The sequence below is a fragment of the Streptomyces sp. NPDC048337 genome, from assembly GCF_043201175.1.
In the GTDB taxonomy this organism is placed as follows: Bacteria; Actinomycetota; Actinomycetes; order Streptomycetales; family Streptomycetaceae; genus Streptomyces.
This window is the reverse complement of record NZ_JBICYR010000003.1, coordinates 244,763-299,548: the sequence shown is the minus strand read 5'-3', so window position 1 is coordinate 299,548 and position 54,786 is coordinate 244,763. Positions and strand designations below refer to the sequence as shown.

Below are 54,786 nucleotides of genomic sequence, written 5' to 3'. Positions count from 1 at the left end.
GCCGCTCTCGCGCAGCTGCCCGGCGGGGAAGGCCACGGCCGCCTGGAAGAACACCCAGACGCCCATCAGCCAGAAGATGTGCCCGCTGCTCCACAGATGGGCCGCGTGCAGCGTGTCCTCGGCGGACGTGAAGGCGTACTCCGAGGAGCTGATGCCCATCATGCCCACCCACGGCCACAGCACCATGGTCCAGCGCGGCCGCCGCATGATGTCCCGGTCGGTCTCCCCGATCCGGTACACCCGGCCGCCCGGGTCCGTCACCTCTCTGTAGGGGACGGTGTGGCCGATCGTGCTCGTCGTTGTCATTGTGCGTCGCACCCCTCGTGTCGAAAGCTCCTGGCCAGCGCCCCCTGTCCAATGCCTCCTCGACTTCACGGGTGGGTCAGGTCATCGGCCACCTCCCAGCAGGCCCGCCGCCCGCGCCCACCGGTACTTCGCCCCGAGCACGTCCACCGGCCGTTCCGTGGTGTACGGGTAGGCGACGACCCCGCGCTCGAAGAGGTACGCGCAGGCCTCCTCGACCTCGACGTCGCCGGCCAGCGAGGCCACCACGGGCTTCTCGATGCCGCGCTCGCGGAACTCGGCGACCACCCGGGCCACCAGCTCGGCGAAGACCATCGGCGGGGTGACGATCGTGTGCCAGTAGCCCAGCACCAGCGCGTGGATGCGCGGGTCCTCCAGCCCCAGCCGGATCGTCGCCTCGTACGTGGACGGCGGCTCGCCCCCCGTGATGTCCACCGGGTTGCCCGCGGCCCCGAAGGGCGGGATGAACGCCCGGAACGCCGCGTCGAGGTCCTCCGGGATCTCCATCAGGCGCAGCCCGTTGTCGGTGATCGCGTCGGACAGCAGCACCCCGGAGCCGCCGGCCCCGGTGATGACCACGACGTTCTCGCCCTGCGGGGCGGGCAGCACCGGCAGCGCCCGCGCGTACTCCAGCATCTCGTTCAGGCCCGGCGCCCTGATCACACCGGCCTGGCGCAGGATGTCGTCGTAGACGGCGTCGTCGCCGGCGAGCGCGCCCGTGTGGGAGCCCGCGGCCTTGGCCCCGGCGGCCGTTCGGCCCGCCTTCAGCACCACCACGGGCTTCCTGGGGACGGTGGCCCGGGCGGCCTCGACGAAGGCCCGGCCGTCCTTCAGGTCCTCCAGGTGCATGGCGATGCAGTCGGTGCGCGGGTCCTCGCCGAACCAGGTCAGCAGGTCGTCCTCGTCCAGGTCCGACTTGTTGCCGAGCCCGACGATCGCCGAGACCCCGGTGTTCGTGGCGCGGGCGAAGCCCAGGATGGCCATGCCGATGCCGCCGGACTGGGAGGTCAGCGCCACCCCGCCCTTGACGTCGTACGGGGTGCAGAAGGTGGCGCACAGGTCGTGCCAGGTGGAGTAGTAGCCGTAGATGTTGGGGCCGAGCAGCCGTACTCCGTACCGTCCGGCGATCTCCACCAGCTGTGCCTGGAGCTCGTGTTCGCCGGTCTCGGCGAAACCGGAGGGGATCAGCACCGCGTTGGGGATGCCCTTGCGGCCCACCTCTTCGAGCGCGGCCGCGACGAACTTCGCGGGGATCGCGAAGACCGCCACATCGGGCTCACCCGGCACGTCCATCACGCTCTTGTACGCCTTACGGCCGAGTATGTCATCGGCCTTGGGGTTCACCGGGTGGATCTCGCCGGGGAATCCGCCGTCGACGAGGTTCCGCATGACCGAATTGCCGATCTTGCCCTGCTCGTTGGAGGCCCCGATCACCGCGACCGCCCGCGGCTGCATCAGCCGCCGCACGGAGGCGAGGATCTCCTCCCGGCCGTACGAGCGCCTCGGCGCGGGCGCGGCTTCGCCCAGCAGGATCCGGATGTCGGCGGCCGGCGCGCCGTCCGGGGTGGCGATGACCGGGTTGAGGTCCACCTCGGCGATCTCCGGGAAGTCCGCGACGAGTCGGGAGACCCGGCGGATCTGCTCGGCCAGCGCCCACCGGTCGACGGCCGGGGCGCCGCGCACCCCGCGCAGGATCTCGGCCGCCCGGATCGAGTCGAGCATGCCCACCGCCTCCTCGGAGGTGACGGGAGCGAGCCGGAAGGTGACGTCCTTCAGCACCTCCACCAGCACCCCGCCGAGCCCGAAGGCCACCACCTTGCCGAAGGTGGGGTCGGTGACGGCCCCGATGATGACCTCCTGGCCCGGCGGCAGCAGCTGCTGGACCTGGACGCCCTCGATCCGGGCGGCCGGATCGTGGGCGCGGGCGTTCTCGATGACGCGGAGGAAGGCCTCGCGGACCGCGGCCGCCCCCTGTACGCCCACGATCACCCCGCCTGCCTCCGTCTTGTGCAGGATGTCCGGGGAGACGATCTTGAGGACGACCCGCCCGCCGAGCCGGTCCGCGAAGGCCACGGCCTCCTCCACGTCCCGGGCCAGCTCCTCGCCCGGGATCGCGATCCCGTAGGCCTCGGCGACGAGCCGGCCCTCGGGGGCGGTCAGCGAGGTCCGGCCGTCGGCCCGTACGGCGTCGAGCAGGGCCCGTACCGCTTCCTTGTCGTGCGCGGTCTTGTCGTGCGCGGTCACGTCAGATGACTCCGATCGTCTTGAGCAGGGCCAGTTCCTCGTCGCCGAGGCCGAGTTCGCCGACGTACACCTCGGCGTTGTGCTCCCCTAGCAGGGGCGAGGCCGTGATCTCGGCGTGGGAGTCGGACAGTTTGAGCGGATTGCCGACCGTCGTGAAGGAGCCCCGCTCGGGGTGCTCCACGCGGACCACCATCTCGTTGGCCGCGAGCGAGGGGTCCTCGATGATCTCCTTGGTGGAGAGGATGGGCCCGCAGGGGATGTCGTGGGCGTTCAGCTCCTCCAGGACCCGCCACTTGGGGAGGTGGGCCGTCCACTCCTCGATCAGCTGGAACATCTTGCCGAGCTTGTTCAGCCGGGCCTCCGGGGTCGCCCACTCGGGATCGGTGACCAGCTCGGGCCGGCCGATCAGGGCGGCCAGCGGCGCCCAGCCGACCGGCTGCACGATCACGTACACGTAGTCGTTGGGGCCGCCCGGCGCGCACTTGACCGCCCAGCCCGGCTGGCCGCCTCCGCTGGCGTTCCCGCTGCGCGGCACCTCGTCGCCGAAGGCCGTGTCCTCGGCGTTCGGGTACTCCGCGAGGGGTCCGTGCGCGAGCCGCTGCTGGTCGCGCAGTTTGACCCGGCACAGGTTGAGGACCGCGTGCTGCATCGCCACGTTCACCCGCTGGCCGCGGCCGGTGTGGGTGCGCTGGAAGAGCGCCGCCAGGATGGCCGCGACCGCGTGCATGCCGGTGCCGGAGTCTCCGATCTGCGCGCCCGTCGCCAGCGGCGGGCCGTCCTCGAAGCCGGTGGTGGCCATCGAGCCGCCCATCGCCTGGGCGACCACCTCGTAGGCCTTGAAATCGGTGTACGGTCCCTCGCCGAAGCCCTTGATGGAGGCGTAGACGATCCGCGGGTTGATCTCTTGGATCCGCTCCCAGGTGAAGCCCATCCGGTCGACCGCGCCGGGGCCGAAGTTCTCGACCATCACGTCGGAGCGGCGGATCAGCTCCGTCAGCAGCTCCTTGCCGCGCGGGGTCTTGGTGTTGAGGGTGATGCTGCGCTTGTTGCAGTTGAGCATCGTGAAGTAGAGCGAGTCGACGCCCGGCAGATCGCGCAGCTGCCCCCGGGTGATGTCGCCGCTCGGGGCCTCCACCTTGACCACGTCGGCGCCGAGCCAGGCGAGGATCTGGGTGGCCGAGGGGCCGGACTGGACGTGCGTCATGTCGAGGACGCGGATGCCTTGGAGAGCCTTGCTCATGTCGGGCTCCTCACTTGTACATCGTCTGGTTCATGGTTCCGGGTGCGTACGCGTCGGGATCGACCCATACGTTGATCAGCGAGGGCAGGCCCGACTCGCGGGCCCGCCGCAGTGCGGGGGCGATGTCGGCGGGGTCGCGGACCTCCTCGCCGTAACCGCCCAGCATCTGGGCGAACTTGTCGTAGTGGACGTCGCCGAGGGTGTTGCCGACCCGCTCGCGCTCCAGGCCGTACTTCTGCGCCTGGCCGTAACGGATCTGGTTCATCGAGGAGTTGTTGCCGACGATCCCGACGAAGGGCAGGTTGTAGCGGACGAGGGTCTCGAAGTCCCAGCCGGTGAGGGAGAACGCCCCGTCGCCGAAGAGGGCCACGACCTCCTTGTCCGGGCGTGCCTTCTTCGCGGCGAGCACGAAGGGGATGCCGACGCCGAGGGTGCCGAGCGGGCCCGGATCCATCCAGTGGCCGGGGGACTTGGGCTGTACGACCTGGCCGGAGAAGGTGACGATGTCGCCGCCGTCGCCGATGTAGATCGAGTCCTCGGTGAGGAACTCGTTGATCTCGCTGACCAGGCGGTACGGGTGGATGGGCGCGGCGTCGCTGCGCAGCTGGGGCAGCCGCTTGTCGAGGGCGATCTGCTCGGCGGCGCGCAGCTCCTCCAGCCAGGCCTTGCGCTTGACGGCGCCGCCGTTCAGCCGCCCGGAGGCCGCGGCGGTGACGGCGGCGAGCACCACACCCGGGTCGCCGACGATGCCCAGGTCGATGTCGCGGTTCTTGCCGACGGTGCGGTAGTCCAGGTCGATCTGGACCACGGTGGCGGTGGGGGAGAGGCGCTTGCCGTAGCCCATCCGGAAGTCGAAGGGCGTGCCGACGATGATGATCAGGTCGGCTCCGGCGAAGGCGTAGCGGCGCGAGAGCTGGAAGTGGTGCGGGTCGCCGGGCGGCAGGGTGCCGCGGCCGGCGCCGTTCATGTACGCGGGCACGTTGAGGGTGCGGACGAGGTCGATGGCGGCGTCGGTGGCCCTGGCGGTCCACACCTGGCTGCCGAGCAGGATCGCGGGCTTCTCGGCGTGCACGAGCAGGTCGGCGAGCTTCTCGACGTCCGCCGGGTCGCCGGCGCTGCGGGTGGAGGCGCGGTAGCGCCCGGCCTCGGGGATCCGGGCCTTGGAGAGCGGTACCTCGGCGTCCAGCACGTCGCGCGGGATCTCCAGGAAGGAGGGTCCGGGGGCGCCGTTGTAGCACTCGCGGAACGCCATCGACACCATGTCCGCGGCGCGCGCCGTGTCGGGGACGGTGGCCGCGAACTTGGTGATCGGGGTCATCATGTCGACGTGCGGGAGGTCCTGCAGCGAGCCCATCTTGTGCTGGGTGTGCGCTCCCTGACCACCGATCAGGAGCATCGGTGACTCCGCCCGGAAGGCGTTGGCGACGCCCGTGACGGCGTCCGTGGTGCCGGGGCCGGCTGTCACCACGGCGCAGCCGGGCTTGCCGGTGATGCGGGCGTAGCCGTCGGCGGCGTGTGCGGCGACCTGTTCGTGGCGTACGTCGACGACCTCGATGCCCTCGTCCACGCAGCCGTCGTAGATGTCGATGATGTGGCCGCCGCAGAGGGTGTAGATGACCTCCACGCCCTCGGCCTTGAGTGCCTTGGCGACGAGATGACCACCGGAGATGAGTTCCTCGGGCATGGCGAAGTCGCGTCCCTTCGTAGGGGAGTTGGGAGATTGCATACAGTCGACGAATACTGTATGAACCTTGTTATCCACCCATCCGGTGGCCGATGTCCAGGGGTCGAACGGCAATTTCCGAGTCAGTGTCAGACGGGAGCCGCAATGGATCTGTACGAACACCAGGCGAGGCAACTCTTCGCGGAGCATGGGATATCCGTCCCGGCGGCCGAGGTCGTGGAGGATCCCAAGGCGGCCCGGGCGGCCGCGGAACGGCTCGGCGGCCGGGTCGTCGTCAAGGCACAGGTGAAGGTGGGCGGCCGGGGCAAGGCGGGCGGGGTCGTCCTCGCGGCGGACCCGGCCACCACCGAGATCACGGCCCGGCAGATCCTCGGCATGGACATCAAGGGCCACACCGTGCACGCGCTGATGATCGCCCAACCGGTCGACATCCAGGCGGAGTTCTATGTCTCGTACGTCCTCGACCGGGCGGCCGGGGGGTTCCTGGCCATCGCCTCGGCCGAGGGCGGCGTGGACATCGAGGAGGTCGCCGCCCGCCGGCCGGAGTCGGTGACCAGGATCCCCGTGGACCCGGCGGAGGGGGTCACCGACGCGAAGGCGGCCGAGATCGCGGCGGCGGCGGGCCTCCCGGCGCAGGCCGCGCCCGTGCTGCGGCGGCTGTGGGAGGTCGTCGTACGGGAGGACGCGCTACTGGTCGAGGTCAACCCGCTGGTCCGGACGAGGGCGGGGGAGTTGGTCGCCTTGGACGGGAAGGTGACGGTGGACGACAACGCGGCCTTTCGGCAGGCACGTTGGGGTGGTGGCTCGGCTGTTGACGCTCACGCCGACCCGATCGAGGCGGCGGCCCGCGCCGAGGGGCTCAACTACGTCAAGCTCGACGGGGAGGTCGGCGTCATCGGGAACGGGGCGGGGCTGGTGATGTCCACGCTGGACGTGGTGGCGGGGTGCGGGGCCCGGCCGGCCAACTTTCTGGACATCGGTGGGGGTGCGTCGGCGGGGGTGATGACCGATGGCCTCTCGGTGATCCTCGCCGACCCGTCGGTCCGCGCGGTGCTGGTGAACGTCTTCGGGGGCATCACGGCCTGCGATGCGGTGGCCGAGGGGATCGTCCGGGCGCTGGACTCGGTCCGGCTCACGAAGCCGTTGGTTGTCCGGCTGGACGGCAACGCGGCCCCGGAGGGCCGGGCCCTCCTCTCCCGCCGGGCCCATCCTCTGGTGGAGCAGGCCACCACGATGGACGAAGCCGCCCACCAGGCGGCCGCCCTGGCCCGCTGACCCCCTCCGCTGCGCGCGGCTACCCCCACCCCACCCCTTCCCGAAACCGGGGCTCGCGACCCCGGCCGCCGCCCCCGGGGCTCCGCCCCGGACCCCGTGGGGGCTCCGCCCCCATACCCCCGCGCCTCAAACGCCGGCGGGGCTGGAATTGCCCTGCGGGCAATCCAGCACCGCCTGGGCGTGCACGTGCAGGCTGAGGCCGGCCAAAACCAGCCCCGCCGGCGTTTGAGGCGCGGGGGGCCACCCATCCACGAGCAGGAGGTACACATGGCCATCTACCTCACCAAGGACAGCCGCGTCCTGGTCCAGGGCATGACCGGAGCCGAAGGCATGCGGCACACCCGCCGCATGCTCGCCTCCGGCACCCACATAGTCGGCGGCGTCAACCCCCGCAAGGCCGGCACCGACGTCGACTTCGGAGACGACCGCGTCGTGCCCGTCTTCGGCAGCGTCCGCGAAGGCATCGACGCCACCGGTGCCGACGTCACCGTCGTCTTCGTCCCGCCCCCCTTCGCCAAGGCCGCCGTCGTCGAGGCCGCCGACGCCGGCATTCCGCTCGCCGTCGTCATCACCGAGGGCATTCCCGTCCACGACGCCGTCGCGTTCCACGCGTACGCCGCCGGCCGCGGCACCCGCGTCATCGGCCCCAACTGCCCCGGCCTGATCAGCCCCGGCCAGTCGAACGCCGGCATCATCCCCGCCGACATCGCCCCCCGCCCCGGCCGGATCGGGCTCGTCTCCAAGTCCGGCACCCTCACCTACCAGCTCATGTACGAGCTCTGCGAGATCGGCTTCACCACCGCCGTCGGCATCGGGGGCGACCCCGTCGTCGGCACCACCCACATCGACTGCCTCACCGCCTTCGAAGCCGACCCCGACACCGAACTCATCGTCCTGATCGGGGAGATCGGCGGGGACGCCGAGGAGCGGGCCGCCGCCCACATCGCCGCGCACGTCACCAAGCCGGTCGTCGGCTACATCGCCGGCTTCACCGCGCCCGAGGGCCGGACCATGGGGCACGCCGGAGCCATCGTCTCCGGCTCCCGCGGCACCGCCGAGGCCAAGAAGGCCGCCCTGGAGGCCGCCGGCGTCGCCGTCGGATCGACCCCGTCCGCCACCGCCCGGCTGGCCTTGGAGCTACTCGCCGAGCGGACGCGCCGCCCGTAGCCTCGCCGTACGGCCGCCCCGGTGCGACGGCGGCCGTACGCGAGCCACCTCCCTGTCCCGCCCACCCTCTGAGCGGAGAAACCACAGATGGCACCCACCCTCACCCTCAAGCCCGGCACGGCCTGGCCGGACGCCTGGCGACGGGCCCTCGAAGCCGCCCCCGAGGCCTTCCGCGAGGACCACGTCCTCAACCTCTGGGGCGGCTCCTGGCAGCACGACGGCAGCAGTCTGCCCGCGACCAGCCCCGTCGACGGCAGCCCCATCGCCGGGCCGCCGCGCCTGGACTCCGCCACCGCGGGCCGGGCCGTACGGGCGAGCCTCGACGCGCACCGCGCCTGGCGCCACGTCCCGCTGCCCGAACGCCGCGCCCGGGTCGGCGCCGCCCTCGACGCCCTCACCGAGCACCGTGAACTGCTCTCGCTCCTGCTCGTCTGGGAGATCGGCAAGCCCTGGCGGCTCGCCCGCGCCGATGTGGACCGGGCCGTGGACGGCGTCCGCTGGTACGTGGAGCACATCGAGACCATGGTCGCGGGGCGCACCCCGCTCGGCGGGCCCGTCTCCAACATCGCCAGCTGGAACTACCCCATGTCCGTCCTGGTGCACGCCATGCTCGTCCAGGCGCTCGCCGGCAACGCCGTCATCGCGAAGACACCCACCGACGGCGGCCTCGCCTGCCTGACCCTCGCCTGCGCGCTGATCCGGCGCGAGGGCATCCCCGTCACCCTCGTCAGCGGCAGCGGGGCCGAGCTGTCCGAAGCCCTCGTCCGCTCCCCGGAGATCGGCTGCGTCTCCTTCGTCGGCGGCCGCGACACCGGCGCGCGGATCGCCACCGCCGTCACAGACCTCGGCAAACGCCACATCCTGGAGCAGGAGGGCCTCAACACCTGGGGTGTGTGGGAGCACACGGACTGGGCGGCCCTGACGGCCGTCATCCCCAAGCTCTTCGACTACGGCAAGCAGCGCTGTACCGCCTACCCCCGTTTCGTCGTCCAGCGCACCGCCTTCGACGCCTTCCTCGCCGCCTACCTCCCGGCCGTCGCCTCCATCCGTACGGGCCACCCCCTCGCGGTCGCCCGCCCCGAAGACCCGCTGCCCGAACTGGACTTCGGGCCCCTCATCAACGCGGCCAAGGCCAAGGAGCTCACCGATCAGGCCGCCGAGGCCGTCGAACGGGGCGCCGTACCGCTCTTCCGCGGCTCGCTCGACCCGGCCCGCTTCCTGCCCGGCCAGGACATCTCCGCGTACGTGGCCCCGCTCACCCTGCTCAGCCCGCCGGCCTCCTCCCCGCTCCACCACGCCGAACCCTTCGGCCCCGTCGACACGATCGTCCTCGTCGACACCGAGGCGGAGCTGCTCGCCGCCATGAACGCCTCCGGCGGGGCCCTGGTCGCCACCCTGTCCACGGACGATCCGGCCACCTTCGCGCGGCTCGCCCCGCAGATCCGGGCCTTCAAGCTCGGCCACGGCACCCCCCGCTCCCGGGGCGACCGCGAGGAGCTCTTCGGTGGCTTCGGCGGCTCCTGGCGCGGCGCGTTCGTGGGCGGCGAACTGCTCGTCCACGCCGTCACCGACGGCCCGCCCGGCGAACGCCTGCCGGGCAACTTTCCCGAGTACCGGCTGATGCCGTAGCGGGCGCGGCGGTTCGGGTTCCTCCCCCGCGCGGGGGAGCAACCCGGTCCGGGGGGAGGATGCGGCGCCGCCCGGGCCGGAACAGGATGGGGTCATGACCCGAACGACAAGAACCCAGTGGATCTCCGCACTCGTCGCCTGTGCGGGTGCGCTCGCCTACACCGTCGGCAAGATCGACCTCGCGCGCAAGGGGGAGATCGGGATGCCGGGCTTCCCCGCCCCGCCCGAGGCCTACGCCGGCATCGCGGACGTCCAGGCCGCCCAGCTGGGCAATGCCGGACTCGGGCTGCTCATGGCGGTCACCGCCCTGTTGCTTCTGCGGCTGCCGGCCGCGCGGTTCCTGCGGTGGGGCGCGGTGGCCGTCTCCTGGGCGGGCATCCTGATGGTCGGGGCTGGGGTCATCGGATTCGCCGCCCGGGCGACCGGGCTGGCGCCGAGCCTGGGCGCCGTACCCCCCGACATGGCCACCGCGGTCGTGGCGCTCGCGGTCGGCGCGCTGTGGGTCGCGGCCTGGTCCGTGGCGACCGTCGGTGCCATGCGCGCGCCCGGCCGGCGCCCCGCCGCCGGCTGAGGGGGCCCACCGGTCGGGGCGGCACGACAGACGTCCGGCCCGGCCCCCGCGGTGCGGGGACCGGGCCGGACTTCAGGTGGTCAGGCGGGCGTCAGCTCACCTGGACCGTGACGTCGTCCACGACGAAGGAGGTCTGCAGGGACTGGTCCTCCACGCCGTTGAACTTCAGGGTGACGGTCTGACCGGCGAACTGCGCGAGGTTGTACGTCTTCTGGACGTAGCCGGAGTTCGCGTCCAGGTTGGAGAGGGTCTCCAGGGTCTGACCGCCGACCGAGACGGTGAACTTGTCGTAGACCACGTTCTCCGTCTCGTCCGTGTCGATGTGCAGGAAGAAGGCGAGCTGGTACGAGGAGCAGCCCGACGGGATCGTCAGCGACTGGGAGGCGCTGTCCGTGTGGCTGGACCCGTACCCGTTCAGCCACGCCATGTAGCTCCCGCCGTGCGGGACCTGGCCCGACTGGTTGGTGATGACACCGGCGGTCGCGGTCCACGGGCTGGCGCCGTTCTCGAAGCCGCCGTTGACCACCAGCTGGCGCGGCGTGCAGCTGCCGCCGCCGGTCACGGTCAGGGTGTAGGTGGTGCTGTGGCTGACGGTGCCCTGGCCGGTGACGGTCAGGGTGTAGGTGCCCGGGACGGTGCTCGCGCCCACCTGCACGGAGAGCGTGGAGGAGCTGCCGGACTGGACGGAGGTCGGGCTGAGGGTGGCGGTGACGCCGGCCGGTGCGCCGGAGACGGACAGGGCCACGGTCTGGGCGGCGCCGCTCACGGTGGTGGTGTTGACGGTGGCGGAGGTGGAGCCGCCGGGGGCCGCGGAGCCCGCGGACGGGCTGGTGGCGAGGGAGAAGTCCTGTGCGGGCGTCTCACCGCCGACGGCCTGCTTCCAGACGGCGTAGGCGACACCGTCCGCGCTGCGGTCCAGGACCGTCGCGTTGATGTTGTTGGCGGTGTCGCAGGAGCTGTGGTAGCAGGAGTCGTACGCCGCGTTCGCGGTGCCGCCCCACTTCGCGGCCTGCGCCGAGGTCTTGCGGGCGCTGGCCCCGGCCGCGTAGCCGGAGGTGGGGATGCCCCCCTGCTGGAAGGAGTAGTCGTCACTGCGGCCCTGGCCCTCGGTGTTCTCCTCGGGCGCGAGGTTGAGCGAGGTCCAGTACGCCTTCAGCGGGGCGGCGGTGGTGGAGTTGACGTTGTTGATGAAGTAGCCGCCGTTGGGCGAGCCGACCATGTCGAAGTTGTAGTAGGCCTTGATGGCGGCCTTCTGGGCGCTGCTGAGCTGGCCCACGTAGAACTCGGAGCCGTTGAGGCCCTGTTCCTCGTCCGTCCACCAGGCGAAGCGGACGTGCTTCGTCATCGTGGGGTTCTTCTGGGCGAGGACGAGGGCGTTCTCCAGCAGGGTCGCGGAGCCCGAGCCGTTGTCGTTGATGCCGGGGCCGGCCGAGACGCCGTCGAGGTGCGCGCCGAACATGACGACCTGGTCGGCGGGGCCGCCCGGCCAGTCGGCGATCAGGTTGTTCGACGGGTAGGTGCAGGAGGTGCAGTTCTGCTCGGTCACCGTGTAGCCGGCGGCCTGCAGCTTGCCCTTCACGTACGCCAGCGACTGGGTGTAGCCGCCGCTGCCCGCCCGGCGGTTGCCGCCGTTCTGGGAGGCGATCGTGTTCAACTGGGCCAGGTGCGCCTGGACGTTGGCGACGCTGATGTCCGGCGGGTCGTTGCCGGGCTGGGTCCCGCCGACGTTCAGCGCGTAGTCGACGGTGTGGGAGAGGGTCGTGCCCTGCCCCTTGACGACGACGGTGGAGGCGCCGGGCGCCGCGTTCGCCGTGGCGGTCAGGGTCAGGGTCGAGGACTGGCCGGACTGCACGGTGGCCGGGTTGAAGGAGGCGCTCACCCCGGCGGGCAGCCCGCTCGCCGTCAGCGTCACCGACTGGGCGGAGCCGGTCGTGATGGTGGTGGCGATGGTGGTGGTGACCGTACCGCCCTGCTGGACGGTGCCCGAGGAGGGGTTCAGCGCCAGCGAGAAGTCGCTGCTCTGGCTCGGGGTGCAGGTCGGGTCACCGGTCTGGGCGGGCACGCTGATGGCGTCCCAGGCGGCCTTGGTCTTGGTGAAGAGGTCACAGGTGGCGTCCAGCGACTTCGCCGAACTCAGCGTCGCCGTCCGGTACTTCTTGTACGACATGCTGCTCGTCTTGAGCAGCATCCCCCCGTAGAAGATCTTGCCCGCGTTCTGGACGCCCACGCCGGTCACCGTGGACTGGTTGCAGGTGGGGCTGCTGGGCTTGCCGCCGCCCGGGTTGCTGCCCTCGGCGAGCAGGTAGAACCAGTGGTTCAGCGGACCCGCGGCCTTGTGCACCTCCGTGCCCGGTATCGCGGAGCTGTAGCAGGCCGGGTCGTTGTTGACGGCCGGCGGGTTGTACATGTTGCGGATCGGGCCCCGGCCCTGGAGGTCGATGACCTCGCCGACCGTGTAGTCCGGGGTGTCGTACGGGGACGGCTCGTTGATGTACGCCTCGGTCAGCGCGCCGAAGATGTCACCGGTGGCCTCGCCGAGCCCGGCCTCCTGACCGCTGGTGCCGCCGGGGGTGTTGCTGTCGATCGCGTGCCCGTACTCGTGGGCCACCACGTCCACGCCGGCGATCCACTCGTTGGCGCTGTTGTGCCCGATGGTGACCGAGCTGCCGTCCCAGTAGGCGTTGAGGTCGCCCAGACCGACCTTGCCCGGGAAGCTGCGCCCGTTGCCGCTGACGCCGTTGCGGCCCAGCCACTGGCCGAGCATGTCCCACTGCTTCTGCGCGGCGAACATCAGGTCCACGCAGCCGGTCTCCTTGCTCGTGGGGTTTCCGGTGCCCCAGGAGTCGGAGGACTTCGTGAAGACCGTGCCGCTGCTGTAGTCCGCGCAGCTCAGGCCGGTGCGGTTCGGGTCGCGCAGGGTGTACGTGGAGCCCGAGTTGGTGGTGTCGATGGTGAGCGGGTTCGGGCCGTTCCACTTGCTGTTGCCGCTGCCCGCGACCACGTCGTCGTAGCTGTCCACGAACGCGCCGCTGCGGGCGTCGACGAAGACGTGGAGCTTGCTGGGCGCGGACTTGGTCCGGCCGGTCAGGACGGTCTCCCAGGCCAGGACCGGCTTGTCGTCCTTGAGCCGCACGACGAGCCGGCTGCTCTCGACCTTGTCGACCGAGGCCAGCTTCGTCCGTGAGGTGGCCTCGGCGTCCTTGGCGCCGACCGAGGCGCGGGTGGCCACGTCGATCCGTACGGAGGAGGCGGACTGGAGGGCGCGTACCTTGCCCGCGCCGTCCGCGAGCACGACCGCGTCGCCGCCGACGACCGGCAGGCCGCGGTAGCTGCGCTCGTACGCCACCGAGTAGAGGTCCTTCAGCCAGGGGGTGACCAGGCGTCGTTCGTACCGCTCCTGCGAGGAGTTGACCAGGGAGTCGAGACCGCTGTTGACGGCCTGGTCGGCGGCCGCGACCGCGCGCGCGGCCGGGGTGTCGTTCCGGGACGGTGCGGGCTGCGCCTGCTGCGCCGCCGATGCCGTCCCGGCCAGGGCGCCGGCAAGGCTCGCGGTCAGCGCCATCGCTGCCACGGCCGCCGTCCATCTGGTGGGCTGCAACGTCCACTCCGATCGTGGGGGGTTGGGAGTGCGGGATCGTTCGCGGCCGAGTATGAGCGTGGACATGACGAGAATGGGACATCCCGGCCGGCATAAGGCCGGCGTTATGGTGCGGTGGCGGCGCGCTGCGTACGCTGCCCGGATGCAGCTGGAGTTGAGGCATCTGCAAGCCGTCTGCCGGATTGCGGAGGCGGGCAGCCTGGGGGGCGCGGCGCGGCGGCTCGGCGTGTCACAGCCCGCACTCTCCGCCCAGCTGCGCCGCATCGAGCGGGTCACGGGCGGCGAACTCTTCGTACGGGGCAGGAGCGGGGTGGAGCCCACGGCGCTCGGCCAGTTCGTGCTCGCCAAGGCCCGCCGCGTGCTCAACGAGATGGAGGCCCTGGGCGCGGAGGCGCGCGCCATCGCCACCGGTACCCCGCTGCGGCTGGGCTGCATCCTCCTGGTCCTGCTCGACGGACTGCTCGCCCGGACCGACCTGTCCATGAACGGTCAGGAGATCTCCGTGGACCTGGAGCACTCGGTCACCGCGCTCGCCCGGATGCTCGGCGCCGGACGCTACGACGCCATCGTCTACGGCGAGGTCAACGACCACGAGGTACCGCTCCCCGAGGGGGCCCTCGCACGCACCCTGGTCTCGAAGGAGCCCTTCTGCATCCGGCTGTCGGCGCGCCACCCCCTCGCCGCGCTGGACGGCATCGACCTCGCCGACCTGGCCGACGAGTCGTGGATGACGCCGGTGGAGGACGACGATGGAGGCCCCGAGGCCCTCGTCGCCGCCTGCGCCAAGGCCGGGTTCAGCCCGTCACTGCGCTACCGGATCACCGACCGCAAGATCGCCTACGACCTCATCGCCGCGGGCCGCGCGATCTCGCTGAGCCAGCCGACGGCCCCGCCGGCGGAGGGCACGGTGATGCGCCCGCTGGTCGGCGCGCCCATCACCGGCCGGATCCGCCTCGCCTGGAACCGCTCGGCGGTCTCCGCCGGGCAGGCGCAGCTGCTCTACGGGGCCGCGGCCCGGGCCTATCTGGCCAACGTGGACAACAACGCCTTCCACAAGGCCTGGTGGGACGCCCACCCGGAGGCGCACCCGGCGATGGACTGAGCGGGCCCCCGACTCAGGCCTGGCGGTGGGCGGTGAGCAACAGGTACTCCCACTCCATGGAGCCGTCCCGGAGGTGGTCGCCCGCCAGGGCGTCGAGCTCGGCGTCCAGGGCGGCGGCGCGCTCGGGGTCGTGGGCGAGGCTGCGGTAGACGGCGATGGTCGGCCCGTAGGTGGCCTTGAAGAACGCGCGGAAGTCCGCGGGCTGCGGGAACCGGTCCACGTGGACGGTCTCCCGGCGGGCGTCGACATCGGTGACGCGGTCGCCGAACAGCTCGTGGACGTGCTCCTCGTCCCCCCACAGCGGCGGCGGCTGCGCCCCGGGCGGAGGCGGGGGCGCGTACGGCTTCATCGTGGCGAACATCCGGCCTATGAAGCCCTGCGGGGTCCAGTTGACCAGCCCGACGGTGCCGCCGGAGCGGCAGACGCGCAGCAGTTCGTCGGCGGCGGTCTGGTGGTGCGGGGCGAACATGACGCCGACGCACGACATCACGATGTCGAACTCGCCGTCCGCGAAGGGCAGCGACTCCGCGTCCGCCTCCCGCCACTCCAGCCGGGCGCCCCGTACGGCGGCCAGGTGCCGGCCGATCTCCAGCAGCTCCGGGGTGAGGTCGGACGCCACCACGTCGGCTCCGGCCAGGGCGGCCGGAATGGCCGCGTTGCCGGAGCCCGCCGCGACGTCGAGTACGCGGTCGCCCTTCCGCACGCCGCATTCGCGGACCAGCCGGGCGCCCAGATCCGGGATGACGTGGGAGACGACCGACGGGTAGTCGCCCAGGGCCCACATCGCGCGGTGCTTGGCCTTCAGGGCGCGGTCGGCCTGGACCGCTTCGCTCGGCTCGGTCATGACAGCCGCCCTCCGGGGGCCTGAGCAGCCCCTTTCTCCGAGCATAGGTATCTTTCCCGGCCCCAGCCCGTCGGCGGCGGACCGGTCAGCTCCGGCTGTTGAGGAACCCGATGGCGACGGCGCCCCACCAGGCGATCTGCGAGACGGTCGCGGACAGGGCGCCCCGCACGAGGAGGGAGCGGGTGGCGGGCCGGCCGTCAAGGGCGGCCAGCCGCCGGTGCAGGACGCCGGCCTGGACGCCGTTCAGCGCGAGCACCAGGACGAGGCAGAGCTTGACGCAGGTGAGCGGCGAGGAGAGGTCGGGGTGGAGGAAGGCGCCGCTGGCGATGAGACCGGCCAGACCCGCCCAGACCGGCACGTGCAGGGGCGCGGTGAAGCCGACGACCTCGCTCAGGGCCTTGCGGCCGCCGAGCCAGAGGAGCCCGTAGTAGTCGATGGCGAGGACCGCGCCGAAGCCGACGACGAGGGAGGCGAGGTGCACGAACAGCGCCGCCATGTGGAGCGTGGAGTCCGCCCGCAGGTGGACGGCCACCCAGGTGCTGGCGCCCCATACCGCGCACACGGCCAGGGAGGCCAGGGTGGGGCCGCACCACCCGGGAACCCGCAGCAGATCGGCCGGCTGCGCCGGTCTTCGGCGCATCGAGGTGACATCTGCGGTGGACATGGTGCTCCGGTGGCGGGACGTGAGGGTGAGCCCACACCTCTCAGCGCGAGCGAAGGTAAGGCTGCCCTAAGCGTAAGGTTTTCGTCAATGTGATCTCACCGGAGCTCTCCGTGGCCCCGCATGCGCCCACCAGGCAAGATCGGCGGCCTACGCGAAATCGCGCGCGAACCCCTCCCGGAAACCGGGCCGCGCGACCGCCTCGTCGAAGGCGCGGGCGGCGCGCGCCAGCCCCGCCTCGTTCTCCTGTGCGGTGGCGAGTTCCGCCAGGTAGGCGGGCAGGCTCAGGCCACGGGCCGCGGCGAGCGCGGTGAGCCGGTCGTGGACCTCGGTGTCGACCTCGACTGTGGTGGTGTCAGCCATGTTCCGAGTATGCGCGCCCGCGAGCGGCACGGGGGCCGGTTCGCGGACGCGCGAGGGGGGATCAGCGGCGCGCCGGGTGCGCTACAGGGAGCACGCGTTGACGGTGTCGGTGCCGGCCGGGGCCTTCGGCACGGTGTGGCTCGGCGGTGGCGGGGTGGCGCCCTTCGCCGTCCAGGCCGTCAGCGTGTCGAAGGCCGTCCGCAGGCACGGCGACATCGGTCGGACGCCGACGTCGGCGAACTTGTCGTACAGGCCGTCGGAGTGCGTCCCGCCCTCGATCCGGTAGTACCGGTGCATACCCCCGCGCCCGGCGTCCTCGACCATCCTGTCGTAGACGTCACCGCTCCTGGAGATCGGCAGGAGCGCGTCGAGCGTCCCCTGTACGGTGATCAGCGGCCGGCCGATCCGACCGGTCAGGGAGAGCCGCCCGACCGTCTCGTGCACGCTGTCCGGCCGGTCGGCGTAGACGTAGTCGGTGTCACAGCCCGGCTGGGTGCCCTCCTTGCAGAACGGGGTTCCGGCCTCCTTGTCGCCGTCGTACTCCGGGTCCACCTCCTCGCGCATGATCCGCTGGAGCGCGTCCCACTGCTTGTCGTAGTGGAAGCCCCACATCGTCTCGGATTCGGCCGGATACCCGGCGGCGATCATCGCCTCGCGGGCGCCCGGCTCCTTGGCGACGACGCGCGGATAGGCGCGCAGCGCGGCCGGGGCCGTGTCCAGGATGTTGGGGCTGTCCTCGGTGAACAGCAGGCCGTGCATCTCCACCCCGCCCGTGTACAGCTCCGGGTGGTTCTCCAGCTGCCACCGCACCAGGTAGCCGCCGGCCGAGGCGCCCGCCATGTACGTGCGAGCGGGCATCCGGCCGTAGTGCCGTGCGGCGGTCTGCTTGGCGGCCACGGCCAACTGCGTCACGCGCTCGTGCCATTCCGCGATCGCGTCGCCCGGCCGCTGCCCGTCCGTGTAGATCCTCGGGCCCGTGTTGCCCTTGTCGGTGGCCGCGTACGCGTAGCCCTGGGCCAGTACGTGGTCCGATATCAGGCGGTCGTTGGCGTACTGCGCGCGCGTACCGGGCGGCCCGGCGACGACCAGGCCGCCGTTCCAGCGGGCGGGGAGCCTGATGACGAACTGGCTGTCGTGATTCCACTGGTGGTGGGTGTTCGTGGTCGAGGAGTCGGGGAAGTAGCCGTCGAGCTGGACCCCCTTGACCCCGGACGGGTTGACCGCGCCGGTCGCTTCGAGGCCGACCCAGTCGGCCGGTTCGGTGTGCCCGGAGTTCCGGGTCCCGGCCGTCGTCAGATCGGCCAGGCAGGCGCCGGTCACGTACGCGGCACCCGGCACGCGCACCGAACACCGCGAGGTGGTGGCCCGGTCGGGCTCCGCTACCGCGCTCGCGTCGGCCGTACCGAGCGTCGCCGCCAGCAGCGCCGCGGCGACGGCGGCGACTGCGGTGAGGGGGCGGGCAGTTCTCATCAGAGGCGTTCCTGTCTTCTCGTCTCTTCGGTTCCGCGGGGAGCCGATGCCCCGCTGTCCGGCGCCACCGACCCTAGGAAGACCCGTGCACCGGGCCCCAGATGCCGAGCGGCCACACCGGGCGGGGCAGGCCCGGCCGAACGGCACATGACCTTTGGCCAAGGTCCGTCATGACCTGCCCCGCGGGGAGCCGCGCCCGCGCCGCCCGCGCGTATCGTTCGACGCAGTCCGCACACCCCCACCGGAGGGACCGAATGACCGCGTTGCCCGGACCGGCCGACGGGGCGCCGCGCCCGCTGTCGTGGATGCCGCCCCTCGTCCACGCGGTCGTCCTGGCCGGCGGGCTCTACGGCGGCCTCGTCGCGGCCGGCCCCGCCGACTGGCCCCGGCTCGGCGGATTCGCCGCCTGCCTGCTGCTGCTGGCCGCCCTCGACCGGGCCGAGCGCGCCCGTCATCCCCGGCGCACACCGGTGCGGGTGGCCCTCGTCCTCCTCGTCGCGCGCCTCGCCCTGTACGCCGCCGCTGCCGCCCTGGATCCGTCCGGGGTCTCGCGGGCCCTGTTCGTACTGGTGCCCCTGACCGCGTACTTCGCGTTCGGACGCCGGGCCGGGGTCGCGCTGGGCGTGGCGTGCGTCGCGGTGATCCTGGCGGGGAACTCCCTGCGGGTGCCCGACTGGTACCTCCGGCCCGGCACCGTCACCGACCTGCTGATGTCCGGCCTCGGCCTCGTACTCGCCGTCTCGATGGCCTCGGTCGCCGTGGGAGAGCAGGAGACCCGCCTGCGGCTCGAAGCCACCCTCGGCGAACTCCGGGACTCGCACGCGCAGCTGACGGCCTACGCGGCCCGGGTCGCCCAGCTCTCGACGGTGCGGGAACGCAACCGGCTCGCACGGGAGTTCCACGACGGGCTAGGCCACCACCTCACGGCGATAGCCATCCAGCTGGAGAAGGCCTCCGCCTTCCGGGCCACGGACCCGGAGACCGCCGGGAAGGCCGTCGCCGACGCCCGCCGGTCCGCGAACCGGGCCCTCGACGAGGTCCGCCAGTCGGTCCGGGCGATGCGCGGCGAGGAGCAGCCCTTCTCGCTGTCCACCGCCCTCGCCGACTTGGTGCACCAGGAGGCGGGCGGCCCGCCGGCGGTCACGCTCAACCTCTCGGGCGACGAGCACGGTTACCGGCCCGAAGCGCTCACCGCCCTGTACCGGGCGGCCCAGGAGGGGCTCACCAACGTACGCCGCCACGCGGGCGCCACCCGGGTCGAGCTGTCGGCGCTCTACGGGGAGCGCGAAGCCCGGCTGGTCGTCGCCGACGACGGCCGGGGCTTCCGCGCCGACTCCCCGGCCCGCCGGGCCGGATTCGGACTCCGCGCGATGCACGAACGCCTCGCCCTGCTGGGAGGCCGCGTCGAGGTGGACGCCGAACCGGGCCGCGGCACCGTCGTGACCGTGACGGTGCCCCGCACCGCCGGAATCGAGGCGGCCCGATGACCGAACCGGTACGCGTCCTCGTCGTGGACGACCAGGAGCTCGTCCGCGAGGGAATCGCCTCGCTTCTCGGCATCCAGCCCGGCATCACCGTGGTCGGGGCCGTCCCGGACGGCCTGCGCGCGGTCGAGGCCGCCGTCGCCGACCACCCCGACGTGATCCTGATGGACGTCAGGATGCCCGTCATGGACGGGGTCGCCGCCGTCCGCGAACTGGCCCGGCGCGCACCGGACTGCCGCGTGATCATGCTGACGACCTTCGACGACGACGAGTACGTGGTCCAGGCCCTGGCGGCGGGCGCCATCGGCTACCTCCTCAAGAACCTCCCCTCCGCCGAACTGGCGGCCGCCGTACGCCTGGCCCACGCGGGCGTGGCCCAGCTCGACCCCGCGGTGGCCCGCCGCCTGGCGGTGGGCCTCGCCAGCCCCGGGCCGGCGGAGCCCTGCCCTTCCCCCGAGCCCGAAGGCCCCGGGCTCGACGTCCTGACCCCGCGCGAGACCGACGTACTGCGCCTGATCGCGACGGGATCGACCAACCGCGAGATCGCGGGCCGCCTCTTCCTCAGCGAAGGAACGGTCAAGAACCACATCTCCCGCGTCCTGTCCCGCCTGGGCCTGCGCGACCGCACCCACGCCGCGATCTACGCCCGCGACCACGGGCTGCTCTAGGCCGGGTCCGGGCGGTGCTCGCGGAGCAGCGTCAGGACCCGCTGCACCTGTGCCGTGTCGTACGTCCCGTAACGCGTCTCCGCCGGCAGGGTCGCGAGGAGCTCGGCGGCCTGGGGATCTCCGAGTTCGGCGAGCAGCCGCGGCACGTCCAGCAGGTAGGCGCCGAAGACGTTCGGCCTGAACAGTGGGATCACGGCGTGGAGGAGCTCGGCGGCAGCGGGGTCGCCGAGGTCGACCAGAGCCTGAGCGGCCGCCACCCTGAGGCGGTCCGACACCTCGGGACGCAGGGCGAGGAGACGCAGAACGGGGGAGGCCCGGCGATCACCGAGTCCGGCAAGTGCCACGCCGGCCTCCAGCCGGGCCTCGGCGGGGAGTTCGGCGGCCCCGGCCAGCGCGAGCAGTTGCCCGGCGGCGGCCGGCTCGCCCAGCGCGGCCAGTGACCCCGCCGCACGCACGCGTGGGAACGCACCGACATCCGGGTCGCGGGACAGGGCGAGGAGCAGGCCGGGGCCGCGTGGATCCGCGAGCTCCACCGGCTTCTCCGCCGCATGCACGCGATGGCGCTGGGCATGCCGGCTGTCGTCCGACCTCTCGTCCTGCTCCGACGCGAGTACGTGGAACACTTCCGCGGCCCGGGACTTGTCGAGTGCCGCCAGTGCCTCACCGGCCGCCAACCGCGCCGGTGGGCCGACATCGGGGGTGTGGCCGAGGCCGTGGAGCCGCTGCACGCCACGGGGGTCGCCCGCGGAAGCCAGTACTCCGGAGGCCCTCACGCGGAACAGGACGGGGAGCGTCATGTCGAAGGAGAGGCCGTGGAGCAGGTCCGGGGCGCGGTGGTCGCCGAGTCGGGCGGACAGCGCGGCCGCCTGGACGCGCTCGTGGTCGCCGGCCCTCGTGTCGAGGGCGAGCACGTGGAGCACCTCCGCGGCGCGCGGATCGTGGAGCCCGCCGGACAGCGTGGCGGCCTGGAGGCGGTTCGGGCCGCCGACGGTCGTGTCGAGGGCAATGGCGTGGAGCACGTCCGCCGCCCGGGGGTCTCCGATCCGGGCCGACACCGCCGCGGCCTCGGTGCGGATGGGACCGGAGGCGCCCGCGTCTCGGGAGAGGGCGAGCAGCGCGGCGGGCCCGCGGGGGTCGCCGTGCTCGACCAGGGCCTGGGCTGCCCGCAGGCGTTCGAAGTTCCGCTTCCCGTGATCCGATGCCCCGGCGAGGGCGTGGAGCAGGTCGGCGCCCCGGGGGTCGCCGAGACGGGCCAGGGCCTCGGCGGCCACCCTGCGGTGACTGTTGCCGGGTGCGGGGTCCGCCGCTTGCGCGTGGAGGGATGCGGCGGCCGCGGCGACCACGTCGTCGGGCAGCCGCGTTCCCATGGCGGCGAGGGAGGCCACGAACCGCCAGCCGGGCAGCCCGCCCCGCGCCGCCAGCCGCCTGAGCGGCGACCGGCGCAGGGTGAGACCGGCCTCGTGCGCGGCGTCGAGGAGGAAGCCGGCGTAGGAGAGGTCTTCGGGCGGCTGCCAGTACCGGAAGAACCACACGCGCGGTCTGACGCCCGGCGGCGTACCGGTGGAATACGCGGAGAGCGGGACGCGCGGCCCGCACGTGCCGCGCTGGTGGAAGACGCGCCGGATGGCCCGGGCGCCCTCCTTCGGGTCCCGCAGGAGGTGCTGGGCGGCCAGGTGCTCCAGCAGCGTCTGGTGGAGGAAGACGAGATCGCCGCCGCCCGCGGTGAGCAGGCCGCTGCGCCGGGCGGCGGTGTCCAGGAACGCCCGCCAGTCCGCCTCGGGGACCTGCGGGGGCCGCCGGGCCTCGGGCAGGGCGCAGAGGAAGTCGATCGCGGGCGCGGTGTCGCCGGCGAGGCGCGCTGCCGCGAGGTGGGCGATGAGCCCGGGGAGGTGGCCCAGGGTCCGCTCGGCGGCGGCGAGCGCCCCGGGGAGGCCGGCGCTGAGCCGGGGGAGGGGGTGCGGCGCACCGACCCGGTACTGCTGCCGGTGGAGCAGTTCGACGAAGTCGCGGTAGACCTGGCCGCGTCCGGCCGGCAGCGGCTGTTCCGGGGCGGCGGCGTGGAGTTGGCAGAGCATCGCCGTCATCAGCGGCACGTGGGCCAGTGCCGCGAGCCGGGTCTGCTCCAGCGCCCGCAGGAACCGCCGCGTCGTCCCCTCGGGATCCGGAACCTCCAGGCACCGGAACCAGCTCCCGGCGACGAGCGGCAGATCCTCGCGCCCGAAGGGCTGGAGCTGGTAGCGGGGGAGGTCGACGCCCAGCAGGTCGAGCTCCCCGCCGGACAGCGGGCGCGTGGCGACGATGAACCGGTACAGCCCGGAACCCTCCCCGCGCGAGATCTCCGCCAGGCGGCGCAGCACCTTGTGCCGGGCGGCCCCGTCGGTGACCTCGTCGAGCCCGTCGACCAGGACCAGCCAACCCGCCCCCGGCTGCGGCTCGGTGGCGAAGAAGCCCGTCGGCAGCTTCTCCACCAGGCCTTCGAGTTCCAGGTTGACGGAGGCGGCGACGGCGTCCGCCAGTGGGGCGTGGACCAGGGCGGCGGCGGGAACCAGCACGGGCACCCGTTCGCCGCCCCGCCCGTCCAGCCACTCCTCGGTCCCGCGGCGGAGCCAGGTACGCAGCAGGCTCGACTTGCCGCCGCCCGGCCCCGCCAGGACCACGCAGGAACTCCCGCCGGTCAGGAGGTCGTCGGCGGGCAGGGCTCCCGCCTCGGACGGCCGTTCCCACGGATGCACCCGCTGGCTCAGGTAGACCGCCGCGAGGGGCGGGGCGATGCCCGGCAGCACGCCGGCGTACGGGTGCTCGCGCGCGGCGTCGCGGGCGGCGGTGAGGTAGCCGCCGATGCGGCGCGTGCGCACGTCGGCCCGCTCCCGCAGCCGGCGCAGCTCCACCAGGGCCGGTCCGCCGATCCCCAGGGTGCGGGCGAGGACGTCGAGCGTCGTGAGGGTGGGCACCGTCTTCGCGTTCAGGATGTTGCTCAGCGTCGAAGGCCCGATACCGGCGTCCCGGGCGACCTCGCTCTGCCTGCGGCCATCCAGCGCGGTACGGATCCGGGCGATCAGCTCCCGGTGGGCGCCTTCGGGACCCGCGCCGTTCACGCCGTCCACCCCCACCTCCCCTGAGCAGGCCTTGCGTTCTGGTTCACATCACCCCTGTGAACGCGCATCGAGGCTATCCCTGGTGCTTCCGGGCCGCTGGCTCTTGCCCGAACCGACACCCTTCGGAGTACGAGGAGTTCCCATGGGGAATGCCCAACTGGCGTTGATCGCCGCACCCGTCGTCCTCGGCCTGCTCGTACGCCTCGTACGTGCGCCGCACCGCTGGCCCGCCGCTCTGGCAAGGGGCCTGAGGGACCTGGTCACCCTGCGGATGGTCCTGCGCGACACGGAGCCGGAGCAGCGCGCCGAACTGCTGGAAGCGCACCGCGCCTGGCGCGACGAACCCGCCACGCCGGGGGAGGCCCGGGCGAAGCGGCCGGGCAGCGGCCGCCGCGGGGCAGGGCGGCGGGGCTGAGGCGTTCGGTCCCGGTGGCGATTTGGGCCGTTGCGGTGAGTCCGCTACTGCATCGGATGGCCTTCCCGGTGTTGTCCACGGGACCGCTGCCGGGGCCCGGCCGATGATGCCGGCCGAATCTTCGGGGCAACGGAGCATCATGCGGCACTACACCGCCGATGGCCACCGATCCCGGCTGGGCCCTGGAGACCGCCCTGGACATCGACATGGTCAGCGCGGCCTGCCCCTCCTGCAAGATCCTGCTCGTCGAAGCCGACAACGATCTGTTCATCAACCTGCTCACGGCAGTGGCCGAGGCCCGCACCCCCGTTGCCGGCCGGCCAGGGCGCCAAGTACGTCTCCATGAGCTGGGTCGACGCCACCGGTGAGCACGCCGCCCAGCTCACCGTCGACCAGATCTACTTCAACCATCCCGGAGTCGCCTTCGTGGCCGCCTCCGGAGACGTGGGTGGCGTGGTCCACTGGCCCGCCGCCTCCCAGTACGTCACCTCCGCCGGGGGCACCTCGCTCAGGCGCAGCTTCTTCCCCCTACCGGGCCCGCAGTTCCTGCGCTTCGGCTGGTACGAAACCGCGTGGGTCGGCGCCGGTTCCGGCTGCTCCACCATCCAGCCGAAGCCGGCCTTCCAGACCGACCCCCTCTGCCCCCGCCGCACCTCCGCCGACGTCTCCGCGGTCGCCGACCCGGTCACCGGGGTGGCCGTCTACGACACCTTCGGGTCCGGTGGCACCGGCTGGAAGATCATCGGCGGCACCAGCGCCTCCTCGCCGCTGATCGCCGCCATGTACGCCCTGGCCGGCACCCCCGGAGCCAACGGCCGCCCCAACTCCTACCCTTACGCCCACCGCCAGAACTTCTGGGACATCGACCGAGGCACGGCCGGCACCTGCCCCGGCAACACCTACCTGTGCAGGGCGGTCCGCGGCTACGACGGCCCCACCGGCGTCGGCAGCCCCCGCGGAGTCCTCGGCCTGCGGCGCTGACCCTCCGCCGCGCCGAGGCCAAGCGCGCGAATCAGCCGGCCCACCGCCCGGTGAGGAAGGTGATCGCGACCGTGGTGCCGAGCGGGGCCGCGACGCAGACGTACGCGCTCTGCACCGCGGGACGCCGCAGGCTCCAGGACGCCAGCCCGGTCCACAGCGGCCACCACAGCAGGGTGGAACGGGGGATCGAGGTGTACCAGTAGGAGGTGCCCAGCGCCCACAGGGTAAGGCCGATGTAGAGGGCCTCGGGCAGACGGCGGCGCCGTACGAGCAGCACCAGGAGGACGAGGCCCACCAGCATGGCCAGCAGCTCGGCCTGCCACATCAGGGCGTAGCCGGTGGGCTGGACCTCGCCGAAGGCGGCCTTCCAGGTGTGCGCCCAGGCCTCCCACGGCGCGTGGAAATCCCGGTACCACCCGCGCTCCTGGGCGTGCTTCCAGGCCATCCAGTCTCCGGTCCGCGTGTGCAGGTACCAGCCGTAGACGGCAGGGGCGAGGAGCGGCAGCAGGAGCCAGGGAGCCGCGCGCCGGGCCGTGCGGCCGCGGGCGGTGAGGACGAAGTGGAGGGCGAGCGCGGCCGCCAGGAACACCCCGGTGACCCGTACCGAGCAGGCCAGACAGGCAAGGGCGGCGGCCGCCGGCCAGTTCTGCCGCTGGGCCGCCAGCCAGGCGGGCAGGGCCAGCGCGAGGAACAGCGCCTCCGTGTAGCCGGCGGCCAGGAACACGGCGCACGGCGAGAGCAGCAGGAACAGCACCGCGCGCCGGCCCGCCTCCTGATCGGGCAGCAGGAGGCGGGCGATCCGGGCCAGCGCCAGCACGGCGACCGCGCCCGCGACGAAGGAGATCAGCGCACCCGCCGCGGCCCAGTGGGGAACGACCGCGTGGACGGCGCGCAGGGCGAGCGGGAAGCCGGGGAGGAAGGCCTCCCGGTTGTCCCAGCCGGCGGTCCAGGGCCCGGCCTGGCCCGGGAAGTAGCCGTCCCGGGCTATGTGGAGGTAGTGCCACCAGTCCCATTGCCGCCAGGGCGAGAGGAACGACGGGGGCTGCCGGGCCTGCCCGTCGGCGGGGAAGAGCCAGCCGACGCACCCCGCCGTGGTCCAGATCGCGAGGCGGGTCAGCAGGTAGAGCCACAGCACGTCGCGGTCCGCGCGGCCGGGGCGCGGGAACACCCGCCGTCGCACGGCCGCGGGCGCGGCGATCCTCTCGACCGGCCGGACCGGCCGGCTGGGGGAGGAAACGGGCATGGGGGATCTCCTGACCTGGCTGAGGGTGTGCAGAACCCCCGGCCGTGGTCCGGGCCGGTGTCCGCGGGGAGCAATGGCCCTACGGGAGGGGCTGCGTCGTGGACGTGGCGGTGGGGGCGGTCGTGGCGGTGGCGGACCCGCCGGAGCTCGTCGTGCTTCGCGGCGGGCCCGGCTCCGTGGACGTCCCCAGGGGGCCCGTCGGTACGGGGGACGGCGGCGCGGGAGAGGGCGTGGTGGCCGGGAGGGCCGGGGCCGGGTCGGCCGGCAGGAGCGAGGCCAGGGCCGTACCGGATCCGGCGAGGACGAGGAAGCAGGCGACGGCGATCCCGGCGATCCGGCGGCGTCGGACCCGTTCCCCGCGCCGGGCGATGACGGACACGGGCGGCAGCCCGCTCCCGGTCTGCCCGGCGGAGGCCGCTTCCCGGAACAGCGACCGCAGCGGATCGAGGTCGTGGGAATCAGGCATCGGGCGCCTCCTCAATGCGCGGGTCCTGCAGATGGCGGGAGAGGGCGGCCCGCCCCCGGGAGAGGTGGGTCTTGACCGTGCTGGTGGACAAGGAGGTCTCGGCGGCGATCTGCTCGACCGTCAGATCGCACACGTAGTGCAGGGTCATCGTCCGGCGCTGCTTGAGGGGCAGTTGACGCAGCGCCTCCACGATGGCCACGGCCTCCGGCCCCGGACCCTCCACGTGCCGTGCCGGGGCACTGCGCTGCCAGGCGTCGGCGGTCCGGCGGCGCCCGCGCCACCGGCTTACAGCCAGCCGCCACGCGACCGTACGGATCCACGCCTCCGGCCGGCCGTCCCGGTCCAGCTGACGCCGCCGGCCCCACCCCTTGACGAAGGCCTCCTGCACCACGTCCTGCGCCTCATGGTGGTCGCCGAGCATCACGTACAACTGTCCTGTCAGCCGTCCCGCCGCCTGCGCGTAGAACTGTTCGAACTCCTCGACGGTCAAAAATCACTCCCGGATCCATGTGTCCCTCTCACGGGGCATACGCCCGCCACCCCGGATCCGGTCGACACCGGACGGCGGAAAGTCCTGTGAGTGCCGTCACAGGAAGGGCGCGGGGTTACGCGCTCACGGCGACTCACTGAGGACGGACAGCACGTTGCCCGCGGGGTCCTTGAACCAGGCGATCGACGGCATGCTCTCGCCCTGCTCCCTGACGATGCCCTTGGCGTCGTGTTCGAAGCCCGGGTAGCGCTCGAAGGTCACGCCGATCGAGGTGAGTTCGTCGACGGTCTTCTCGACATCGGCCACCGGGAAGTTGAGCACGGTGAAGTCCGCGGCCCGGTGGTTGTCCTTGGGGTACAGCAGCACGTTGCCACCGCCGCCGAGGTGGAGGAACAACATGCCGTTCTCCTCCGAGACCCGCAGTCCGAGCGTTCCGCCGTAGAACTCCCGGGCCTTCTTGATGTCGCCCACCGAGTAGCTGCTGAACGCCCTGGTCTCCTGGAACATGATCACTCCCATCGCCGCAGCGGTTCCCCTCCCATCCTCCTCCCGGCTCCCCGGGGGTCGCATGCGCGCCGGGGTGACACGTAGGGAATCTCCTACGTTTGACGCGTAGGAGATTCCCTACCTATCGTGGAGGCATGAACATCACGCACGCCTCCTTCGTCACCCTCCCCGTCGCCGACCAGGACCGGGCCCTCGCCTTCTACACCGACGTACTCGGCTTCGAGCTGCGGACGGACCGCCGGGTCGGTCCCCTGCGCTGGCTCCAGGTCGCCCCCAAGGGCGCGCAGACCGTCTTCACGCTCTCCGGTCCGGGGATGGGTGATTTCACGCCGGGCTCCACCCGGGGGATCATGTTCGTCACGGCCGACGTCGACGCCGACTGCGCGCGCCTCGCGGCGGCCGGCATCGAGGTCGAGGGGCCGGACGACGCCCCCTGGGGGCGGATGGCCGGATTCCGCGACCCCGACGGCAACGGCCTGATGCTGCTCACGGAGAAGGAAGGCTTCTAGCCCCATGGTCACGACGGGTGCCGCAGAGGACCGCGTGTTCGCCGCGCTCGCCAACGGCACCCGCCGCGAAGTCCTGCGCCTGCTGCGCGAGCGCGGCCCGCAGCCCGTCCAGTCCCTGGCCGACCACTTCGACATGCGCCGCCCCAGCCTCTCGGAGCACCTCAAGGTGCTGCGGGAGGCCGGGCTCGTCTCGGAGGAGCGCGCCGGCCGGCAGCGGATCTACCGGCTGGAGGCCGCGCCGCTCGCCGAGGTGCAGGACTGGCTCCATCCGTACGAGCGGTTCTGGCACGACCGGTTCAAGGACCTCGGCGCACTCCTCGACCGCATGCCCGACGATGAGACATGACCACCGAACCCGGCTCCCGCTCATACCCCGACCCCGACCCCGGCCCCGACGACGACCTCACCACCGTCCGGGTCGACCGGTTCCTGCCGCACCCGCCCGCCAAGGTCTGGCGCGCCCTGACCGAGCCCGAGCTGATCGCCCAGTGGCTGATGGCGTCGGACTTCCGCCTGGAGGTCGGCCACCGCTACACGATGACCACGCTGCCCCGCCCCAACACCGGCTACTCCGGCACCACGGCGGGCGAGGTCCTCGCCTACGAGACCGGGCGGATGCTGTCGGTCCGCTGGCGGGACGCCGACGCCTCCGCCGGCAACACGGCCGACTGGACGATCACGTGGACCCTCGAACCGGAGGGCCGCGGCACCCGGCTCTTCCTCGTCCACAAGGGCTTCGACCCGGACGACCCGGCACAGATGGCGGCCCGCACGATCATGGGCAAGGGCTGGCGCACCTTCGTCATGGACGCGCTAGGCGCCGTGGTCGAGGGGCTCTGAGGGGTCGTCTGAGGCCCGGAGTCACGCCCGGCCGGACTGCCCCGGCCCGTTCGCGTCCTGCACGATCAGGGCGACCTGGACCCGGTTGGTCACGTCCAGCTTGGCCAGGATGCTCGACACGTGTGCCTTGACCGTGGGCACGCTCATGTACAGCTCGGCGGCGATCTCGGCGTTGGCTGCTGGTCGGCATCACCCTGAGCCTGCTGATCCGGCGGACGGTGGCGGCCATGGGCGCCACGGTGGTGGCCGGCGGGATCCTGCTGTTCGCGCTGGAGCGGATCCGGGCGCCCCTGTGGCCGTCGGTCCTCACCGGGCAGCAGGGCCTGGCCGCCCCGGGGCCGCCGTCCTCGCGGCGGGCTGCTTCTGGTGGACGCGCCGCCGGCTGACCTGAAAACCGTATGGCACAGCCCGGCAGGCCCGGAACAATGCGTCCATGAGCATCCGAGCCGTACGACAGGACGAACTGCCCCTCCTCCAGGACATCGAGAGGGCGGCCGGGCGGTGCTTCCGGGACATCGGCATGCCGGAGATCGCCGACGACGAGCCGCTCCCGCTCGACGAACTCGCCGCCTGCCTGCGGTCCGGACTGGCGTGGGTCGCCGTCGACGGGGCCGACGTCCCGGTCGGCTACCTGATCGCCGAGCACGTCGACGGCAACCTGCACGTCGAGCAGGTGTCGGTGCACCCGGACAGCGCCCGCCGCGGTATCGGCCGGTCGTTGATCGACCACCTGGCGGAGTACGCGGTGCGGGCCGGGGTGCCCGCGCTGACCCTCACCACCTTCACCGAGGTCCCGTGGAACGCCCCGTACTACCTCCGCTGTGGCTTCCGGCTCCTGGACGAGCGCGGGCTCACCCCCGGCCTGCGGGAGATCCGCAGGCGCGAGACGCTCCACGGCCTGGACCGCTGGCCCCGCGCCTGCATGCACCGGACCCTGCGCGAGCCCGCGCCGGGCAGCTAGTGCCCTGACCGGCAAGGTTCACCGCCTCACGGCGCCCGGCACGGCACCTCGCTGCGTTGTCGGACCGCGCGAGTACGCCGAGTACGAGCTGCGGCCCTCCGCCTTGCGATGCACCGCACCGGACGCCGCGAGCCGGCAAACCTTTCCGGCCAGAGCACTAGCCGGCGGCCTGCCGGCGGCGGTGGGCGAAGCGGTCGGCCGCGCGGCGGCCGCGGGCCTCGACCGGGACCACCCCGTGGGACGCGCCGAGTCCGAAGGCGGGCATGTCGAAGTAGATCGATTCGTGCGAGCCCTCGGGCACTACGTACGTCTCGTGCCACAGGCCCACGTGCCCGCGCGACTCTCCGGCGCGCAACTTGCGGTTGATGATCGACCACGCCTTGTGGTGGAACATGTCCGGCGCCTTGGCGTAGGCGTAGAGCTTCTCCTTCGACTCCCAGTACTGGACCACGTAGTACGTGCGCGGCGAAGCGGTGAGCAGGACGTGTCCGAGCAGCCCGCGCTCGGGGTCCTTGTCCAGTTCGCGGAGCATGCGGGGCATGGCCAGCAGCACCGGCAGCCAGTGGTGCACCCCGCGGAAGCGGTTGATGCGCATGCCGATCAGCAGGACCACGACGTCACCCCTGACGTCCGCGGTGGTGTGCCCCGGTATCGGTTTCGCGAACACGATGCCCCCTCGTCCTCGTCCTCGTCCTGGCCGCTTGGTTGGATAGCGGCGCTGTCCAAGCCTGCGTGGTTGGATAGTGACACTGTCCAAGGGAAGGTTCAAGGGATGCGGCTGGCGGAGTTGAGCGAGCGGAGCGGCGTCTCCCTCGCGACGATCAAGTACTACCTCCGCGAAGGGCTGTTGAGGCCGGGCCGCCGGGTCAGCGCGACGACGGCCGACTATGACGAGGGCCACCTGCGCAGGCTCCGGCTGGTGCGCGCGATGATCCAGGTCGGCAAGGTCCCGGTGGCGACGGTCCGGGAGGTGCTCCGGCACGTGGACGACGACTCCCTCGGCCGTACCATCCGCCTCGGCGCCGCCCTCTGGGCGCTGCCCCAGGAACCGGAACCCGAACCCGCCGACGAGGACGAGGCCACGGTCGCCGCCCGCGCCGAGGTGGACCGGCTCCTCGTGATGCTCGGCTGGTCGACCGCCCGCGAGCTGGGCGCGCTCTCGCCCGTCCACCGCACCCTGGTGGTGGCCGTGGCGACGCTCATCCGGCTCGGCTACCCGTGGGACGCCGAGCTGATGGCCCCGTACGCCGAGCTGATGCACCAAGCGGCCCGGCGGGACCTGGACTTCGTGGAGACCCACCCCTCCGAGGCCGAGAAGGTCGAGACCGCCGTCGCGGCGACCATCCTCTTCCAGCCGGTGCTCAAGGCGCTCCACCGCCTCGCCCAGGAAGAGGAATCGGCCCGCCGCTACGGGCTGTCCTAGTCGGGGGCGCCGACCCTCAGGGGCGCGTGAGCCGGTGCGCCGTCGCGACGAGGGCCGCGCGGCGCGGGTCGCCGCCCCCGCTCCCTTCGCCGGCGTCGAGGGCTTCGGGTACGAGGATCCGGGCGAGCTGGGGCAGGGTGAACCAGGCGCTGATCAGCGAGACGAGGGAGTGCAGCAGCTGCGCCGCGGGCACCTCGGCCGTGAGCGCACCCCGGCGCTGGGCCTCGGTGATCGCGGCGATCTTCTCGGCGTAGTGGTCGGTGCGCTCGCATTCGGCGACCACGCGGTCCTGGCACATCAGACCCTCCCAGGCCAGCAGGCGCAGGAAGTGCGGGTGCTCGCGGTGGTAGTCGTAGGTGCGGCCCGCGTAGTCGCCCAGGTCCTCGGCCTGTTCGGGGGTCATGGGAACGGCGGTGGCGAGCTTGGCCAGCTCGGCCTCCAGCACGGCGACGAACAGCTTCTCCTTGCTGCCGAAATACTGGTAGATGCGCTCCTTGTTGACCCCGGCGCGGGTGGCCACCCGTGCGACGCGGGCACCCTCGGGGCCGTGTTCGGCGAACTCCTCGACGGCTGCGTCGAGGAGGAGCTGCTTGGTGCGCGCGGTGTCCCAGGCCATGCGGCCATCCTACGTTATTCCCAACCATGCGGTTGGAATTGTGCCGCCGACTGTGCCAGACTCCAACCGAAGGGTTGGAGATTTCGCGTCCAACCCGCTCGACAGGGGGTACTCATGTCCGCACAGGCCGTCCCGTCCATCCACCGCCGCGCGCTGATCACCTGGGTCGCCGTGTACCCGACCATCACGATCGTGCTCGCCCTGCTGCGCCCGGTCCTGAAGGACGTACCGCTGGTGCTCCAGACGCTGGTCCTCACAGCGATCGCCATCCCGATCGTCGTCTACGTCCTGGTCCCGGCCCTGATGAAGGCCAACGCCTCCCTCGCCGCCCGCCGTTCACGGTGACGCCGGCGGCGGGTCGGCGGCCCGGCAGCACAGCACGGGGACCCGCTGTACGAGGTTGTTGCCGAAGCCGCCGCGGTTCCACGGCTGTTGCAGGGGCTGGACCCGGCCCTCGGCGTCCGTGGCCCGGACGGTGAGGGCGTACGGACCGGGCGCGACCGTCCAGAGGTACGTCCAGGACTGCCAGGCCCACCGGTGCGCGCCGGGCGGCGCCAGGGCGGCTTCGCTCCAGCCCGTGCCGTCGTCCGCGCTCACCTCGACCCGGGTGACGGGCCCGCAGCCGGACCAGGCGCGGCCCTCCAGCCGTACGGGACCCGGGCGCACGACGCGGGTGCGCGACATGAAGTCGGGGAACCCGGGCGGAACCATCAGGGCCCGCGGGGCGATCCGCGTCACGGGCTCGCCCGGGCCGTCCGGATCGTCGCCGGGCAGCCGGTAGCGGTAGGCCACGGACTGCTGGAACCCGGTGAACGGGGCGTCGACCAGGGTGATCTCGCGCAGCCACTTCACGTGGGCCATGCCGTACCAGCCGGGGACGACCAGCCGCAGCGGATACCCGTGCTGCGGCGGCAGGGGCCGCCCGTTCATCGCGTAGGCGAGCAGCACCCCGGGCTCGTCCCCGGTGGCGACCTGCAGCGGCAGGCTGCGCCGGTAGTCCTGCTCGACCCCGCGCTCCACCCCGTGGTCGGCGCCCGTGAAGACGGCCTCGACGGCGTCCGCCCGCACCCCGGCCGCGTCCAGGACGGCCCGCAGCGGCACGCCCGTCCAGTCGGCGGTGCCCACCGCCTCGACCAGCCAGGGCTGGCTGACCGGCCGGGGTGACAGCAGGGCCCGGCCGTTGCCCGCGCACTCCATGGTGACCCGCGTGGTGACGGCGGGGAACCGGCGCAGGGCCGCCGGGTCCAGGGTCAGCGGGGTACGGACGCGGCCGCCGACCGAGAGCGTCCAGCCTTCGCCGTCCGCGAGGGGGATGTCGTAGTGGACCAGTACGTAGTGCAGTCCGGGCGGTGTGACCTCGTAGCGCAGGGCCTCCAGCGGCAGCCCGTGGTTGCGGGCCGCGAGCGCCAGCTCCTCCCGGCTCACCCCCTCGTCGGCGGCCGCCACCCGCCCCGGGGTGCTGACCTGGCTCAGGGAGGGCTCCATCCCCTCATGGTCGCCCCTGCCTACCGGCCCGGCACCTCGCGGTCGGCGGCCTCCCGCAGGTCGCGTACGAAGCACAACCCCGGGCGGCCGTCCAGGACGAACTCCTCGCCGGCGGTGAAGCCCGTACGGGCCAGCACGGCCCGCGAGGCGGCGTTGTCGAGGGTGGTGACGGCCCTCAGAGTGCCGAGGCCGTACTCCGAGGCGGCCAGGGCGCAGGCCTCGCGCACGGCGGCCGTGGCCAGTCCCCGCCCGGCGGCGCGCTCGGCGATCCGGTAGCCGAGCTCGGCCGAACCGTCGGCCACGTCGACCAGGTTGACCCGGCCCAGGATCTCGCCGCCGTCGCCGACCAGCACGTGGAAGAAGTGCTGCCCCGCCGCCTGTTCGGCCAGCAGCTCGGCGTGCCGTGCGTCGAAGTGGGCGAAGTAGTGGTCGCCCCGGTCGGGCACCGAGGCGGCGAACCAGGCCCGGTTCTCCCGCTCGAAGTCGAGCAGGGCCGGGGCGTGGTCGGGGCGGAGGAGTTGGAGCGGGATGCGATGCATGGCCCGATGCTACGCAGGGCCCCCGGTGTGCTCCGTACGAGTTCTCTTGGGGTGCCCGTTCGGCCGCAGAGCCGAGTTCATGATCATCATTTCGGCTCCCGATCGTTTTGATGCTGCCAACGGGCCGTGTGAGATCTGGGAGGGCTGTGTGGTCATGCCACAGGCGCAACGCAAGCAACTGACCAAGGCGTGGGGCATGGTGGCCGCCGTCACGGGCGCCATGCTGGTGGTCGCCGCGGCGCCGGGCCGGGCGCACGACGCGGACGGCCCGCTGCGGGAACCAGGCGGCGGTCCGCGGGAAGCGGCCGTCACCCTGCTGGTCGGCAGGGCGCTCGACGAGGGTGGCACCGCGGGTGCGGCGGGGCTGTGCGACGTGCACACCTTCCGCCCCGGGCTGTGCACTGGCTGGCGCGAGCAGCGGGTACGGGCCACCGCCCGGGGGAGCGGAGCCGTACTGCGGGAGCCGCCGCTGGGCGACGCCGAGCGCGCCGCCCGCGCCGCCGAGCTCCCCACGGACGCCGACGCGCCGCTGGAGATCGCCCTCGCCGACCCCGGACGCCTCACCGACGTGACCGTCAGCGACGCGCACGGCCGCCTGCTGGCCGGCGAACTCGGCCCGGACGGGGGGAGTTGGCGGAACACCGAGCCGCTGCGGGCGGGGGAGACCTACACCGTGCAGGTCGGCGCCCAGGACGTGGCCGGGACACCTGTCGGCGTGACCATGGCGTTCAGGACCGCCCCGCCGGCGGCGGACGACGACCGGCTGACGGCGGATTTCGGGCCCCGCCCCGGGACGTACGGCGCGGGCGAGATCGTCACGGCCGAGCTCAGCCGGCCGGTCCCCGCCGACGACCTCCCGGCCCGCGCCCGGGTGGAGCAGGCCCTGCAGGTGACCTCGGAGCCGCGTGTCGAGGGCGCCTGGCACTGGGTCGACGACGCGACCCTGCACTACCGGCCGCGCACGTACTGGCCCGCCCACGCGGTGGTGAGCGTGCGCAGCGGTCTCGACGGGGTCGAGGTCGGGGAGCAGGGGTACGGAGGTCCTTCCGACGGCGTCGAGTTCACGATCGGGGACCGGATCGAGGCCGTCACCGACTCCGCCGCCCACGAGATGACCGTACGCCGCAACGGACGGATCATCAGGACGATCCCCGTCACCACTGGAAAGGCCGGATTCCGCACCCGCTCCGGCGTCAAGGTCGTCCTGCGCAAGGAGCCCAAGGTCCGCATGCGCGGGGACAGCGTCGGCATCAAGCGCGGCACCAGCGAGTTCTACGACCTGCCCGTCCTCTACGCGACCCGCGTGACGTGGAGCGGGGAGTACATCCACGCCGCACCCTGGTCGGTCGACGCGCAGGGCGAGGAGAACGTCAGCCACGGGTGCACGGGCATGAGCACAGAGGACGCCGCATGGTTCTTCGAGACCGTCCGCGAAGGGGACATCGTCGAAGTGGTCAACAGCGGCGGCGAGCGGATGGCGCCCTTCGCCAACGGATTCGGTGACTGGAACCTGGACTGGCGGTCCTGGCTCGCGGGCAGCGCCCTCGCCGACGCACCCGCGCACCCGCACGCTTCCCCGCCCTCCCCGTCCCGGCTGCACCCGACGACCTGATCCGCCTCCTGCAACGAAATCCGAAGCATCTTGCTGCCATGACTGCCGAAGTGCACCTGGAAGGAGAGATTTACCAAAAGAAACCGAAGAGTAGCCCTTGTGGACCCGTTCTGCCGTGTGCATGATCATGCACCAGTGCGCGGTGGTCAGAAGGGGCAGTCAGTGGGCAAGAGGGCCAACAACGACGGAGGTGGCCTGCGCGCCGGCTCCCTGGGGACGTTCGACTCCGTCGTCATGGCGGTCGCGGGCTGCGGACCGGCGTACACCGTCGCCGCGACCCTCCCCGTACTCATCGCCACCGTCGGCGTCGCCGGCCCCGCGGTGCTCCTGTACTGCGCGCTGCCGATGATCGGGATCGCCCTGGCCTTCCGCCACCTGGGACGCCTCGACGTCAACGCCGGGGCGAGCTACGCCTGGGTGGCGCGCGCCCTCCACCCCTTCCTCGGCTTCCTCAGCGGCTGGGCCCTGGTCGTCGCCGCGACCGCCTTCCTCGTCTCCGCGACCCTCCCGGCCGGCAGTGCCACGCTCGCCCTCATCAGCCCCGACCTGGCCGCGGACACGGGCCTGGCCACGGCCGTCGGCGCCGGCTGGTTCCTGCTCATGGCCGGCGTGGTCGCGCAGGGCGCCCGGATCAGCCCGTACGCCCGCCGGATCCTCACCGGCGTCCAGCTCGCGCTGCTCCTCGCCTTCGCCGTCGCCGCCCTGGCCAAGGAGGGGAACGCGGCGGACTTCTCGCTCTCCTGGTTCGGCTTCGGCCACTTCGACACCTCGCACGGCTTCGTCGCCGGCGCGCTGATCGCGGGCGTCAGCTACTGGGGCTGGGACGTCTCCAGCAACCTCAACGAGGAGACCCGCACCAGCCGCCGCTCCTTCGGCCTCGGCGGCCTGATCGGCGTCGCGCTCTCCTTCGCGGTCTTCGTCGTCTTCACCCTCGCCACCAACATCCTCATCGGCGCGGACGCGGTCCGGAAGAACCCCGACAACTTCCTCTCCGTGCTCGGCGACGCGGTGTGGCCGGGCTGGGGCGGCCGACTGCTCGTCCTCGCCGTCATGCTGTCCATGATCGCCACCCTGGAGACGAGCCTCCTCCAGGCCACCCGCACCCTGTTCGCTATGGGCCGCGACCGCACCGTGCCCGCCGTGTTCGGCCGCATCCACCGCCACTGGCAGACGCCCTCCGTCGCCACGGTCACCGTGGCGGCCGTGGCGCTCCTGCTCGTCACCCTCTCGGCCACGGCCGGCTCGGGCGCGCAGTTCGTACGGGACGCCGTCAGCGGCATCGGCCTGCACATCGCCTTCTACTACGCCCTCGCCGGCCTCTCGGTCGTCGTCGCCTACCGCAAGGTGCTGTTCAGGTCCGCGGGCACCTTCCTCTTCATCGGGCTGTGGCCGCTCGGCGGAGCCCTGTTCATGATCTGGATCTTCGTCATGTCGGTTCCCGAACTGACCGGCAGCGCCCTCGCCATCGGCCTCGGTGCCCTCGCGCTGGGCCTGATCCCGATGATCCTCTCCCGGCTCCAGGGGGTCTCGTACTTCCGGCCCCGCCCGCTGGACCCCGAACAGGCGGACGCCGTGGACGAGTTGCACGGGGGCACGGCTGCTGCCGGGGGCCTCGCGGCGGCCGAACGCCGGGACGGGATCCTCACCGACTTCTGACGGGCCGCAGTCCCCGCGGACCAGAACAGAACAGAACAGAACAGAACCGAATCGAGGAGTGTGCATGGCGGCCTGGCTGCGCCGGCGTTCCGGAGCGCCGATCTACGATCAGGCGTTCGGCGACCGCGGTCTCGAGGAATGCCGCCAGGACATGGTCATGGGCCGCTGGGAAGGGGCCCGCGACCTCCTCGCCGAACACCCCCGCACCGACTGGGACCGGCGCGCGCACCGCATCCGGCTGCTCGCGGACGCGGCCGCGAACCGCCGTACCGTGGACGTCTGGCACGCCGCCGACCCCGCCAACCCGGACGCCGCCATCCTGCGCGCGGAGACCGAGGTCATGCGGCTCTTCGCCGCCGCCCGCAGCGGGACGATGCCCCCCAAGGACGGCCTGGACCAGGTGGCCCGCACCTGCCTGCGCGCCTGCGACCTGGCACCCGACGACCCGCACCCGTACGTCTCCCTCGTCACGCTCGGCAGACTGTACGAAGGCGGCGACCCGAACATGGGCCACTGGTGGCGGGAACTGCGCGCCCGGGACCCCCACCACCGCGAGGGCCACCACCAGGTGCTGCGCTACTTCTCCGCCCGCTGGCACGGCTCGCACGGAGAGGCCTACAACTTCGCCTGGGACGGGGCCGTCTACGCGCCCGCCGGATCCCCGCTCGCGGTGCTGCCGCAGGTGGCGCGCGCGGAGCAGTACCGGCACGACAGCGAGACCCAGGGGCGTACGACGATCGGCCTGGCCACCCACTGGAGCGGCGAGCGGGCCCGCTGGGACCTGCGGACGGCGCTGGAGAACTGGATCGCGAGGCGTACCAGGCCCTACGCCCAGGATGTCGCGGACCTCAACTACCTCGCCCACGGCCTGGTCCACGGCGGCATGGAGGCCGAGTCCGCGGAGGTCTTCACCCTCCTGGACAACCGGGCCACCCGCGTCCCCTGGTCCTACAGCGGCGACCCGGAGACCCTCTTCAGCCGCTGGCGGGACCGGGTACTCGCCGCCGCCCGCTAACTCGTGTCGCAGCCCCCCGCACGGCCGCGCCGGGTCGATAGTGGGGCTGTGAGCGACTGGTCAGGACGTGAGGGTGCCCAGGCTTTCGCGGCCGTCGAAGCGGCCACGGACTGGCTGCTCGGCTATCCGTTCGTCTTCCGGGCCCTGTCCCGCCGGATGGGCGACGACGACGTCCTGGTGGACTACGGCTGCGGGCCGGGCAGGGTGGCCGATGCCGCCGCCCGGCGGCTCGGGGCGCGGGTGCTGGGTGTGGACACCTCCCCCGAGATGCTGGCGCTGGCCCGTGCCTCGGGTGCGGCGGTCGCCGAGTACCACCTCGTCGAGGACGGCCGGGTGACGGACCTGGCGGACGGCAGCGCCGACGCCGTGATGTGCAATCACGTGATCGCGTCGCTGCCGACCCGGGAGGCCGTGCTCGGGGTGTTCACGGAGATCCGCCGACTGCTGCGGCCCGGCGCCCCGTTCGTCCTGCTGACCACCGATCCCGCCTGCGTCGGGATGGACTACGCCTCGCTGCGGATCGGCGCCCCGGGCGAGGAGTATGCGCCGGGCGACCCACTGACCGTGCGGCTGCGGCGTACGGACGGGACCTGGCAGGACGTGCACAACCACGCCTGGCCCGTCGAGGTCCTCCCGGCCCTGCTGGAACGCGCAGGCTTCGTGGACGTCGACCAGCACCGCCCGACCGTGGACGAGGCGCTGTCCGTAGCCGCCCCGGACCTCGTGCGCTCCCGGGCCTGGACGGCTGAGCGGGCGAAACCGCCCCTGATGATCACCACGGCCCTGGCGGCCATGCCCATGCCCTGACCGGCGCCGGCGCGAGGGCGGCGCCGGGTGGGTCATACGTACCACCCCACGGCCGCCGACCCACCCGCCGCAGTAAAATTGTCATCCGCACGCGGCTGGGGACTGGAGGCTGAAATGGCCCGGTCAGTCGGCATCGATCTGGGAACGACGAACTCCGTGGTCTGCGTACTGGAGGGCGGCGAGCCGACCGTCATCCCGAACGCGGAAGGGGCCAGGACCACGCCCTCGGTCGTCGCCTTCGCCAAGGGCGGCGACGTGCTCGTCGGGGAGCTGGCCAAGCGGCAGGCGGTCACCAACGTGGACCGCACCGCCCGCTCGGTCAAGCGGCACATGGGCGACGCGGCCTGGCGGTTCCCGGACGGCGGCACCATCGACGGGAAGCAGTACACCGCGCAGGAGATCTCCGCGAGGGTGCTCCAGAAGCTCAAGCGCGACGCGGAGGCCTACCTCGGCGAGAACGTCACCGACGCGGTGGTCACCGTACCGGCGTACTTCAACGACTCCCAGCGCACCGCCACCAAGGAGGCCGGCGAGATCGCCGGACTGAAGGTGCTGCGCATCGTCAACGAGCCGACGGCCGCCGCCCTGGCCTACGGCCTCGACAAGGAGGAGGACCAGACCATCCTCGTCTTCGACCTCGGCGGCGGCACCTTCGACGTGTCGCTCCTGGAGATCGGCGACGGGGTGGTGGAGGTCAAGTCCACCAACGGCGACACCCACCTCGGTGGCGACGACTGGGACCAGCGCGTCGTCGAGCACCTCGTCAAGCAGTTCAAGCACGGCTACGGGATCGACCTCGCCCAGGACAAGATGGCCCGGCAACGGCTCCGCGAGGCCGCCGAGAAGGCGAAGATCGAGCTGTCCTCCGCCACCGAGACCACCATCAACCTGCCCTACATCAGCGCCTCCCCGGACGGCCCGCTGCACCTGGAGGAGAAGCTCACCCGGGCCCAGTTCGAGCAGCTGACCGCCGACCTGCTGGAGCGCTGCAAGACCCCCTTCCACCAGGCCGTCACGGACGCGAAGATCCAGGTCGCCGACGTCGACCACGTCATCCTCGTCGGCGGCTCCACCCGCATGCCCGCGGTGTCCGGGCTGGTCAAGTCGCTCACCGGCAAGGACCCGCACCGGGGCGTCAACCCGGACGAGGTCGTCGCCGTCGGCGCCACCCTGCAGGCCGGTGTGCTCAAGGGTGAGGTCAAGGACGTCCTGCTCCTCGACGTGACCCCGCTGTCCCTCGGTATCGAGACCAAGGGCGGCATCATGACCAAGCTCATCGAGCGCAACACCACGATCCCGACCAAGCGGTCGGAGATCTTCACGACGGCCGAGGACAACCAGCCGTCCGTGCAGATCCAGGTCTACCAGGGTGAGCGCGAGATCGCGGCGTACAACAAGAAGCTCGGCATGTTCGAGCTGACGGGCCTGCCCCCGGCCCCGCGTGGCGTCCCGCAGATCGAGGTCTCCTTCGACATCGACGCGAACGGCATCATGCACGTCACGGCCAAGGACCTCGGTACGGGCAAGGAGCAGAAGATGACCGTCACCGGCGGCTCCTCGCTCGGCAAGGACGACATCGAACGCATGGTCCGCGAGGCCGAGCAGTACGCGGACGAGGACCGGCGCCGCAAGGAGGCCGCCGAGACCCGCAACCAGGGCGAACAGCTCGTCTACCAGACCGAGAAGCTGCTGCGCGACGAGGGGGACAAGGTCCCGGCCGACATCAAGAGCGAGGTCGAGGCGGCCATCGGCGAGCTGAAGGAGAAGCTCAAGGGTGAGGACACCTCCGCGATCCGCACCGCGATCCAGCGGGCGAGCGAGGCCGCCCAGAAGATCGGCTCCGCGCTCTACGCCCAGGCCAGGGAAGCCGGCAGCGCGGGCGCGCCCTCCGAAGCCGGCGGACCGGGCGGGCCCGGAGCGAGCGAGGACGAGGACGTCGTCGACGCCGAGATCGTCGACGACGACCGGGAGAAGGGAGAGCGGTCGTGAACCGGCCGAACCGCTCCGCGCGGCGCGGGCAGCCGCCCCTGGCCGTGATCCGGGGCCGACGGGGCGACGGCCCGCTGACCCTCCAGCCGGGGGAGTCCACCCGGGACCCGGGGCCGGAGCGCCCCGGCGCGGGCGGTGAGCCCGGCCCCGGCCCCGGCCCCGTCGGCGAGGCCGCCGGCCCCCTGGAGCTGCTCGCCGAGCGCACCGACGACCTCCAGCGCCTCAAGGCCGAGTACGACAACTACCGCAAGCGCGTACGGCGCGACCGGCTCGCCGTTGGCGAGATCGCCGTCGCCAACGTCCTGCGCGGGCTGCTCCCCGTACTGGACGCCATGGACCGGGTGCGCGAGGAGGACCCGCTCGACGGCGGGCTGCGGGCCGTGGCGGAAACGCTGGACGCGCAGCTCGGCGCCCTGGGCCTGGAGGCCTTCGCGGTCGCGGGCGACCCCTTCGACCCGACCTGCCACGAAGCCGTCGGCCGGGTGGTCTCCGGCCCGGTGGACCAGCCCGTCTGCACCACCGTACTGCGGCGCGGCTACCGGGTCGGGCGCCAGCTCCTGCGTCCCGCCCAGGTGTTGGTCGGCGAGCGCACGGATCAAGGGCAGGGCAGCGGGCTGCCATGACGGCGACCGCCGTGGAGCTCACCATGGGGGTCGAGGAGGAGTTCTTCCTCGTCGACCGCTCCACGCGGGCTCCGGTACCGCGCGCACCCCAGGTGCTCGACGCGGTCTCGGAGCGGCTCGGCCCGCAGGCGCAGGCCGAGTTCTACACCTGCCAGCTGGAGGTCTGTACGCAGCCCACCCGCTCCGGAGCCGACCTGCGCGCGCAGTTGGCGGAGCTGCGCGCCATCGCCGCCCGGGCCGCGCGGGAGGCGGGGTGCCTGCTCGTCGGCGCGGGCACGGCCGTCGTGCCGCCCGCGGACCCGATCCCGGTGACCGACGACCCGCGCTACCAGCGCATGGCCCGGTACTACGGGGCCCTGGTGGACGGCCGGCTGGGGATGGTGTGCGGCTGCCACGTGCACATCGGCACCCTGGACCGCCCCGGAGCCCTCGAACTCGCCAACCGGGTGCGCCCCTACCTCCCCGCCGTCCAGGCGCTCGCGGCGAACTCCCCCTTCGCCGGCGGCCGGGACAGCGGCTGTGCCAGCTGGCGGTCGGTGGAGTTCGGGCGCTGGCCGACGGCGGGGCCCGCACCGCCGCTCGATCCGGCGGGGTACGAGCGGACGGCCGACGCGCTGGTCCGGTCCGGGATCCTGCTCGACCGCCGGATGATCTACTGGTTCGCCCGCCCGTCCGAACACGTGCCGACCCTCGAGATCCGGATCGCCGACGTCAACGCGGACCTGGACACCACCGTCCTGCTGGCCCTGCTGATCCGCGGTCTGTGCGCCACGATGCTGGCCGAATGCGGACCCCGCGGCAGCGCACCCCCGGAGGTACCGGCCCGCCGGCTCTGGTCGGCACACCGCTACGCCGCCCACTACGGGCACCGGGGCGAGGCGCTCGACCCCCTCACCGGCGAGACCGTACCCGCCCACACGCTGACCTCCGCCCTCCTGCGCCGGGCCGTCCCCGGCCTGGAGGCGACCGGAGACCTCCCCGAAGTCCGGCGCCTGCTGGCAGGCCTCACCGCCCGCGGGGACGGGGCGGCGTACCAGCGCGCGCTGTACCGCCGCGCGGGATGCCTGGACGCGGTGGTCGACCAGCTGGCCGCCACGACGACACGGCACCCGGGCTGAGCGCGGTGTGCCCGCCGCGCTCCTACGCTCGCAGGATGACCGAGAACGAGATCAAGCTGAAGGCCATCGCCGCGCTCACCGCCCTGCGCGGCGGAGAGGAGCCCGGTTTTGTCTCCGAACTGCTCGGTGAGGTGATCCCCTCGGAGTTCGTCGTTCCGGCCTGGGCGGGCCCCGAGGAGGTCGGGCTGTCGCTCCTGAACCAGCTCTCCGACCCCTTGAGCGCCCTGATCAGCGGTTTCATCCTCGCCTTCGAGGCGATCGCGAACGCCTACGACGAGACCGACGCGGAACCGTCGACCGAGCAGATCCTCCAGGACGTGGCCCTCGGCCTCGCCCGCGACGACTCCGAGTGACCGCCCCCGCGGGCCGGTTCAGCCGGCGTGGACGTGGGGGCGGCGGGAGCGGTCGGGTTCGGCCTCTCGGATGACCTCGCGGGTGACGGGGGCGACCTCGCCCTGGCCGAAGAGGAAGAAGCGGAGGAAGTTGGCGAGCGGGTTGCCCTCGGTCCACTCGAAGTAGATGTGGGGGCGTTGGCCCGTCTCGTCGCGGACGTGGAGGAGGAGGGCGGCGAGCGCGTTGGGGATGCTGGAGCTCTCCAGGGTCAGGACGCGGTAGCGGTCGTGGAGGACTTCGCCGCGTACCCGCATGCCGGATTCGAACTCGGACGCGTCCAGGACGGTGACCTCGACGAACATGACGTCGTCCTCGGAGGGGATGTCGTTGTCCGCGCGGATCTGCTGCTTCTTCAGCCGGTATTCCTCGAGGTCCCGGTTGTCGGGCTCGTTGGCGATGAAACGGATGGTGCGGTTGGCGGTGTCGCGGATGAATCGTTGCGCCATGTCGTCGAACTCCACGTGCGTGACGCGGAGCTCGAAGACCCGGGCGAGGCGGGAGAGGAGCGAGAGCGCCATGATGCCCGCGATGAAGCAGGCACCGATCTTCACGCCGTCGGGGCGTTCGACGACGTTCACGGCGGTCGTGTAGATGAAGATCACGGAGATGATGCCGAAGCCGATGGTCCAGCCGCGTTCCGCGGCCCGGCGGGCGGCGATGGTCACGGCGACGGCGGCCGAGGTGATCAGGACGAGGACACCGGTGGCGTACGCGCCGCCCTGGGCGTCCACGTCGGCGTTGAAGATCCAGGTGACCAGGAAGGCGATGAGGGTGAACACGATGACCATGGGGCGCAGGGCGCGGGCCCAGTGCGGGGCCATGCCGTAGCGGGGCAGGTAGCGCGGCATCAGGTTGAGCAGGCCGGCCATGGCGGAGGACCCCGCGAACCAGAGGATCAGGATGGTGGAGACGTCGTAGACCGTGCCGAAGGCCGAGCCCAGGTGTTCGTGGGCGAGGTAGGCGAGGGCGCGGCCGTTGGCCTCGCCGCCCGACTTGAACGCCTCGGGCGGGATCAGCAGCGTGGTGATGAAGCTGGAGCAGATCAGGAAGACGCTCATGATCACGGCGGCGGTGGTGAGCAGCTTCTTCGTGCCGCGGATCCGGCCCGCCGGCTCGTCGGGGGCGTCGTCCGCGTCACCCTGGACGTGGGGCATGACGGCGACGCCCGTCTCGAACCCGGAGAGGCCGAGGGCCAGTTTGGGGAAGACGACGAGGGCGATGGCGATCATCATGAACGGGTTGCCGTGCTCGGTGGTCAGGGCGTCGGACCAGTCCGCGACGACGTGGGGTTCGCTCAGCACCTGCCACAGTCCGACCGCGACCACGATTGCGTTGAGGGCGAGATAGGTGCCCACCAGGACCACGGCCACGCCGATGGCCTCGCTGAAGCCCTTGAGGAAGACCGCCCCGAGCAGGGCGACCAGGATGAGGGTGATGAGCACCTCGTGGCCGTGCAGGGTGCTGGTGAGGTGCGGGTTCTCCACCAGGTGCGCGGTCGCGTCGGCGGCGGAGAGGGTGATGGTGATGAGGAAGTCGGTCGCCGCGAACCCGAGCAGGGTCAGGACGAAGAGCTTCCCCTTCCAGAACGACAGCAGCCGCTCCAGCATGGCGATGGAGCCCTCGCCGTGGGGGCTCTCCTCGGCCACCCGCCGGTACACCGGCAGCGCTCCGAAGAGGGTGAGCAGCACGAGGACGATCGTCGCGACGGGAGACAGCAGTCCGGCCGCGAGCGCGGCGATGCCGGGCTGGTAGCCGAGGGTGGAGAAGTAGTCGAGGCCGGTCAGGCACATGACACGCCACCACGGGCGGCCCTCGTGCTCGGTCACCGGTTCCCCGGGGCGCGGGCCGGGTCGCCTGTTCTGATCGGTCAGACCTTCCAGCAGCCACGCACGCAGGCGTGAGGGGCGGGTAGGGGTGGCCGCCATGGTGTTGCTCCAGTTGCATCGCTTGGTTCCGGCCACCAGTGCGACCGGCTGGAAAGCGTACGCATTTCGGTCACCGATGCGGCGTATGGAGCAGATCTTGACGGGGCCTTAACGCCCGCGCGCACGGAAATGCGCCGAGCGGCGGAGCCCGGTCCGGCTTCCCAGGGCCGGGGCCGCCTGCCCGGTAGGCTCGCCGCATGAGCAGCCGCACCCTCGTCCGCACCTGGGACATCCTCCCGAGCAGGGGCTACTCGACCGCCTGGATCGCCCTCGCCGAGGGCCGGTTCACCGCGCGGGGCCGGGCCGTGGGCCTGATCCCCGAGCCGTACTGGGTCACGTACACGCTCGACACCGTGGACGCGTACGTGACCTCCCGCCTGCACGTCACCGTCGAGAGCGCGGCGTCGACCAGGACCCTCGACCTGCGCAACGACGCGGGCCGCTGGACGGTGGACGGCGAGCACCGCCCCGATCTCGACGGCGCCCTCGACTGCGACCTGGGGCTGTGCCCCCTGACGAACACCATGCCCGTACTGCGGCACGGTCTGCACCGGGAGCCCGGAACCGAACCTCACCCCTTCCTGATGGCCTGGGTCGCGGTCCCCGGCCTCGAAGTGACCGCCACTCACCAGACGTACACGCATCTGGCCCGCGCCGAGCACGGCGCGCGCATCCGCTACGAGGCCGGGGACTTCCGCAGCGACGTGGAGTTCGACGAGGACGGCCTGGTCCTCGACTATCCGGAGCTCGCGACCGTACTGACCCGTTGACGCCCGGCGCCGTCAGGAGGCGGCCCGCAGGCGCCCGGCGGCCGCTTCCGCCTCCCGTACGACGCGGTCGGGATCGACGTCGACGAGGCGGCCGTCGAGCTTGAGGGGCCGTCCGTTCACGAACACCGCGTGGACGTTCTCGGGGCGGGCGTTGAAGACGAGCTGGCCGACCCAGTCGAAGCGCGGAGCGAAGTTGAGCGCGGCGGGGTCGACCACGATGACGTCGGCGAGCTTGCCGGGGGTCAGCGAGCCGACCTTGTCGGCCATGCCGATGGCCTCGGCGCCGCCGAGCGTGGCGATCCGCAGCACGTCGTGGACCTGCGGGAACACCGAAGCGTCCAGCGAACGCGCCCGCTGGAGGCCGATGGCCGTCTTCATCAGGGCGAAGAAGTCCGAGGAGTCGTTGGTGCCGCCGTCCTGGCCGAGCCCGACCTTGACGCCGTGCCGGGCCAGGTCCGGCAGCCGCATGATCCCCGAGGCGAGCCGCATGTTGCTGAGCGGGCAGTGCGAGACCCGTACGTCGTGCGCGGCGAGCGCGCCGATCTCGGCGTCGGTCAGGTGGATCGCGTGGTTCATCAGCAGTCGGGGCCCCAGTGCGCCGATGTCCGTCAGGACGCCGATCGGGTCGTCCGCGCGCTGCTCGGAGCGTTCGAGCACGTGGCTGTTGAGCATGACGCCGAGCTCCTGGGCGATGTCCCAGTGGAGCCGGTTCAGGCCCTGGATGGCCCGCGCCGCGTGCGTGGCGACCTGCGCGGAGGCGAGCGGCACCGGATCGAGGAGCTCCCGCTTCACCCGGGGGATCAGCGCGGCCTCCCGCTCGGCCTGGAACATCGCGTAGGTGAAGCGCATCCCGGTGTCCGCCAGGGCGCGCACGTACTGGACCGTCGTGTCGTACGGGAGGGCGTCGACCCAGTCCACGAGCGTGGTGACGCCGGACTGCACCGAGTCGAGGGCGCCCAGGCGGACGAAGCGGTACATGTCCGCCGCCGGGATGCGGGAGAAGGTCGTCCAATTGCAGTCGGCGAGCCATCCGAAGAGGTCGCGGTCGGCGCAGCCGCCGCGCATGGACGACTGCCACAGGTGGGTGTGGACGTCGACGAAGCCCGGCATCACGAGTTTGCCGGCGGCGTCGACGACCTGCGTGCCCGGCGGCACCGGGAGGCGTCTGCCGACGGCGGCGACGGTGCCGTCCCGCAGGAGGACGTCCGCGTTCGCGACCGTGCCGAGGGGGCCGTCGCCGAGGGCGGGGTCCATGGTGAGGACGAGCGCGGCGTTCCGCAGGACCGTGGACCGGGCGGCCGGCGCGGGGCCCCGCTGCCGGGTGCGCCCGGCGCCGAGGACGAGCGGAGCGGCGGCGGCCATCCCCAGGCCGGCCAGGACGCCGCGACGGCTGGGGGTGGGTGCGGGTGTGGTGACGGGTGTGGGTGCGGCGGGTGAGGCGCCGCCGGGACACTTTCCGCTGGATTCCATGACGTAGTGCCTCCCAACGAACACGGGTCGGTTCGCCCTTCCCTGCCCCGACGGGTCGTCAGGTGAAAGCGGGAGAGGATACCGGGATCGTCGGTCAGGCGAGGGGATTTCCGATAGAGGCGCGTCAACATTTTGTGGAACTGGCGGAATTTCAGCGGTGCGTGGCCAGCCGGTGCAGGCGCAGTGCGAGCTGGAGTTCGAGCGCCCTGGCGGGCGTGTTCCAGTCCGGGCCGAGGAGGCGGCCGATCCGCTCCAGCCGCTGGACGACCGTGTTCACGTGGACGTGCAGCACCGTCTTCGTCCTGGTCAGGCTGGAGCCCTCCGCGAAGTACGCCTCCAGCGTGCCCGTCAGGTCGGTACCGCGTGCGGTGTCGTAGTCCAGTACGGCACCGAGCGTGCTCCGTACGTACTCGGACACCCCGGCCTGGTCGCCGAGGAGTACGCCGACGAAGCCGAGGTCGGACAGGGCGCCGCCGCGGCCGCTCTGACCCAGGGCGCGCAGGGCGGACAGACAGCGGTGGGCCTCGGCGTGCGCCGCCGGCAGGCCGGCCGGACCGGCCGCGGGACCGCCCGCGCCTACGGTGACCTCGGCGGACGCCGCCTGCCCGAGCTCGCCCGCCAGGGCGTGGGCGGTGGCACCCGGGTCCTGGGCCGGCGCCACGACCACCACCTGCCCGTGGTGGAGCCCGGCCAGACCGTCGCGCGCCCGGGCGCCCCGGGTGGCGGCGGCCAGCAGCCGCTGCCGGTCCGCGGTCCCGCCGTGCGCCACGAACACCCCGTACGGGCGGTCGAGATCGACGCCGAGCCTGCGGGCGCGCGCCGAGAGGCTGCCCGGGTCCCCGCTGGTGGACAGCAGGTCGTTCAGCAGCTCCCCGCGCACCCGGTCCTCGGTTTCGGCCACCGAGCGGCGCAGGAGGAGCAGCAGCGCGGTGACCACACCCGCGCGCTCGAACAGCAGCCGGTCGGCGTCCGCGAGGTCCGGGCGGCCGGTCAGCACGATGCTGCCGAGGAGCTCGGGGCCGGCCAGCACGGCGCACACCCAGGTCCCGTCCGAGGACACGGCCCGGCCGCCGGCCCGCGACGCGGCGACCGCCCCGTCGGGCAGGGGCAGCGGCTTCGCCCCCGTACGGGCCAGTTCGGCGCCCTCGGCGTCGTGGATCAGGATGCCGCCGTCGAGGATGTCCGCGAGCCGGCCGGCCACCCCGGCGGCGTCGCCGCCGCGCAGGACCAGGTCGGTCAGCTGGTCGTGGGCGTGCTCGGCGCGCCGCAGGGCCTCGCTCTGGGCGCGGACGGTCGCGTTGGCGGAGCCCAGGTCGACGAGCGCGGTGCGGGTCTCCTCCAGCAGCCGGGCGCCGTCGATGGCGATGGCGGCGTGGTCGGCCAGGGAGGAGAGCAGGGCTACCTCGTCGGGGGTGAACTCGCGCGGGGTGCGGTCGGCGGCGTAGAGCACGCCGATGCCCCGGTCGCCCAGGCGCAGGGGTACGCCGAGGATCGCCCGCAGCCCCTCGTCCTGTACGGCGCTGTCGATGGCGCCGGTGTGGTGGAAGCGGCCGTCGGCCTGGTAGTCGCCGGTGGCGTAGGGGCGTGCGGTCTGGGCGACGAGCCCGCCGAGCCCTTCGCCCATGCCGAGCCGCACCCGCTGGAAGGAGGCGGCGACGGATCCGTCGGTGACCCGCATGTAGGTGTCGCCGGCGGCTTCGTCGTTGAGGGACAGGTAGGTGACGTCGGTGCCGAGCAGCATCTTGGCCCGGTGCACGATCGCCCGCAGCACGGCGTCCAGATCGCGCAGGGCCGCCAGGTCGCTGGCCGTGTCGAACAGCGCGGTGAGCTGCGCTTCGCGGCGGCGGAGCCGGCCGAGGGTGCGGCGGATGCGCAGGGCCACCTCGGTGGCCTCCGCGAGCTCGGCCAGCTCGTCGGCCGGAGCGCCCGCCTCCTTGGCCTCGGCGGCCGTACGGGCGAACTCCTCGGCGGGCGCCCCCTGGGCCAGCAGGTCCAGGAGGCGCCGCGGGCCGGGCCGGGTGTTCGGGTTGCCGGTGGCTGTCACGGTGGGGAGCATACGGCGGTCGGTCCGCTCAGCCGCCGAGCGGAACGGAGTCGTGCCGTGCGCGGGCCCGCCCCGGTGCCGCGACGACCGGACCGTCCTGGGCCAGGTCGCGGCCGCGGGTCTCCCTGGCCGCCAGGACGGTCAGGGTGGTGACGAGGGCGGCGGCGCAGAGGTAGACCGACACCGGGACGGAGGATCCGTAGTCCTTGAGGAGTTCGACGGCGACGATCGGCGCGAGCGCCCCGCCGACGATGGAGGCGAGCTGGGATCCCATGGAGGCCCCCGAGTAGCGGACCTTGGTGTCGAACATCTCGGAGATGAAGGCCGCCTGGGGCCCGTACATCGCTCCGTGCAGCAGGAGCCCGATGGTGACGGCCAGGGCGATGACGGGGAAGGACTTCCCGTCGAGCAGCGCGAAGAACGCGAAGGCCCAGCCTGCCATCCCGACCGCGCCGATCAGGGTGACCGGGCGGCGGCCGATGCGGTCCGAGAGGGCGCCCCACAGCGGGATGGCGACGAAGTGGACGGCCGAGCCGATCAGTACGGCGTTCAGCGCGTCGCTCTTGGGCAGCTTGAGGTGGGAGGTGACGTAGACGAGCAGGAAGGCGGTGAGGATGTAGTACGAGACGTTCTCGCCCAGCCGGGTGCCGATCGCGGTGAGCACCTGGCGCCAGTCCTCGCGGAACACGCGCACGACGGGCGGCCTCTCCTTGATGCCCGCGGCGGCCTCCTCGGCCGCCTTCCGCCGGGCTTCGAGGAATACCGGGGACTCGGAGACGGAGAGCCGGATCCACAGGCCGACCACGACCAGCACCCCGGAGAGCAGGAACGGGATCCGCCAGCCCCAGGCCAGGAACGTCGCGTCGGACTGTACGGCGGCCAGCAGCGCCAGCACACCGGTGGCGAGCAGGTTCCCGCCGGGTGCGCCGGCCTGCGGCCAGGCGGCCCAGAAGCCGCGGTGCCGGTCGCCGCCGTGCTCCGAGACGAGGAGGACCGCGCCGCCCCACTCGCCGCCGAGCGCGAAGCCCTGGACCAGGCGGAGCACGGTCAGCAGGATCGGGGCTCCGGCTCCTATCGCGGCGTGCGTGGGCAGCAGGCCCATCGCGAAGGTCGCGCCGCCCATCATCAGCAGGCTCAGGACGAGGAGCTTCTTGCGGCCGATCCTGTCGCCGTAGTGGCCGAAGACGATCCCGCCCAGCGGCCGGGCGGCGAAGCCGACGGCGTAGGTCAGGAAGGCGAGCAGGGTGCCGACGAGGGGGTCGCTGGACGGGAAGAACAGCTTGTTGAACACGAGGGCGGCGGCGGAGCCGTAGAGGAAGAAGTCGTACCACTCGATGGTGGTCCCGACCAGGCTCGCCGCGACGACGCGCTTGATGGAACCGGCAGTCGCGGGAGCGGTCTCGGGGGAGGCCATGAACACCACTTCCAGGCGTTGGCGGGGACGTTTCCGTGTCGGCACAACGTAGAAGCCACCGGGCCCCCCGCGTATGTGGTGGGACATCACAATCCGGGACCGTCCTATGTGTCCGGCCACCATCCCCCTGGAGGCCGGGCACGGGGACGGTCCCGTGGTCACACCGGCAGTACCCGCGTCTTCCCCGCGGCGTCCTGCCAGGCCGTCCGGTGGGCCCGGGCCGCGGACTCGGCGTGGCGCACCGCCGGCGCCGGCACCGGTGCGCGGCACAGCGCGTCGAGGGTCTCCAGCATCCGCCCGGCGAAACGTTCACCGAGTGCGGTGAGCCTGCCGGAGCCCAGGAGGACGAGGGTCGCCTCGCGGGCAGCCGAGCGCCAGCGCGCGAACTGGATGTGCGCGTTCGCCCGCAGGGCGGGGTCCGGTTCCGTACCGCTGTGCCGGCCCCAGAACTGTGCGACCCCCATATGCGCGTACGCCCCGTGGAAGAGGCCGAGCAGAGGGCGCGGGTCGGGGCGCCAGGGCGCGTAGTACAGCTCCTCGCCGCCCGCCTCGAACAGGTCGAAGAGATGCAGCATGCCCGCCAGCTTGTTGTGCTGCATCTCGTGGGCCAGCGTCACCGCGAACTTGGCCGTCGTCGGAGGCGGCGACAGCGCGACGCACCCGAAGGTCTCCGCGTTGCTGCCGCTGACGACGCCCCGGCCCGTGCCGGAGAGCGGAACCAGGAGCCGCGGGCCGGCGGCCAGCTCCTCGTACACCTCCGGATGGTCGGTGCGCAGCATCCGGCAGGCGTCCCGTGCCTCCACCGCCCAGCGGCGGGTCTCGTTCGGGCCCGGACCCTCCGGGCGACCCGCGGCCCTCGGGAACGCCGGCGGGTCCAGGGTGTCGAGCGCGAGCTCGGCGCCCGTGTCCAGCGTGGCCAGCAGGTGCGCGCCCCGCCAGCGGTCGCCCGTTCCGTACGGACCATGCGGAACCGCCACTGGGCCGCGGGCGGCATGCGCCACCGTCGCGCCGATCGTGGCCCGGCCACCGGCGTCCACGCGCAGCTCGGCGTGGCCGCCGGGGCGCAGGCCCGGGACATGGGCCCGGCCGAGCGACGGCAGCGCCACCCAGGGGCCCGCCACCCGCCACCGCACGCGTGCGGGCAGCCCGGCCCGGACCGCGGCCGCGGCGGCGAGCGCCGTGAACCAGTGCACCGGCGGAGGGTCCTGCGTGGGCCTCGCCAGACGGGCGAGCAGGCCGAAGAGCGCCGGGCCCGCCGACGGGTGGGTGAGAGCGGCGTCCACGGCCCCGGGCGCCGCACGGCGGGCCTCGACGAGCAACTCCCAGGCGCGCTCCGCCTCCTGGGCCACGGCGCCTCCGGCCCCACGGGCGGCGGTGGTCGCCGCGTGCATGACGGCGAGGCGCCTGCTGTGCTCGGCCCGGGCGAGCAGGGTCAGGGCCTCGGCCCCGCCGCCGCCCGCGGCGACCGCGTCGAACAGCCCGCCCGGGAAGCGGTGCGGCAGCGGGGTCCTGGTCATGCCGCCGTGCCTTCCGTGCCGACCGTCAACTCCGCCACGTCCCGCGCCAGTCGGTCCCGCACCCGCCGGATCAGCGACGCCAGGTCCGCGCAGTACACGCTCGGGTTGGCGAACCCGGTGGCGCGGTGGTAGCGGGTGACGTAGTGGCCGCCCCCGCACACCCGGTGCAGCGGGCAGGCGCGGCACTCGGCGCACAGCCCGTCGGCTCCCCACTGGCGGGCCGCGATGCCCGGGTGGCGCAGCAGCCGGTCGAAGGAGTGCCGCCACACGTCGAGGCCGGTGCGCGCCGCCCCCTCGTACGCGGTGCGCAGGGAGTCGTCCTGGGCGAGGGAGCCGTCGGTCTCCACCACGGCATAGCGCGCCGGGCCGAGACCGAGGGACTCCGTCCGCGGGGCGTCGCCGAGCAGCAGCGCCATGACGTCGTCGAGGAGCCGGACTCCGGTCTCCCGCACCGGGGCCCCGTACCAGCGTTCGAAGACCGCCCACAGCCAGTCCGCGTACGGCGTGCGCCGTCCCCCGGGGGCGAGTCCCGGCGGCGGGGTGTGCCAATTGCCCAGCGGCAGAAGGAAGTCGACGGCGGGCGGACGATGGGCGAGCAGCGCCTCATAGGTGCGTACGGGGTCGTTGCGCAGGTCGATGGTGCACAGCAGCCCGGCGAACAGCGGCCGGTAGGGCGCGCTCGCGAGCAGCTCCAGGGCCGCCTCGACCCGGGCGTGGCTGCCGCGCCCGTCGGCCCCGCGCCGGTGCAGGTCGTGGGCGGCGCGCCCGCCGTCGGTGCTCACTCCGACCGTGATGCCCGACTCGCCGCACAGGTCGAGCCGTTCCCTGGTGAGGCGCACCCCGTTGGTCTGCAGGGACAGGTGCAGCCGCACCCCGTCGCCGACGGCCGCGCGCAGCACCCGGGCCGTACGGGCGAGCGCGGCGTCACCGGCGAGCAGGGGCTCGCCCCCGTGCAGGACCACACCCGCCTCGCGCAGTCCGTGCGCGGACAGGTGTTCGGCGATGCGCTCGGCCGTACGGTCGACGACGGCCGGGGCCATGGCGCGCGGCTGCTTCCGCCAACTCTGGTCGTGCGAGCGGTACATGTAGCAGTAGTCGCAGGCCAGGTCGCAGCGGCTGTGCACCTTGAGGACGAAGGAATGGAGCGGATGCGGCTCCCAGCCCGCCGCCTCCCGTGCCGCCACGTCGGCGGCCCTCGGCCAGGGCGGCTCGGCATGGCGCAGTGGCGGTCGACTCATCCGCTCCCCCCGAAGACGTGCGCCGCCGATCCTTCGTACGCGTCCGTGGTGCGCGTCCGTCGTACTCGTCCCTCGTACCTCGGGACCGGGCCACACTCCGTTCGGCCAGTATTTGGTCGCAGTCCGCGGACCGTCAACATCACGAATGAGCCAAGAGGGCGTACAAGAAGCGCAGTTGGGGCACTTGGGGGCGCCTTCGACTGCCGCGGGGGCATGCCGCGGCGCTACCCTGGGCGGACACCGGTTTCCCCGGACGCGCCGGAGGGTGGACCCCATTGGACCGCATGACAGTTGCCGAGGAGGGTGCGCCGGGCGTGCTCGCCGAAGCGGACACGGCCGACGCGGAGTCCGTCGTCGTGGACCTGGCCGGGCTGGACCTCGAGGACGTGGCGGCCCTTCCCGACTCCGTGCTCGGTGCCCTGCTGCGCCGGATACACGACAGCTGCGCGGCCGGCGACCCGTTCGTCACCGGGCACCGGGAGAGCCAGTGACAGGGCTCTCCCCGTCCGGTCGGCGGCGTCCGCCGGACACGGCGGACGCGGCGCGGACCTCTCCGGGAGATCGGGCGCCGAGCCCTATACTGACACCCCCGCATGTCTGTTATGTCCACGTTCAGTTGCTGCCACCTCGCCGAGCGGAGAGGTCATGCCAGACTCCAACCTCCAGGAACGCCCGGGTTCGTGCACCGTCTTCCTCGCGACCTCGGAGAACCTCGGGCTGAGCACGACCCTGCGCAACACGGCGGACGTCCTCGCCGAGGGCAACCGCAGCGTGCTGCTCGTGGACGGCCGTCCCGGCGCCCGGGGCGGTGCCACCGGGCCCGTGCCGGAGCCCGAGCCCGGGCAGGTCGCCACCGTCGCGCGCACCACCCCGGAGGAGTTCACCGCGCTCGGCGACGACCCCGTCGCGGCCCGCTACGACCACATCCTGATCGAGGCGCCCGTGCCGGACGCTCCCGGCGCGGTGGAGCCGGGCCTGCTGGTGGACCTCGCCGACGCGCTGGTGGTCTGCTTCGCGCTGACCGCCTGGTCCGTCGACGGCGCCGCCGCCCTCGCCGAGGACCTCTCCGGCCGCCGCCGCGCCGGCCGGCCCGTACGGCTGCTCACCCTCGGCCTCAAGAGCGACCCCGCGGTCCGGGACCGGCTGCGCGAGGGCCGCGAACGCGTGCGCCGCAAGTTCTCGCCCCTCGCCCGGGCCCGGGGGGAGAGCGGGTTCCCCTTCCTGGAGATCCCGTACAACCCCCTGTACCGGGACAGCCGCAGCCTCGCCGTCGAGACCGAGGACGCCGGGACCGTCACCGGACTGCGCCCGTCCTACGAGCG

At 72.7% G+C, this 54,786-nt stretch carries 52 protein-coding genes and 1 pseudogene (2 of these 53 only partly in view); 28 read left to right on the top strand and 25 right to left on the bottom strand.

Annotated features, from left to right (window positions below; all coding sequences use genetic code 11):
- From ACGFYU_RS07075 to ACGFYU_RS07060, 4 genes are all read right to left on the bottom strand, one after another.
- Positions 1-306, bottom strand: the 5' end (the start) of a protein-coding gene (locus ACGFYU_RS07075; RefSeq protein WP_393826239.1) for an OFA family MFS transporter. The gene continues 1,077 nt to the left of window position 1, outside the view; the window shows 306 of its 1,383 coding nt (coding positions 1-306); it begins with the start codon at positions 304-306; its stop codon lies off the left edge, out of view.
- Between the two features lie 81 nt (positions 307-387).
- The gene (locus tag ACGFYU_RS07070) at positions 388-2,547 is read right to left on the bottom strand and encodes an acetate--CoA ligase family protein (protein ID WP_393826238.1); all 2,160 of its coding nucleotides are present in this window, start codon (positions 2,545-2,547) and stop codon (positions 388-390) included.
- Position 2,548: 1 nt separating this feature from the next.
- Positions 2,549-3,787 (bottom strand): formyl-CoA transferase, encoded by a 1,239-nt coding sequence (gene frc, locus ACGFYU_RS07065; RefSeq protein WP_393826237.1) that lies wholly within the window; start codon positions 3,785-3,787, stop codon positions 2,549-2,551.
- 10 nt (positions 3,788-3,797) lie between these two features.
- Positions 3,798-5,471, bottom strand: a complete 1,674-nt coding sequence (locus tag ACGFYU_RS07060; protein WP_393826236.1) for a thiamine pyrophosphate-binding protein — start codon at positions 5,469-5,471, stop codon at positions 3,798-3,800.
- A 144-nt stretch (positions 5,472-5,615) separates the two neighbouring features.
- Between ACGFYU_RS07060 and sucC the strand changes: the two genes are divergently transcribed.
- The 4 genes from sucC (at position 5,616) to ACGFYU_RS07040 (ending at position 10,113) form a co-directional block, all read left to right on the top strand.
- Complete coding sequence (gene sucC, locus ACGFYU_RS07055; RefSeq protein ID WP_393826235.1) at positions 5,616-6,746, top strand: ADP-forming succinate--CoA ligase subunit beta; 1,131 nt, start codon at positions 5,616-5,618, stop codon at positions 6,744-6,746.
- A gap of 267 nt (positions 6,747-7,013) precedes the next feature.
- Positions 7,014-7,913 carry a succinate--CoA ligase subunit alpha gene (gene sucD, locus ACGFYU_RS07050; RefSeq protein ID WP_393826234.1) on the top strand — a complete coding sequence of 300 codons (900 nt, stop codon included), beginning with the start codon at positions 7,014-7,016 and terminating at the stop codon, positions 7,911-7,913.
- Between the two features lie 87 nt (positions 7,914-8,000).
- The gene (locus tag ACGFYU_RS07045; protein ID WP_393826233.1) at positions 8,001-9,542 is read left to right on the top strand and encodes an aldehyde dehydrogenase family protein; all 1,542 of its coding nucleotides are present in this window, start codon (positions 8,001-8,003) and stop codon (positions 9,540-9,542) included.
- A 94-nt stretch (positions 9,543-9,636) separates the two neighbouring features.
- Positions 9,637-10,113, top strand: a complete 477-nt coding sequence (locus tag ACGFYU_RS07040; protein WP_393826232.1) for a hypothetical protein — start codon at positions 9,637-9,639, stop codon at positions 10,111-10,113.
- Positions 10,114-10,204: 91 nt separating this feature from the next.
- Here ACGFYU_RS07040 and ACGFYU_RS07035 read toward each other — a convergent pair whose 3' ends face one another.
- Positions 10,205-13,675: a M28 family peptidase gene (locus tag ACGFYU_RS07035; protein ID WP_393826410.1), complete on the bottom strand. Its 3,471-nt coding sequence runs from the start codon at positions 13,673-13,675 to the stop codon at positions 10,205-10,207.
- Positions 13,676-13,853: 178 nt separating this feature from the next.
- Between ACGFYU_RS07035 and ACGFYU_RS07030 the strand changes: the two genes are divergently transcribed.
- Positions 13,854-14,813, top strand: coding sequence for a LysR family transcriptional regulator (locus tag ACGFYU_RS07030; protein ID WP_393826231.1), 960 nt, complete (start codon positions 13,854-13,856; stop codon positions 14,811-14,813).
- A 13-nt stretch (positions 14,814-14,826) separates the two neighbouring features.
- Here the strand turns inward: ACGFYU_RS07030 and ACGFYU_RS07025 are convergent, their stop codons facing one another.
- From ACGFYU_RS07025 to ACGFYU_RS07010, 4 genes are all read right to left on the bottom strand, one after another.
- The gene (locus ACGFYU_RS07025; RefSeq protein WP_393826230.1) at positions 14,827-15,657 is read right to left on the bottom strand and encodes a class I SAM-dependent methyltransferase; all 831 of its coding nucleotides are present in this window, start codon (positions 15,655-15,657) and stop codon (positions 14,827-14,829) included.
- A gap of 85 nt (positions 15,658-15,742) precedes the next feature.
- Complete coding sequence (locus tag ACGFYU_RS07020) at positions 15,743-16,321, bottom strand: hypothetical protein (protein ID WP_393826229.1); 579 nt, start codon at positions 16,319-16,321, stop codon at positions 15,743-15,745.
- A gap of 147 nt (positions 16,322-16,468) precedes the next feature.
- Positions 16,469-16,681 (bottom strand): antitoxin MazE7, encoded by a 213-nt coding sequence (locus tag ACGFYU_RS07015; protein ID WP_393826228.1) that lies wholly within the window; start codon positions 16,679-16,681, stop codon positions 16,469-16,471.
- An 81-nt stretch (positions 16,682-16,762) separates the two neighbouring features.
- Positions 16,763-18,151 (bottom strand): tannase/feruloyl esterase family alpha/beta hydrolase, encoded by a 1,389-nt coding sequence (locus ACGFYU_RS07010; RefSeq protein WP_393826227.1) that lies wholly within the window; start codon positions 18,149-18,151, stop codon positions 16,763-16,765.
- Positions 18,152-18,405: 254 nt separating this feature from the next.
- On the opposite strand from ACGFYU_RS07010, the gene ACGFYU_RS07005 reads away from it, so the two are divergent.
- The gene (locus tag ACGFYU_RS07005) at positions 18,406-19,638 is read left to right on the top strand and encodes a sensor histidine kinase (protein WP_393826226.1); all 1,233 of its coding nucleotides are present in this window, start codon (positions 18,406-18,408) and stop codon (positions 19,636-19,638) included.
- Positions 19,635-20,303: a response regulator gene (locus ACGFYU_RS07000; RefSeq protein WP_393826225.1), complete on the top strand. Its 669-nt coding sequence runs from the start codon at positions 19,635-19,637 to the stop codon at positions 20,301-20,303. Before ACGFYU_RS07005 ends, ACGFYU_RS07000 begins: the two co-directional genes overlap by 4 nt.
- Here ACGFYU_RS07000 and ACGFYU_RS06995 read toward each other — a convergent pair.
- Entirely contained in the window at positions 20,300-23,407 is a 3,108-nt protein-coding gene (locus ACGFYU_RS06995; protein ID WP_393826224.1) for a helix-turn-helix domain-containing protein, read from the bottom strand. The two genes, ACGFYU_RS07000 and ACGFYU_RS06995, sit on opposite strands and share 4 nt — an antisense overlap.
- 133 nt (positions 23,408-23,540) lie before the next feature.
- Here ACGFYU_RS06995 and ACGFYU_RS06990 point away from each other — a divergent pair, with 133 nt between their 5' ends.
- The 3 genes from ACGFYU_RS06990 to ACGFYU_RS06980 all read left to right on the top strand — a co-directional run bounded on the left by ACGFYU_RS06990 (position 23,541) and on the right by ACGFYU_RS06980 (position 24,794).
- Entirely contained in the window at positions 23,541-23,813 is a 273-nt protein-coding gene (locus ACGFYU_RS06990) for a hypothetical protein (protein WP_393826223.1), read from the top strand.
- Between the two features lie 158 nt (positions 23,814-23,971).
- Positions 23,972-24,181, top strand: coding sequence for a hypothetical protein (locus ACGFYU_RS06985; protein ID WP_393826222.1), 210 nt, complete (start codon positions 23,972-23,974; stop codon positions 24,179-24,181).
- The gene (locus ACGFYU_RS06980) at positions 24,156-24,794 is read left to right on the top strand and encodes a S8 family serine peptidase (protein ID WP_393826221.1); all 639 of its coding nucleotides are present in this window, start codon (positions 24,156-24,158) and stop codon (positions 24,792-24,794) included. Before ACGFYU_RS06985 ends, ACGFYU_RS06980 begins: the two co-directional genes overlap by 26 nt.
- Before the next feature lie 31 nt (positions 24,795-24,825).
- Here the strand turns inward: ACGFYU_RS06980 and ACGFYU_RS06975 are convergent, their stop codons facing one another.
- From ACGFYU_RS06975 to ACGFYU_RS06960, 4 genes are all read right to left on the bottom strand, one after another.
- A complete protein-coding gene (locus ACGFYU_RS06975; RefSeq protein WP_393826220.1) occupies positions 24,826-26,037 on the bottom strand; it encodes a mannosyltransferase family protein in 1,212 nt (403 codons plus the stop codon).
- A gap of 79 nt (positions 26,038-26,116) precedes the next feature.
- Positions 26,117-26,503 (bottom strand): hypothetical protein, encoded by a 387-nt coding sequence (locus ACGFYU_RS06970; protein ID WP_393826219.1) that lies wholly within the window; start codon positions 26,501-26,503, stop codon positions 26,117-26,119.
- Complete coding sequence (locus ACGFYU_RS06965; protein WP_393826218.1) at positions 26,496-26,993, bottom strand: SigE family RNA polymerase sigma factor; 498 nt, start codon at positions 26,991-26,993, stop codon at positions 26,496-26,498. The genes ACGFYU_RS06970 and ACGFYU_RS06965 overlap by 8 nt, the downstream gene beginning before the upstream one ends.
- Before the next feature lie 123 nt (positions 26,994-27,116).
- Complete coding sequence (locus ACGFYU_RS06960; RefSeq protein WP_393826217.1) at positions 27,117-27,500, bottom strand: VOC family protein; 384 nt, start codon at positions 27,498-27,500, stop codon at positions 27,117-27,119.
- A 134-nt stretch (positions 27,501-27,634) separates the two neighbouring features.
- Here ACGFYU_RS06960 and ACGFYU_RS06955 point away from each other — a divergent pair, with 134 nt between their 5' ends.
- The 3 genes from ACGFYU_RS06955 to ACGFYU_RS06945 are packed head-to-tail and all read left to right on the top strand — an operon-like array spanning position 27,635 to position 28,849.
- Positions 27,635-28,009 (top strand): VOC family protein, encoded by a 375-nt coding sequence (locus ACGFYU_RS06955; protein WP_393826216.1) that lies wholly within the window; start codon positions 27,635-27,637, stop codon positions 28,007-28,009.
- A 4-nt stretch (positions 28,010-28,013) separates the two neighbouring features.
- On the top strand, positions 28,014-28,355 hold the full coding sequence (locus ACGFYU_RS06950; protein WP_393826215.1) for an ArsR/SmtB family transcription factor: 342 nt from the start codon (positions 28,014-28,016) through the stop codon (positions 28,353-28,355).
- Complete coding sequence (locus ACGFYU_RS06945) at positions 28,352-28,849, top strand: SRPBCC domain-containing protein (protein ID WP_393826214.1); 498 nt, start codon at positions 28,352-28,354, stop codon at positions 28,847-28,849. The genes ACGFYU_RS06950 and ACGFYU_RS06945 overlap by 4 nt, the downstream gene beginning before the upstream one ends.
- A gap of 21 nt (positions 28,850-28,870) precedes the next feature.
- Here the strand turns inward: ACGFYU_RS06945 and ACGFYU_RS06940 are convergent.
- A pseudogene (locus tag ACGFYU_RS06940) lies at positions 28,871-29,035 on the bottom strand (response regulator transcription factor); the annotation flags it as partial.
- Positions 29,036-29,076: 41 nt separating this feature from the next.
- Here ACGFYU_RS06940 and ACGFYU_RS06935 point away from each other — a divergent pair.
- On the top strand, positions 29,077-29,235 hold the full coding sequence (locus ACGFYU_RS06935; protein ID WP_393826213.1) for a hypothetical protein: 159 nt from the start codon (positions 29,077-29,079) through the stop codon (positions 29,233-29,235).
- A 47-nt stretch (positions 29,236-29,282) separates the two neighbouring features.
- Positions 29,283-29,810: a GNAT family N-acetyltransferase gene (locus ACGFYU_RS06930; RefSeq protein ID WP_393826212.1), complete on the top strand. Its 528-nt coding sequence runs from the start codon at positions 29,283-29,285 to the stop codon at positions 29,808-29,810.
- A gap of 157 nt (positions 29,811-29,967) precedes the next feature.
- On the opposite strand, the gene ACGFYU_RS06925 is transcribed toward ACGFYU_RS06930, so the two are convergent.
- Positions 29,968-30,477 carry a DUF4188 domain-containing protein gene (locus ACGFYU_RS06925; protein ID WP_393826211.1) on the bottom strand — a complete coding sequence of 170 codons (510 nt, stop codon included), beginning with the start codon at positions 30,475-30,477 and terminating at the stop codon, positions 29,968-29,970.
- A gap of 105 nt (positions 30,478-30,582) precedes the next feature.
- On the opposite strand from ACGFYU_RS06925, the gene ACGFYU_RS06920 reads away from it, so the two are divergent.
- Positions 30,583-31,233, top strand: coding sequence for a MerR family transcriptional regulator (locus tag ACGFYU_RS06920; RefSeq protein ID WP_393826210.1), 651 nt, complete (start codon positions 30,583-30,585; stop codon positions 31,231-31,233).
- Positions 31,234-31,249: 16 nt separating this feature from the next.
- On the opposite strand, the gene ACGFYU_RS06915 is transcribed toward ACGFYU_RS06920, so the two are convergent.
- Positions 31,250-31,849: a TetR family transcriptional regulator gene (locus ACGFYU_RS06915; RefSeq protein ID WP_393826209.1), complete on the bottom strand. Its 600-nt coding sequence runs from the start codon at positions 31,847-31,849 to the stop codon at positions 31,250-31,252.
- A gap of 114 nt (positions 31,850-31,963) precedes the next feature.
- On the opposite strand from ACGFYU_RS06915, the gene ACGFYU_RS06910 reads away from it, so the two are divergent.
- Positions 31,964-32,194: a hypothetical protein gene (locus ACGFYU_RS06910; protein WP_393826208.1), complete on the top strand. Its 231-nt coding sequence runs from the start codon at positions 31,964-31,966 to the stop codon at positions 32,192-32,194.
- On the opposite strand, the gene ACGFYU_RS06905 is transcribed toward ACGFYU_RS06910, so the two are convergent.
- Positions 32,186-33,334: a sulfite oxidase gene (locus ACGFYU_RS06905; protein WP_393826207.1), complete on the bottom strand. Its 1,149-nt coding sequence runs from the start codon at positions 33,332-33,334 to the stop codon at positions 32,186-32,188. The two genes, ACGFYU_RS06910 and ACGFYU_RS06905, sit on opposite strands and share 9 nt — an antisense overlap.
- Positions 33,335-33,354: 20 nt before the next feature.
- Complete coding sequence (locus tag ACGFYU_RS06900; RefSeq protein ID WP_393826206.1) at positions 33,355-33,873, bottom strand: GNAT family N-acetyltransferase; 519 nt, start codon at positions 33,871-33,873, stop codon at positions 33,355-33,357.
- A gap of 154 nt (positions 33,874-34,027) precedes the next feature.
- Between ACGFYU_RS06900 and ACGFYU_RS06895 the strand changes: the two genes are divergently transcribed.
- From ACGFYU_RS06895 to ACGFYU_RS06860, 8 genes are all read left to right on the top strand, one after another.
- Entirely contained in the window at positions 34,028-35,485 is a 1,458-nt protein-coding gene (locus ACGFYU_RS06895; RefSeq protein WP_393826205.1) for an Ig-like domain-containing protein, read from the top strand.
- Between the two features lie 162 nt (positions 35,486-35,647).
- Positions 35,648-37,141, top strand: coding sequence for an APC family permease (locus tag ACGFYU_RS06890; RefSeq protein ID WP_393826204.1), 1,494 nt, complete (start codon positions 35,648-35,650; stop codon positions 37,139-37,141).
- Positions 37,142-37,205: 64 nt separating this feature from the next.
- Entirely contained in the window at positions 37,206-38,156 is a 951-nt protein-coding gene (locus ACGFYU_RS06885) for a hypothetical protein (protein ID WP_393826203.1), read from the top strand.
- 48 nt (positions 38,157-38,204) lie between these two features.
- Positions 38,205-38,963 (top strand): class I SAM-dependent methyltransferase, encoded by a 759-nt coding sequence (locus ACGFYU_RS06880; protein WP_393826202.1) that lies wholly within the window; start codon positions 38,205-38,207, stop codon positions 38,961-38,963.
- A gap of 114 nt (positions 38,964-39,077) precedes the next feature.
- A complete protein-coding gene (dnaK, locus tag ACGFYU_RS06875; protein ID WP_393826201.1) occupies positions 39,078-40,952 on the top strand; it encodes a molecular chaperone DnaK in 1,875 nt (624 codons plus the stop codon).
- Positions 40,949-41,575, top strand: a complete 627-nt coding sequence (gene grpE, locus ACGFYU_RS06870; protein WP_393826200.1) for a nucleotide exchange factor GrpE — start codon at positions 40,949-40,951, stop codon at positions 41,573-41,575. The genes dnaK and grpE overlap by 4 nt, the downstream gene beginning before the upstream one ends.
- Complete coding sequence (locus tag ACGFYU_RS06865; RefSeq protein ID WP_393826199.1) at positions 41,572-42,693, top strand: glutamate--cysteine ligase; 1,122 nt, start codon at positions 41,572-41,574, stop codon at positions 42,691-42,693. Before grpE ends, ACGFYU_RS06865 begins: the two co-directional genes overlap by 4 nt.
- A gap of 35 nt (positions 42,694-42,728) precedes the next feature.
- Complete coding sequence (locus ACGFYU_RS06860) at positions 42,729-43,046, top strand: hypothetical protein (RefSeq protein WP_393826198.1); 318 nt, start codon at positions 42,729-42,731, stop codon at positions 43,044-43,046.
- 18 nt (positions 43,047-43,064) lie between these two features.
- Here the strand turns inward: ACGFYU_RS06860 and ACGFYU_RS06855 are convergent, their stop codons facing one another.
- Positions 43,065-45,011, bottom strand: coding sequence for an APC family permease (locus tag ACGFYU_RS06855; RefSeq protein WP_393826197.1), 1,947 nt, complete (start codon positions 45,009-45,011; stop codon positions 43,065-43,067).
- Between the two features lie 197 nt (positions 45,012-45,208).
- On the opposite strand from ACGFYU_RS06855, the gene ACGFYU_RS06850 reads away from it, so the two are divergent.
- The gene (locus ACGFYU_RS06850) at positions 45,209-45,781 is read left to right on the top strand and encodes a putative glycolipid-binding domain-containing protein (RefSeq protein WP_393826196.1); all 573 of its coding nucleotides are present in this window, start codon (positions 45,209-45,211) and stop codon (positions 45,779-45,781) included.
- Positions 45,782-45,793: 12 nt separating this feature from the next.
- On the opposite strand, the gene ACGFYU_RS06845 is transcribed toward ACGFYU_RS06850, so the two are convergent.
- The 5 genes from ACGFYU_RS06845 to ACGFYU_RS06825 all read right to left on the bottom strand — a co-directional run bounded on the left by ACGFYU_RS06845 (position 45,794) and on the right by ACGFYU_RS06825 (position 53,464).
- Positions 45,794-47,251, bottom strand: coding sequence for an amidohydrolase family protein (locus ACGFYU_RS06845; protein WP_393826195.1), 1,458 nt, complete (start codon positions 47,249-47,251; stop codon positions 45,794-45,796).
- Between the two features lie 151 nt (positions 47,252-47,402).
- Entirely contained in the window at positions 47,403-49,307 is a 1,905-nt protein-coding gene (locus ACGFYU_RS06840; RefSeq protein WP_393826194.1) for a helix-turn-helix domain-containing protein, read from the bottom strand.
- A gap of 16 nt (positions 49,308-49,323) precedes the next feature.
- Entirely contained in the window at positions 49,324-50,709 is a 1,386-nt protein-coding gene (locus ACGFYU_RS06835; protein WP_393826193.1) for an MFS transporter, read from the bottom strand.
- Between the two features lie 158 nt (positions 50,710-50,867).
- Positions 50,868-52,226: an aKG-HExxH-type peptide beta-hydroxylase gene (locus tag ACGFYU_RS06830; RefSeq protein ID WP_393826192.1), complete on the bottom strand. Its 1,359-nt coding sequence runs from the start codon at positions 52,224-52,226 to the stop codon at positions 50,868-50,870.
- A complete protein-coding gene (locus ACGFYU_RS06825; RefSeq protein WP_393826191.1) occupies positions 52,223-53,464 on the bottom strand; it encodes an FxsB family cyclophane-forming radical SAM/SPASM peptide maturase in 1,242 nt (413 codons plus the stop codon). The genes ACGFYU_RS06830 and ACGFYU_RS06825 overlap by 4 nt, the downstream gene beginning before the upstream one ends.
- A 284-nt stretch (positions 53,465-53,748) precedes the next feature.
- Here ACGFYU_RS06825 and fxsA point away from each other — a divergent pair, with 284 nt between their 5' ends.
- Entirely contained in the window at positions 53,749-53,955 is a 207-nt protein-coding gene (fxsA, locus tag ACGFYU_RS06820; RefSeq protein WP_393826190.1) for an FxSxx-COOH cyclophane-containing RiPP peptide, read from the top strand.
- 154 nt (positions 53,956-54,109) lie between these two features.
- Positions 54,110-54,786: the start of an FxSxx-COOH system tetratricopeptide repeat protein gene (fxsT, locus tag ACGFYU_RS06815; protein WP_393826189.1), read on the top strand. The gene runs 3,013 nt beyond the window's last position; 677 of the gene's 3,690 nt are visible here — the first part of the coding sequence; its start codon is at positions 54,110-54,112; the stop codon falls past the right edge of the window.

Excerpts from the sequence above, each read along its gene's own strand:
- ACGFYU_RS06885 (WP_393826203.1), top strand. The coding sequence starts at position 37,206 with ATGGCGGCCTGGCTGCGCCGGCGTTCCGGAGCGCCGATCTACGATCAG.
- ACGFYU_RS06845 (WP_393826195.1), bottom strand. The coding sequence starts at position 47,251 with ATGGAATCCAGCGGAAAGTGTCCCGGCGGCGCCTCACCCGCCGCACCC.
- ACGFYU_RS06920 (WP_393826210.1), top strand. The coding sequence starts at position 30,583 with ATGCGGCTGGCGGAGTTGAGCGAGCGGAGCGGCGTCTCCCTCGCGACG.
- ACGFYU_RS06970 (WP_393826219.1), bottom strand. The coding sequence starts at position 26,503 with ATGCCTGATTCCCACGACCTCGATCCGCTGCGGTCGCTGTTCCGGGAA.
- ACGFYU_RS07035 (WP_393826410.1), bottom strand. The coding sequence starts at position 13,675 with ATGGCGCTGACCGCGAGCCTTGCCGGCGCCCTGGCCGGGACGGCATCG.
- ACGFYU_RS07020 (WP_393826229.1), bottom strand. The coding sequence starts at position 16,321 with ATGTCCACCGCAGATGTCACCTCGATGCGCCGAAGACCGGCGCAGCCG.
- sucC (WP_393826235.1), top strand. The coding sequence starts at position 5,616 with ATGGATCTGTACGAACACCAGGCGAGGCAACTCTTCGCGGAGCATGGG.
- ACGFYU_RS06860 (WP_393826198.1), top strand. The coding sequence starts at position 42,729 with ATGACCGAGAACGAGATCAAGCTGAAGGCCATCGCCGCGCTCACCGCC.
- ACGFYU_RS06910 (WP_393826208.1), top strand. The coding sequence starts at position 31,964 with ATGTCCGCACAGGCCGTCCCGTCCATCCACCGCCGCGCGCTGATCACC.
- ACGFYU_RS06865 (WP_393826199.1), top strand. The coding sequence starts at position 41,572 with ATGACGGCGACCGCCGTGGAGCTCACCATGGGGGTCGAGGAGGAGTTC.
- ACGFYU_RS07040 (WP_393826232.1), top strand. The coding sequence starts at position 9,637 with ATGACCCGAACGACAAGAACCCAGTGGATCTCCGCACTCGTCGCCTGT.
- ACGFYU_RS06835 (WP_393826193.1), bottom strand. The coding sequence starts at position 50,709 with ATGGCCTCCCCCGAGACCGCTCCCGCGACTGCCGGTTCCATCAAGCGC.
- ACGFYU_RS06830 (WP_393826192.1), bottom strand. The coding sequence starts at position 52,226 with ATGACCAGGACCCCGCTGCCGCACCGCTTCCCGGGCGGGCTGTTCGAC.
- dnaK (WP_393826201.1), top strand. The coding sequence starts at position 39,078 with ATGGCCCGGTCAGTCGGCATCGATCTGGGAACGACGAACTCCGTGGTC.
- ACGFYU_RS06895 (WP_393826205.1), top strand. The coding sequence starts at position 34,028 with ATGCCACAGGCGCAACGCAAGCAACTGACCAAGGCGTGGGGCATGGTG.
- ACGFYU_RS07025 (WP_393826230.1), bottom strand. The coding sequence starts at position 15,657 with ATGACCGAGCCGAGCGAAGCGGTCCAGGCCGACCGCGCCCTGAAGGCC.
- ACGFYU_RS07000 (WP_393826225.1), top strand. The coding sequence starts at position 19,635 with ATGACCGAACCGGTACGCGTCCTCGTCGTGGACGACCAGGAGCTCGTC.
- ACGFYU_RS06980 (WP_393826221.1), top strand. The coding sequence starts at position 24,156 with ATGAGCTGGGTCGACGCCACCGGTGAGCACGCCGCCCAGCTCACCGTC.
- ACGFYU_RS06930 (WP_393826212.1), top strand. The coding sequence starts at position 29,283 with ATGAGCATCCGAGCCGTACGACAGGACGAACTGCCCCTCCTCCAGGAC.
- ACGFYU_RS07030 (WP_393826231.1), top strand. The coding sequence starts at position 13,854 with ATGCAGCTGGAGTTGAGGCATCTGCAAGCCGTCTGCCGGATTGCGGAG.
- ACGFYU_RS06855 (WP_393826197.1), bottom strand. The coding sequence starts at position 45,011 with ATGGCGGCCACCCCTACCCGCCCCTCACGCCTGCGTGCGTGGCTGCTG.
- ACGFYU_RS06945 (WP_393826214.1), top strand. The coding sequence starts at position 28,352 with ATGACCACCGAACCCGGCTCCCGCTCATACCCCGACCCCGACCCCGGC.
- ACGFYU_RS06915 (WP_393826209.1), bottom strand. The coding sequence starts at position 31,849 with ATGGCCTGGGACACCGCGCGCACCAAGCAGCTCCTCCTCGACGCAGCC.
- ACGFYU_RS06950 (WP_393826215.1), top strand. The coding sequence starts at position 28,014 with ATGGTCACGACGGGTGCCGCAGAGGACCGCGTGTTCGCCGCGCTCGCC.
- ACGFYU_RS06900 (WP_393826206.1), bottom strand. The coding sequence starts at position 33,873 with ATGCATCGCATCCCGCTCCAACTCCTCCGCCCCGACCACGCCCCGGCC.
- ACGFYU_RS06825 (WP_393826191.1), bottom strand. The coding sequence starts at position 53,464 with ATGAGTCGACCGCCACTGCGCCATGCCGAGCCGCCCTGGCCGAGGGCC.
- ACGFYU_RS06975 (WP_393826220.1), bottom strand. The coding sequence starts at position 26,037 with ATGCCCGTTTCCTCCCCCAGCCGGCCGGTCCGGCCGGTCGAGAGGATC.
- ACGFYU_RS07015 (WP_393826228.1), bottom strand. The coding sequence starts at position 16,681 with ATGGCTGACACCACCACAGTCGAGGTCGACACCGAGGTCCACGACCGG.
- ACGFYU_RS07060 (WP_393826236.1), bottom strand. The coding sequence starts at position 5,471 with ATGCCCGAGGAACTCATCTCCGGTGGTCATCTCGTCGCCAAGGCACTC.
- ACGFYU_RS07045 (WP_393826233.1), top strand. The coding sequence starts at position 8,001 with ATGGCACCCACCCTCACCCTCAAGCCCGGCACGGCCTGGCCGGACGCC.
- ACGFYU_RS06955 (WP_393826216.1), top strand. The coding sequence starts at position 27,635 with ATGAACATCACGCACGCCTCCTTCGTCACCCTCCCCGTCGCCGACCAG.
- ACGFYU_RS06990 (WP_393826223.1), top strand. The coding sequence starts at position 23,541 with ATGGGGAATGCCCAACTGGCGTTGATCGCCGCACCCGTCGTCCTCGGC.
- ACGFYU_RS06985 (WP_393826222.1), top strand. The coding sequence starts at position 23,972 with ATGGCCACCGATCCCGGCTGGGCCCTGGAGACCGCCCTGGACATCGAC.
- ACGFYU_RS06840 (WP_393826194.1), bottom strand. The coding sequence starts at position 49,307 with ATGCTCCCCACCGTGACAGCCACCGGCAACCCGAACACCCGGCCCGGC.
- ACGFYU_RS06960 (WP_393826217.1), bottom strand. The coding sequence starts at position 27,500 with ATGTTCCAGGAGACCAGGGCGTTCAGCAGCTACTCGGTGGGCGACATC.
- ACGFYU_RS06905 (WP_393826207.1), bottom strand. The coding sequence starts at position 33,334 with ATGGAGCCCTCCCTGAGCCAGGTCAGCACCCCGGGGCGGGTGGCGGCC.
- fxsA (WP_393826190.1), top strand. The coding sequence starts at position 53,749 with ATGACAGTTGCCGAGGAGGGTGCGCCGGGCGTGCTCGCCGAAGCGGAC.
- ACGFYU_RS07010 (WP_393826227.1), bottom strand. The coding sequence starts at position 18,151 with ATGAGAACTGCCCGCCCCCTCACCGCAGTCGCCGCCGTCGCCGCGGCG.
- ACGFYU_RS06935 (WP_393826213.1), top strand. The coding sequence starts at position 29,077 with ATGGGCGCCACGGTGGTGGCCGGCGGGATCCTGCTGTTCGCGCTGGAG.
- ACGFYU_RS06850 (WP_393826196.1), top strand. The coding sequence starts at position 45,209 with ATGAGCAGCCGCACCCTCGTCCGCACCTGGGACATCCTCCCGAGCAGG.
- ACGFYU_RS07005 (WP_393826226.1), top strand. The coding sequence starts at position 18,406 with ATGACCGCGTTGCCCGGACCGGCCGACGGGGCGCCGCGCCCGCTGTCG.
- sucD (WP_393826234.1), top strand. The coding sequence starts at position 7,014 with ATGGCCATCTACCTCACCAAGGACAGCCGCGTCCTGGTCCAGGGCATG.
- frc (WP_393826237.1), bottom strand. The coding sequence starts at position 3,787 with ATGAGCAAGGCTCTCCAAGGCATCCGCGTCCTCGACATGACGCACGTC.